The 56035-nt window shown below is 69.4% G+C and carries 57 protein-coding genes (2 of these 57 cut by a window edge); 19 read left to right on the plus strand and 38 right to left on the minus strand.

The annotated features are described in order from the left end of the window. The 7 genes in view from AC1RIF_RS09570 to AC1RIF_RS09600 are tightly spaced (at most 47 nt apart) and all read right to left on the minus strand, a layout consistent with a single transcriptional unit that may run on beyond the window. Positions 1-624: the 5' portion of an ABC transporter substrate-binding protein gene (locus tag AC1RIF_RS09570; RefSeq protein ID WP_492601114.1), read on the minus strand. The gene continues 402 nt to the left of window position 1, outside the view; the window shows 624 of its 1026 coding nt (coding positions 1-624); it begins with the start codon at positions 622-624; the stop codon falls past the left edge of the window. Then, positions 621-1457 (minus strand): ABC transporter ATP-binding protein, encoded by an 837-nt coding sequence (locus AC1RIF_RS09575; RefSeq protein ID WP_492601115.1) that lies wholly within the window; start codon positions 1455-1457, stop codon positions 621-623. The genes AC1RIF_RS09570 and AC1RIF_RS09575 overlap by 4 nt, the downstream gene beginning before the upstream one ends. Before the next feature lie 23 nt (positions 1458-1480). Further along, positions 1481-2554 (minus strand): iron-enterobactin ABC transporter permease, encoded by a 1074-nt coding sequence (gene fepG / locus AC1RIF_RS09580; RefSeq protein WP_492601116.1) that lies wholly within the window; start codon positions 2552-2554, stop codon positions 1481-1483. Beyond that, a complete protein-coding gene (locus AC1RIF_RS09585) occupies positions 2551-3576 on the minus strand; it encodes a Fe(3+)-siderophore ABC transporter permease (protein ID WP_492601351.1) in 1026 nt (341 codons plus the stop codon). The genes fepG and AC1RIF_RS09585 overlap by 4 nt, the downstream gene beginning before the upstream one ends. Positions 3577-3623: 47 nt before the next feature. Next, positions 3624-4514: a siderophore-interacting protein gene (locus AC1RIF_RS09590; protein WP_492601117.1), complete on the minus strand. Its 891-nt coding sequence runs from the start codon at positions 4512-4514 to the stop codon at positions 3624-3626. Positions 4515-4550: 36 nt separating this feature from the next. Continuing rightward, positions 4551-5525 carry an ABC transporter substrate-binding protein gene (locus tag AC1RIF_RS09595; RefSeq protein ID WP_492601118.1) on the minus strand — a complete coding sequence of 325 codons (975 nt, stop codon included), beginning with the start codon at positions 5523-5525 and terminating at the stop codon, positions 4551-4553. After that, positions 5522-6544, minus strand: coding sequence for an ABC transporter substrate-binding protein (locus tag AC1RIF_RS09600; RefSeq protein WP_492601119.1), 1023 nt, complete (start codon positions 6542-6544; stop codon positions 5522-5524). The genes AC1RIF_RS09595 and AC1RIF_RS09600 overlap by 4 nt, the downstream gene beginning before the upstream one ends. 223 nt (positions 6545-6767) lie before the next feature. Between AC1RIF_RS09600 and AC1RIF_RS09605 the strand changes: the two genes are divergently transcribed. Then, complete coding sequence (locus AC1RIF_RS09605) at positions 6768-8507, plus strand: ABC transporter ATP-binding protein (RefSeq protein ID WP_492601120.1); 1740 nt, start codon at positions 6768-6770, stop codon at positions 8505-8507. Next, on the plus strand, positions 8504-10270 hold the full coding sequence (locus AC1RIF_RS09610) for an ABC transporter ATP-binding protein (RefSeq protein ID WP_492601121.1): 1767 nt from the start codon (positions 8504-8506) through the stop codon (positions 10268-10270). Before AC1RIF_RS09605 ends, AC1RIF_RS09610 begins: the two co-directional genes overlap by 4 nt. 56 nt (positions 10271-10326) lie before the next feature. Here AC1RIF_RS09610 and AC1RIF_RS09615 read toward each other — a convergent pair whose 3' ends face one another. The 3 genes from AC1RIF_RS09615 to AC1RIF_RS09625 form a co-directional block, all read right to left on the minus strand. Then, the gene (locus tag AC1RIF_RS09615; RefSeq protein WP_492601122.1) at positions 10327-11301 is read right to left on the minus strand and encodes an ABC transporter substrate-binding protein; all 975 of its coding nucleotides are present in this window, start codon (positions 11299-11301) and stop codon (positions 10327-10329) included. A gap of 215 nt (positions 11302-11516) precedes the next feature. Continuing rightward, the gene (locus AC1RIF_RS09620) at positions 11517-12317 is read right to left on the minus strand and encodes a helix-turn-helix domain-containing protein (RefSeq protein ID WP_492601123.1); all 801 of its coding nucleotides are present in this window, start codon (positions 12315-12317) and stop codon (positions 11517-11519) included. A gap of 31 nt (positions 12318-12348) precedes the next feature. Then, positions 12349-13059 (minus strand): TetR/AcrR family transcriptional regulator, encoded by a 711-nt coding sequence (locus tag AC1RIF_RS09625; RefSeq protein ID WP_492601124.1) that lies wholly within the window; start codon positions 13057-13059, stop codon positions 12349-12351. A 92-nt stretch (positions 13060-13151) separates the two neighbouring features. Here AC1RIF_RS09625 and AC1RIF_RS09630 point away from each other — a divergent pair, with 92 nt between their 5' ends. After that, positions 13152-14582, plus strand: a complete 1431-nt coding sequence (locus tag AC1RIF_RS09630; protein ID WP_492601125.1) for an MFS transporter — start codon at positions 13152-13154, stop codon at positions 14580-14582. Between the two features lie 119 nt (positions 14583-14701). Here the strand turns inward: AC1RIF_RS09630 and AC1RIF_RS09635 are convergent, their stop codons facing one another. From AC1RIF_RS09635 to AC1RIF_RS09660, 6 genes are all read right to left on the minus strand, one after another. Continuing rightward, positions 14702-16294, minus strand: coding sequence for an AMP-binding protein (locus tag AC1RIF_RS09635; protein WP_492601126.1), 1593 nt, complete (start codon positions 16292-16294; stop codon positions 14702-14704). 204 nt (positions 16295-16498) lie between these two features. Next, positions 16499-16828, minus strand: a complete 330-nt coding sequence (locus tag AC1RIF_RS09640; protein WP_492601127.1) for a transglycosylase family protein — start codon at positions 16826-16828, stop codon at positions 16499-16501. 430 nt (positions 16829-17258) lie between these two features. Further along, positions 17259-17801 carry a type III secretion system chaperone family protein gene (locus AC1RIF_RS09645; protein ID WP_492601128.1) on the minus strand — a complete coding sequence of 181 codons (543 nt, stop codon included), beginning with the start codon at positions 17799-17801 and terminating at the stop codon, positions 17259-17261. Further along, a complete protein-coding gene (mshA, locus tag AC1RIF_RS09650) occupies positions 17798-19204 on the minus strand; it encodes a D-inositol-3-phosphate glycosyltransferase (protein ID WP_492601129.1) in 1407 nt (468 codons plus the stop codon). The genes AC1RIF_RS09645 and mshA overlap by 4 nt, the downstream gene beginning before the upstream one ends. Then, positions 19161-20072 (minus strand): alpha/beta fold hydrolase, encoded by a 912-nt coding sequence (locus tag AC1RIF_RS09655; protein ID WP_492601130.1) that lies wholly within the window; start codon positions 20070-20072, stop codon positions 19161-19163. The genes mshA and AC1RIF_RS09655 overlap by 44 nt, the downstream gene beginning before the upstream one ends. Before the next feature lie 22 nt (positions 20073-20094). After that, positions 20095-21273 carry an MFS transporter gene (locus AC1RIF_RS09660; RefSeq protein ID WP_492601131.1) on the minus strand — a complete coding sequence of 393 codons (1179 nt, stop codon included), beginning with the start codon at positions 21271-21273 and terminating at the stop codon, positions 20095-20097. Positions 21274-21367: 94 nt separating this feature from the next. Between AC1RIF_RS09660 and AC1RIF_RS09665 the strand changes: the two genes are divergently transcribed. From AC1RIF_RS09665 to AC1RIF_RS09675, 3 genes are read left to right on the plus strand one after another with little or no spacing between them, the layout of a single operon-like run. Next, the gene (locus AC1RIF_RS09665; RefSeq protein ID WP_492601132.1) at positions 21368-22141 is read left to right on the plus strand and encodes a PIG-L family deacetylase; all 774 of its coding nucleotides are present in this window, start codon (positions 21368-21370) and stop codon (positions 22139-22141) included. Between the two features lie 53 nt (positions 22142-22194). Then, on the plus strand, positions 22195-23202 hold the full coding sequence (locus AC1RIF_RS09670; protein ID WP_492601133.1) for a tocopherol cyclase family protein: 1008 nt from the start codon (positions 22195-22197) through the stop codon (positions 23200-23202). Positions 23203-23244: 42 nt separating this feature from the next. After that, complete coding sequence (locus AC1RIF_RS09675) at positions 23245-24552, plus strand: lipase family protein (RefSeq protein ID WP_492601134.1); 1308 nt, start codon at positions 23245-23247, stop codon at positions 24550-24552. Positions 24553-24786: 234 nt separating this feature from the next. Here AC1RIF_RS09675 and AC1RIF_RS09680 read toward each other — a convergent pair whose 3' ends face one another. Beyond that, on the minus strand, positions 24787-26091 hold the full coding sequence (locus AC1RIF_RS09680) for an ROK family protein (protein ID WP_492601135.1): 1305 nt from the start codon (positions 26089-26091) through the stop codon (positions 24787-24789). 322 nt (positions 26092-26413) lie between these two features. On the opposite strand from AC1RIF_RS09680, the gene AC1RIF_RS09685 reads away from it, so the two are divergent. Both AC1RIF_RS09685 and AC1RIF_RS09690 read left to right on the plus strand, forming a co-directional pair. Further along, positions 26414-27163 carry an SDR family NAD(P)-dependent oxidoreductase gene (locus tag AC1RIF_RS09685; protein WP_492601136.1) on the plus strand — a complete coding sequence of 250 codons (750 nt, stop codon included), beginning with the start codon at positions 26414-26416 and terminating at the stop codon, positions 27161-27163. A gap of 18 nt (positions 27164-27181) precedes the next feature. Next, a complete protein-coding gene (locus AC1RIF_RS09690; protein WP_492601137.1) occupies positions 27182-28228 on the plus strand; it encodes a DUF2804 domain-containing protein in 1047 nt (348 codons plus the stop codon). Between the two features lie 16 nt (positions 28229-28244). Here the strand turns inward: AC1RIF_RS09690 and AC1RIF_RS09695 are convergent, their stop codons facing one another. The 8 genes from AC1RIF_RS09695 to AC1RIF_RS09730 all read right to left on the minus strand — a co-directional run bounded on the left by AC1RIF_RS09695 (position 28245) and on the right by AC1RIF_RS09730 (position 34759). After that, on the minus strand, positions 28245-29072 hold the full coding sequence (locus tag AC1RIF_RS09695; protein WP_492601138.1) for a WXG100-like domain-containing protein: 828 nt from the start codon (positions 29070-29072) through the stop codon (positions 28245-28247). Next, positions 29072-29386: a WXG100 family type VII secretion target gene (locus tag AC1RIF_RS09700; protein WP_492601139.1), complete on the minus strand. Its 315-nt coding sequence runs from the start codon at positions 29384-29386 to the stop codon at positions 29072-29074. Before AC1RIF_RS09700 ends, AC1RIF_RS09695 begins: the two co-directional genes overlap by 1 nt. Then, entirely contained in the window at positions 29379-29918 is a 540-nt protein-coding gene (locus AC1RIF_RS09705; RefSeq protein WP_492601140.1) for a YbaB/EbfC family nucleoid-associated protein, read from the minus strand. Before AC1RIF_RS09705 ends, AC1RIF_RS09700 begins: the two co-directional genes overlap by 8 nt. 78 nt (positions 29919-29996) lie before the next feature. Then, a complete protein-coding gene (locus AC1RIF_RS09710; protein WP_492601141.1) occupies positions 29997-30788 on the minus strand; it encodes an ESX secretion-associated protein EspG in 792 nt (263 codons plus the stop codon). A 97-nt stretch (positions 30789-30885) separates the two neighbouring features. Continuing rightward, a complete protein-coding gene (locus AC1RIF_RS09715; RefSeq protein WP_492601142.1) occupies positions 30886-31458 on the minus strand; it encodes a P-loop NTPase family protein in 573 nt (190 codons plus the stop codon). A gap of 93 nt (positions 31459-31551) precedes the next feature. Continuing rightward, positions 31552-32364: an alpha/beta fold hydrolase gene (locus AC1RIF_RS09720; RefSeq protein WP_492601143.1), complete on the minus strand. Its 813-nt coding sequence runs from the start codon at positions 32362-32364 to the stop codon at positions 31552-31554. Between the two features lie 102 nt (positions 32365-32466). Continuing rightward, positions 32467-33651: a L,D-transpeptidase gene (locus AC1RIF_RS09725; RefSeq protein ID WP_492601144.1), complete on the minus strand. Its 1185-nt coding sequence runs from the start codon at positions 33649-33651 to the stop codon at positions 32467-32469. A gap of 52 nt (positions 33652-33703) precedes the next feature. After that, positions 33704-34759 carry a UDP-N-acetylmuramate dehydrogenase gene (locus AC1RIF_RS09730; protein WP_492601352.1) on the minus strand — a complete coding sequence of 352 codons (1056 nt, stop codon included), beginning with the start codon at positions 34757-34759 and terminating at the stop codon, positions 33704-33706. A gap of 71 nt (positions 34760-34830) precedes the next feature. On the opposite strand from AC1RIF_RS09730, the gene AC1RIF_RS09735 reads away from it, so the two are divergent. Genes AC1RIF_RS09735 through AC1RIF_RS09745 form a run of 3 tightly spaced genes read left to right on the plus strand, consistent with a single transcriptional unit; the run spans position 34831 to position 36671 of the window. Beyond that, positions 34831-35334: a DUF2505 domain-containing protein gene (locus AC1RIF_RS09735; protein ID WP_492601145.1), complete on the plus strand. Its 504-nt coding sequence runs from the start codon at positions 34831-34833 to the stop codon at positions 35332-35334. Between the two features lie 45 nt (positions 35335-35379). Then, positions 35380-35886 (plus strand): DUF2505 domain-containing protein, encoded by a 507-nt coding sequence (locus AC1RIF_RS09740; RefSeq protein ID WP_492601146.1) that lies wholly within the window; start codon positions 35380-35382, stop codon positions 35884-35886. A gap of 5 nt (positions 35887-35891) precedes the next feature. Then, positions 35892-36671 (plus strand): class I SAM-dependent methyltransferase, encoded by a 780-nt coding sequence (locus tag AC1RIF_RS09745; RefSeq protein ID WP_492601147.1) that lies wholly within the window; start codon positions 35892-35894, stop codon positions 36669-36671. An 83-nt stretch (positions 36672-36754) separates the two neighbouring features. Here AC1RIF_RS09745 and AC1RIF_RS09750 read toward each other — a convergent pair whose 3' ends face one another. Next, positions 36755-37366, minus strand: a complete 612-nt coding sequence (locus AC1RIF_RS09750) for a type IV toxin-antitoxin system AbiEi family antitoxin domain-containing protein (protein ID WP_492601148.1) — start codon at positions 37364-37366, stop codon at positions 36755-36757. Between the two features lie 141 nt (positions 37367-37507). On the opposite strand from AC1RIF_RS09750, the gene AC1RIF_RS09755 reads away from it, so the two are divergent. Then, positions 37508-38251 (plus strand): LmeA family phospholipid-binding protein, encoded by a 744-nt coding sequence (locus tag AC1RIF_RS09755; RefSeq protein ID WP_492601353.1) that lies wholly within the window; start codon positions 37508-37510, stop codon positions 38249-38251. Between the two features lie 7 nt (positions 38252-38258). On the opposite strand, the gene deoC is transcribed toward AC1RIF_RS09755, so the two are convergent. Next, complete coding sequence (deoC, locus tag AC1RIF_RS09760) at positions 38259-38933, minus strand: deoxyribose-phosphate aldolase (RefSeq protein WP_492601149.1); 675 nt, start codon at positions 38931-38933, stop codon at positions 38259-38261. Positions 38934-38970: 37 nt separating this feature from the next. On the opposite strand from deoC, the gene AC1RIF_RS09765 reads away from it, so the two are divergent. Beyond that, the gene (locus AC1RIF_RS09765; protein WP_492601150.1) at positions 38971-39822 is read left to right on the plus strand and encodes a class I SAM-dependent methyltransferase; all 852 of its coding nucleotides are present in this window, start codon (positions 38971-38973) and stop codon (positions 39820-39822) included. Between the two features lie 17 nt (positions 39823-39839). After that, the gene (gene purU / locus AC1RIF_RS09770; protein WP_492601151.1) at positions 39840-40727 is read left to right on the plus strand and encodes a formyltetrahydrofolate deformylase; all 888 of its coding nucleotides are present in this window, start codon (positions 39840-39842) and stop codon (positions 40725-40727) included. 9 nt (positions 40728-40736) lie between these two features. Here purU and AC1RIF_RS09775 read toward each other — a convergent pair whose 3' ends face one another. The 7 genes from AC1RIF_RS09775 to AC1RIF_RS09805 form a co-directional block, all read right to left on the minus strand. Next, complete coding sequence (locus tag AC1RIF_RS09775) at positions 40737-41771, minus strand: alpha/beta fold hydrolase (protein WP_492601152.1); 1035 nt, start codon at positions 41769-41771, stop codon at positions 40737-40739. 12 nt (positions 41772-41783) lie between these two features. After that, entirely contained in the window at positions 41784-42545 is a 762-nt protein-coding gene (locus AC1RIF_RS09780) for a MerR family transcriptional regulator (RefSeq protein WP_492601153.1), read from the minus strand. Positions 42546-42634: 89 nt separating this feature from the next. Next, complete coding sequence (locus AC1RIF_RS09785; protein ID WP_492601154.1) at positions 42635-43570, minus strand: AurF N-oxygenase family protein; 936 nt, start codon at positions 43568-43570, stop codon at positions 42635-42637. A 203-nt stretch (positions 43571-43773) separates the two neighbouring features. Continuing rightward, complete coding sequence (locus AC1RIF_RS09790) at positions 43774-44067, minus strand: DUF2516 family protein (protein ID WP_492601155.1); 294 nt, start codon at positions 44065-44067, stop codon at positions 43774-43776. Between the two features lie 176 nt (positions 44068-44243). Then, on the minus strand, positions 44244-45122 hold the full coding sequence (locus tag AC1RIF_RS09795) for a heparin-binding hemagglutinin (protein WP_492601156.1): 879 nt from the start codon (positions 45120-45122) through the stop codon (positions 44244-44246). Beyond that, positions 45115-45585, minus strand: a complete 471-nt coding sequence (locus tag AC1RIF_RS09800; RefSeq protein ID WP_492601157.1) for a helix-turn-helix domain-containing protein — start codon at positions 45583-45585, stop codon at positions 45115-45117. The genes AC1RIF_RS09795 and AC1RIF_RS09800 overlap by 8 nt, the downstream gene beginning before the upstream one ends. Before the next feature lie 103 nt (positions 45586-45688). Then, positions 45689-46900, minus strand: a complete 1212-nt coding sequence (locus AC1RIF_RS09805) for a DUF445 domain-containing protein (RefSeq protein ID WP_492601354.1) — start codon at positions 46898-46900, stop codon at positions 45689-45691. Between the two features lie 235 nt (positions 46901-47135). On the opposite strand from AC1RIF_RS09805, the gene AC1RIF_RS09810 reads away from it, so the two are divergent. The 4 genes from AC1RIF_RS09810 to AC1RIF_RS09825 all read left to right on the plus strand — a co-directional run bounded on the left by AC1RIF_RS09810 (position 47136) and on the right by AC1RIF_RS09825 (position 50629). Further along, positions 47136-47879, plus strand: a complete 744-nt coding sequence (locus AC1RIF_RS09810; RefSeq protein ID WP_492601158.1) for a TetR/AcrR family transcriptional regulator — start codon at positions 47136-47138, stop codon at positions 47877-47879. 41 nt (positions 47880-47920) lie between these two features. Further along, positions 47921-48274, plus strand: a complete 354-nt coding sequence (locus AC1RIF_RS09815) for a DUF4873 domain-containing protein (RefSeq protein WP_492601159.1) — start codon at positions 47921-47923, stop codon at positions 48272-48274. Positions 48275-48351: 77 nt separating this feature from the next. Further along, positions 48352-49725, plus strand: coding sequence for an ABC1 kinase family protein (locus AC1RIF_RS09820; protein ID WP_492601160.1), 1374 nt, complete (start codon positions 48352-48354; stop codon positions 49723-49725). Between the two features lie 40 nt (positions 49726-49765). Further along, entirely contained in the window at positions 49766-50629 is an 864-nt protein-coding gene (locus AC1RIF_RS09825; RefSeq protein WP_492601161.1) for a polyphosphate kinase 2 family protein, read from the plus strand. A 7-nt stretch (positions 50630-50636) separates the two neighbouring features. Here AC1RIF_RS09825 and AC1RIF_RS09830 read toward each other — a convergent pair whose 3' ends face one another. The 3 genes from AC1RIF_RS09830 to AC1RIF_RS09840 all read right to left on the minus strand — a co-directional run bounded on the left by AC1RIF_RS09830 (position 50637) and on the right by AC1RIF_RS09840 (position 53173). After that, the gene (locus AC1RIF_RS09830) at positions 50637-50858 is read right to left on the minus strand and encodes a hypothetical protein (RefSeq protein ID WP_492601162.1); all 222 of its coding nucleotides are present in this window, start codon (positions 50856-50858) and stop codon (positions 50637-50639) included. A gap of 139 nt (positions 50859-50997) precedes the next feature. Next, positions 50998-51960, minus strand: coding sequence for a hypothetical protein (locus AC1RIF_RS09835; RefSeq protein WP_492601163.1), 963 nt, complete (start codon positions 51958-51960; stop codon positions 50998-51000). A gap of 172 nt (positions 51961-52132) precedes the next feature. After that, positions 52133-53173: an NAD(P)-dependent alcohol dehydrogenase gene (locus AC1RIF_RS09840; RefSeq protein WP_492601164.1), complete on the minus strand. Its 1041-nt coding sequence runs from the start codon at positions 53171-53173 to the stop codon at positions 52133-52135. Between the two features lie 198 nt (positions 53174-53371). Here AC1RIF_RS09840 and AC1RIF_RS09845 point away from each other — a divergent pair, with 198 nt between their 5' ends. Beyond that, positions 53372-54928 carry an endoglycoceramidase I gene (locus AC1RIF_RS09845; RefSeq protein WP_492601165.1) on the plus strand — a complete coding sequence of 519 codons (1557 nt, stop codon included), beginning with the start codon at positions 53372-53374 and terminating at the stop codon, positions 54926-54928. An 84-nt stretch (positions 54929-55012) separates the two neighbouring features. On the opposite strand, the gene metE is transcribed toward AC1RIF_RS09845, so the two are convergent. Continuing rightward, positions 55013-56035, minus strand: partial view of a 5-methyltetrahydropteroyltriglutamate--homocysteine S-methyltransferase gene (gene metE / locus AC1RIF_RS09850; RefSeq protein WP_492601166.1) — the 3' end only. The gene runs 1266 nt beyond the window's last position; 1023 of the gene's 2289 nt are visible here — the last part of the coding sequence; its start codon lies off the right edge, out of view — the gene reads right to left on this strand; the stop codon is at positions 55013-55015.

Here is a 56035-nt window from a genome sequence, read left to right on the forward strand (position 1 = left end):
TCTGGCGTCGTATCCGGCGACAGCACTCTCGGTCTCCCGGGTGCGCCCCAACTGTTCGGCCTGGCCGGTGAGGGCTCCGCGCCAGTCGACCGGCGCACCGCCGGTCCGCGGGACGTCGTCGCCCACCACGAGCAGCGGCGCGATGGCCGCGAGCCGCTCGTTGCCGTACCAGTCGCTGCTGTAGCCGATCTTGGTCATCACGATCAGATCGGCCTCCAGGTCGAGCAGCGCCTCGTAGTTGATCGTGTAGCTGCCGGCGGTGTTCACGGCCTGCGCGCCGTCCACGGTGCGGCCAGGAAACTGGAATCCGATGGGCTGGTTCGGGAACCACGAGTTGCCGGATCCGACGATGGGGTACCCCATCATCATCGCGAACTCGAGGTCGACGCGGCCGTCGAGCACGACGACCCGCCGGGGATCCCTCGGGACGTCGCCGGTGAAGTCGCCCCACCGGTACGGCACGGTCTCGGCGGATGCGGCAGTCTCGCCGGTCGAGCAGCCCGCCAGCGCCACGGCGGCAGCGACACCGGCGCCGATTCCGAGGAATCGGCGCCGGCTCAGCGCGTCCACGATGGCGGCCCACTCTTGCTCGGATACAGGGCGATTCGACAGCAGTGTGGTCATGCCACTCCTTCGGAGGTTCGCGGCCGCCCGAGGGGGATGACGAGCGGCGTGTGGGTGACGGGGTCGTCGATGATGCGGCACGGCAGGCCGAAGACGTCCTCGACGAGGTGCTCGGTGACGATGTCCGACGGCGGTCCCTCCGCGACGATCGCACCGTCCTTCATGGCGATGATGTGGCTCGCGTAGCGGCAGGCGTGGTTGAGGTCGTGCAGCACCGCGACCAGGGTCTGCCCCCGGGTCTCGTTCAGCTCGCGGCACAGTTCGAGCAGTTCGATCTGGTGCGCGATGTCGAGGAACGTGGTGGGCTCGTCGAGCAGCACCAGCGGCGTCTGCTGCGCGAGCACCATCGCCACCCAGACCCGCTGTCGCTGACCACCGGACAGTTCGTCCACCAGCCGCCCGGAAAGTTCCGTCACCCGGGTCGCGGCCATCGCACCGACGACGGCGTCCTCGTCCTCGCGGGACCACTGTCGCAGCAGCTTCTGGTGCGGGTAGCGTCCGCGCGCAACGAGATCGGCGACGGTGATGCCGTCCGGCGCGATCGACGTCTGCGGCAGCAGGCCGAGGCGGCGCGCCACCTCCTTCGCGGGGAAGGACGTGATCGCTCGCCCGTCGAGCAGGACCTGCCCATGCTTGGGGACCAGCAGCCTCGACAGCGCCCGCAGCAGCGTCGACTTGCCGCACGCGTTGGGGCCGACGATCACGGTGAAGCCGCCGTTCGGGATCTCGACGTCGAGGTGCTCGGAGATCACCGTCTTGTCGTAGCCGATGGTGAGATCCTCGGCCCGCAGCCGATTGGCCGTCGCGAGGGTGTCCGCTGTCATGCTGTTCATCTCGTTCCTCGTATCCGACGCGGTCACTGTTTGCGCGCCTCTCGTGCGAGCAGCCACGCGAAGTACACGCCGCCGATCGACACGGTCACCACGCCCACCGGCAGCTGGTGCGGCGCGAACGCCCGCTGCGCGACGAAGTCGCTGACCATCAGCAGCGCGGCGCCCATCGCGGCGGCCGGCACCAGCGCGACACCGGCGCTGCGGGTCAGTCGCCGGGCCAACTGGGGGGCGGCGAGGGCGACGAACCCGATCGGTCCGGCCGCGGCGGTGACCATCGCGGTCAGTGCCACGCCGAGCACCACCAGACCCAGCCGGGTCGGTTCGGCCCGCACCCCGAGCGCCTTGGCGGCGTCGTCGCCCATCTCGAGCATCCGCATCCGGCCGCCGAGGATCAGGATCGCGGGGACGAGCACGACGAGCACGACCGTCACCGGGCCCACCTGTTGCCAGCCGAGGGATCCGAGCGAGCCCGCACCCCACACCGCGGCCGACATCGCCGCCTCGAGGTCGGCCTTGAGGATCAGCCACGTGTTCACCGACGCGAGCATCGCGCTGATACCGATGCCGACGATGATCAGCCGGAAGCCCTGCACGCCACGCTTGTACGCGAGCACGTACACGACGGCGGCCGTGGCGATGCCACCGATCAGCGCGCCGACGCTCACCTGGTAGTAGCTGCCGCCGATCAGCAACATCACCACGAGCGCACCGGTGTAGGCGCCGGAGTTGAAGCCGATGATGTCGGGGCTGCCGAGCGGATTCCGGGTGAGCGACTGGAAGATCGCACCGCTCATCCCGAGTGCCGCACCGAGCATGATCGCGAGCAGGACACGGGGCAGTCGCCACTCCACGACCACCATGTGGATGCGGGCCGGGACGTCGCCGAACAGCGCCTGCACCACCTGGCCGGGCGGCACGTAGTAGTCGCCGCTGCCGAGTGCGAACACCGCGACGACGGCGGTGATCGCGGCCAGCACCAGGCACACGATGGTGGTCCGCACGTCGATGCGCGCCGACCAGCGGCCGGGGCGCACGATCCGCGTCGGCCGCCCGAAGTCGATGTCCGCACTCGTATTCGTAGTCGTTTTCGTCGTCACAGCCCACTCACCTTGCGTCGCCGGACGAGCCAGATCAGGACGGGTGCTCCGACGAACGCCGTCACCACACCGACCTGCAGTTCGCCGGGCCGGATCACGATGCGGCCCAGGATGTCCGAGCCGAGCAGCAGGATCGGCGCGCACACCATGGTGTACGGCACGATCCAGCGTTGGTCGGGCCCGACGAACCAGCGCGCGACGTGCGGCACCATCAGCCCGACGAACCCGATGGGCCCGGCGGCGGCCGTCGCGGCGCCACACAACAGCGTGACTGCGACGACGCCGATCACCCGGGTGCGCAGGATCTGCGCTCCGAGTGTGCGGGCCAGGTCGTCGCCGAGCGCGACGGCGTTGAGCGGACGGGCGATCACGAGCGCGAGCACCAGGCCGATCGCGATGAACGGGGAGACGCCGAGCGCCACCTCCATCGACCGGCCGGCCAGGGTGCCGGCGTTCCAGTGCCGCATCTGGTCGAACGCGGTGGGATCCAGCAGCGTGATCGCGGAGGAGACGCCGCCGAGCACCGATCCGATCGCGACACCGGCCAGCGTGAGCCGCACCGGCGTCGCTCCGCCGCGGCCCACCGATCCGAGCGCGTACACGACGACGGTCGCGACGACGGCGCCGAGGAACGCGAACCAGATGTACGACCAGATGCTGGTGAGCCCGAACACGCCGACCGCGATGACGACCGCGAACCCGGCGCCGGCATTGACGCCGAGGATTCCGGGATCGGCCAACGGGTTTCGTGTCATCGCCTGGATCAGCGCACCGGCCACGCCCAGGGCCGCACCGACCAGCAGACCGAGCACGGTGCGTGGTACCCGGAGCTCGCGCACGATCACGTGGTCGTTGGAGTCGTCGTAGCGGAACAGTGCGTCGATCACGGTGCCGACGGGGATGCCCTTCGACCCCACCGCGATGCTCGCGAGCACCACGACCGCGAGCGCCGCGACACACAGCAGCAGGCCCAGCGCCCGGCGAGTGTTGGTGCGGGCCAGACCCTGCGGCCGGTCCGCCACCTCGGGGGCCTCGCTCCGTACTTCCCCCTCGGTGGAGACGGTGGCAGTCACAATCCCGCGTTCTCCAGCGTCCGGTCCACCTCGTCGCGGATCTCTTCCTCGTCGCGCTCGGGGTCCTCCCAGACGGAGTCCAGGCGCGCCTTGACGGCGTCGTCGAGGGCGTCGTAGCGGGCGCGCCACTCCTCGGCCTTGTACGTCCAGTACCCGATCACCTTGTACGCGTCGCCGGGCAGGCCGAGATCGTGGCGCAGGTACTTGCGGATGTCACGGAGCATCGTGCTCTCCCCCGCCACCCACACGTACCCGGCACCGTCGGGGATGCTCAGGCGGCGAATCGCCTCGGGCAGCGCGCTGGCGGCGATGCCGTTGCCGGTGCCGTGCAGCCAGACGAACTCGACGTCCGCGGCGGACACGATGGTCTGCTCGTGGCTCGCGTCGGCGACCTCCACGATCGCCGTCGCCCGCACGTGGGCGGGCAGTTCCTCCACCAGGCGTCCCAGCGCCGGGAGGCCAGTGGCATCGGTGACGAAGATCTGCCAGTCGGTGTGCGCCGGCGGTTCGTACAACCCACGCGACTCACCCAGGTACAGCACGTCGCCGGGTTGCGCCGACTGCGCCCAGTCGCTGGCCACCCCGCCCTCGTGGACCACGAAGTCGATCGTCATCTCGCCGCGCTCGGCATCGAAGCGACGGACGGTGTACGGCTGGCACGGCGACGCTTCCTTGCCGTCCGGGTACGTCCAACCACGGCCGTTCGTGGCGTTCGGATCGATTTCCGGAAGCACGAACTCGCCCGTCGCCGGCACCGGGAAGTGCAGCCGCAGGTACTCGTCACCGATACCTGCGGATGTGAAGTTCCCGAGACCACCGAAGACGATCCGAACCATGCCGGGGGTCAGTGGGGCAGCCTCGACGACGGTGCCGCGAAGTAGTTCCATGAGAAGGTATTCCTCGTTTCGAGAAGGGGATTCGGCTCAACCGAGCCGGGAGAGCAGCGTGTCGTACTGCGCGACGAGTTCGATGGCGGAGTACACGGAGCCGTACTGGATGAGCTGCTCGACGACCTGAACACGACCGCGCGCCACCGCCGGGACCCGTTGCCACAACGGATCGGTGGTGAGAGACCCGAGCTCGGCGCCGGTCGACAGGACGAGAAGGCCGTCGAGGTCGGCGAGCAGGTCGAGGGACTCCATGCCGAACGCGTCCGCGTTCCCGAGGGTTCCGATCGTTCCCAGCGTCCCGCCGAGGTCCGTGTACACCTGCGGAGGCAGGTAGGCGGTGGTGTCGTGCACCATCCGGAACTCGGCCGGCTGTCGGCTGATGATGCCGATCCGGGCCTGCCGGACCGTCTCGCCGTGCCGGTCCACGAGACCCGCCGCGGCGGCGTCGTACGTCGCCATGGCGCGGTCGAACGTCTCGGTCCGTCCCAGCCAGTCCGCGAGCTGGTTCATGTTCTGCTTCCACGGCATCTTGAACTCGGTGGTCACAACCGGTGCAATGTCGAGCAGCGCCGGCGCCGGCCACATCTCGTTGTCGAGGTTCACGCACACGATGAGATCCGGCTGCAGGCGCAGGACCTGCTCGAGGTTGACCGGTGACGCGATCTCCTCCGCCGTGATCGCCGGCAGCCACGGCGCCGGTGCGTCGTAGCTGTGCGCGATCACCGGGAGCTCCAGCGCCAGAGCCGGTTCCAGGTCCAGGCGCGAGTCGATGACGACGACGCGCTGCGGCGACGTCGGGATGTCGTACGTGCCGAGCGGCGTGGTGACGGTGCGAGTGGCCTGCGCAGCAGACGATTCCGTCCCGGCGCCGGAGGTTCCGCACGCCGTCAGCAACGCCGTCGCCCCCAGAGCCCCGACGCCGCCGAGGAATCCGCGCCGGGTCAGCCGGTCGACGAGACGCGCCCATTCGACGTCGTCGGGTGCGACGGTGATGGTCGGGGCGTTCATGCCGCCGCCATCCGCGTGTACAGCGTGTCCCAACCACGGGCCACGATCGGCACCGTGTAGACCGAGCCGTAGTACGTCTCGCCCTCGAGCAGGGTGACGTGGCCGGCCTGCACCGCGGGCAGGCGGCTCCACAGCGTCTCCGACATCAGTGCGTCGTACTCCTCCCGGCTGCCGGTGATCATGAGGCCGTCGCACTCGGCGATCAGGTCGAGTTGCTCGAGCGACAGGCCGTTCTCGGCGTCGGAGAACATCGACCGGCTCGGCGAGCGTCCGCCGATCTCGGTGAGCGTCGCTTCGGTGGGCAGCAGGCCCTTGCCCTGGTTCTGGGTGCTCGTGACGTAGACCATGCGGTCGCTGGGCAGGTACGAGATCGAGGCCACGGTGGTGGACGCCGTCAGCGACCGGTGCCGGGCCGCGATCTCGGCGATCAGGGCGTCGTACTCGGCGTTGATCCTCGCGAGTTGATCGGTCGCGCCCAGCCAGTTCGCGAGTCCCGCGAAGTTCTCCCGCCAGTCCACCCCGAAATCTGTGGTGAGGACCGGCGCGATCTCCTGCAACCGGTCGGTGGGCCACCAGTCGCCGCCGGCGTTGCAGCAGATGATGAGATCCGGAGCGAGCCCGAGGATCTGCTCGAGGTTCGGCTTCTCCCCGAGGTAGGGCACCGTCGGATCGACCGGCACCCAGGGCCGGGCCCGGCTGTGGTTGTAGCCGATGAGAGGAAGTCCCAGGGCGACAGCGGGTTCGAGGTCGAGCCGGGAGTCGACGGCGATCACCCGCTTCGGCGACACGGGGATCTCGTACGTGCCGAGCGGCGTGGTCACGGTGCGGGTCTCGGCTGCGGAGGAATCGGCAGCGGAACCCGAACCGCAGCCCGCGGCCAGGACCGCGGCGCCGACGCCGAGGGCACCGAGGAATCCACGCCGGGTCAGCGCGGCCGTCAGCTCCGCCCACTGCCGGTCGACGTAGGCGGGGTCGAGGCGTCGCACCGTGTCCGGAACGAGCGTCGGAAGAGGTGTCACAGCGTTCTCCAGGTGGGTCCGGTCGCCGGCCGAATGGTCGTCGAGGCGAGGTAAGGCTCACCTGAAGCTACGGGAGCGTCCACGCACGCGCGACGCCCTGAGCTGCCCGAACGCGCCAAGTAATATCGCAGATCGGCCATTTACCACCGAATGTCCACAATCCGACACGCGATGGCAGGTTCACAGCTTCCGACGGCACCGGGGCACACCTAACGTGACCGGGGTGTCCGACTCCACCCCTGATTCCTCCCCCGCGGACGGTCCCACGCCGCGTGCCGTGATCCGTCAGTCGCTCACCGACGACGGCCGGGCGCGCCGACTCGCGGGCGCCTCCGTGGGCTTCACCGGCCACCAGGTCGCCGAGGCCCTGGTACCCGTCGTGATCGGTGCTGTCATCGACCGGGCCGTCGCGACCAGCGATGCGGCCGCTTTCGGCCGATGGGTCCTGGTGATCGGCGTGCTGTTCGCGGGACTCACCCTGAGTTGGCGTTTCGCCGCGCGGGCGGCCGCGGGGGTGAGTGAGTACGGCGCCCACTCGCTCCGCATGGCGATCACGCGCCGCACCCTCGATCCCCACGGGATGAGTCCGCGCCGGATGCCGGGCGAGGTGTACTCGATCGCGACCGCCGACGCCTCCGGCGTCGCCTACTTCACACACACGCTGTCGACCAAACTCGCGGCCGCTCTCGGTGTGCTGACCGCAGCGGTGTCGCTGCTGCTGATCTCGGTCCCGCTCGGTCTGCTGGTCCTGATCGCCACGCCGCCGGTGCTGCTGCTGATGCAGTGGCTGGCGAAGCCGCTCGAGCGCCGCAGCGAGATCGATCAGGACCGGAGCGCGCGCGCCGGGGCCTTGGCCACCGACATGATCGGTGGCCTGCGGGTGCTCTCCGGGTTGGGGGCGACGGGCCAGGCGAGCACCCGCTACCGCACCGCGAGTCGCTCGGCTCTCGACGCGACGATGAGTGCGCAGCGCGCGCAGTCGCTGTACTCGGCGGCGAACACGTTGGTGGGCAGTGGGTTCCTGGCGCTGATCGCGTTCGTAGGTGCCCGGATGGCCGTCGCGGGTTCCATCTCGGTCGGCCAGTTGATCGCGGTGGTGGGGTTGGCTCAGTTCCTGCAGGGCCCCCTCGTCGACGTCGCCTATTTCGGTGCCGGCCTGGCTCGTGCCCGCGCGTCGGCGACGCGGGTTGCTCGCCTGCTCGGCACGGGCCACGCGGTCCGGCCGGCCACGAGCCCCGAGCCCGTCACCGACACCACCACGCTCACCGTCGACGGGCTGCACACCACGCACCTCGAGAACATCACTTTCGCCGTCCGACGGGGCGAGATCCTCGGCGTCGTCACCGGCAGCGGCCGGCACGCGAGCGACCTCGTCGACTGCCTTGCCCGGCGCGTCACCCCGGTGGCCGGGACGATCCGCATCGGTGACACCCCGATCGATCGCGTGCCCATCGACGAGTTGCGCGCCACGGTGTTCGCGCCGCCCCACGATGCGGCTCTGTTCTCCGGGTCGGTTGCCGCCAACGTCGGCGTCGCGGCCGTCCCCGGATCCGATCTGACGCCGGTGGTGGCGGCCGCCGCGGTCGACGAGATCGAGACGGCACTGCCGTCGGGCCTCGACACGCACGTGACCGAGCAGGGCCGGTCGCTGTCCGGCGGGCAGCGGCAACGGATCGCGCTGGCCCGGGCCCTGGCCGCCGACCCACCCGTACTGGTCCTGCACGACCCCACCACGGCGGTGGACTCGGTGACCGAATCGCGTATCGCCGACGGCATCCGTGCCCTTCGTGCGGACGGCGCGACGGTGCTGCTGACCACCAGCCCCGTACTGCTCGGCATCTGCGACCGGGTGATCGTCCTCGACCCGGACATCGCCGGGATCGTCGAGGGCACGCATGCCGAACTGCTCGACGCCACAGGCAATCCCGGCGCCCAGGCCTACCGATCGATGGTGACCGCATGACGACGACCGAACGCACACTGCTGCCCACCGCATCACCGGCCCGGACCCGCGCCGAACTGTGGCGCCTGCTCCGCCCCCACCGGATCGGCGCCGCCGCCGCGGTGGTCGCCCTCGCCGTCGGCACCGCTGTGGGACTGTGCACGCCACTCGTCCTCGGTGCGATGGTCGACGCGGTCACCCGTGCAGAATCGGACGTCGTCGGAACCGTCGGCTGGCTCGCCGGTGCGCTCGTCGCGATCGCCGTCGGGCAGTCGGTGATGGTCGCGGTGAGCAACTATCTGATCGCGCGGGTCGGCGAAGCCCTCGTGGCCGACCTGCGTGAGGAGGTTCTCGACCACGCCCTCGACCTTCCGCAGGAGGATCTCGAACAGGCCGGACGCGGCGATCTGATCTCGCGGGTCTCCGGCGACGTCCACCTGGTCGCGGAGGCCGTCTCGCGGTCGGTCCCGGTGTTCGCGACCGCCACACTGACGATCGGTCTGACCCTCGTCGGGTTGGCCGGCCTGGACTGGCGATTCGCGATCGCGGCGGTGATCGTGGCACCCATCCAGATCGGTGCGCTGCGCTGGTACCTGCGCACGTCGGCGCCGGTGTACCGGCAGGAGCGGGAGGCCGAGGGTGCCCGGGCGCAGCAGATGCTCGATTCCCTCACCGACGTCGACACCGTCGGAGCGCTGCGCCTGGCGCCGGCCCACGAGCGGGAGATCGAGTCACGATCGCTCGCCGCGGTCCGGCTCAGTCTGCTCACCACCAAGCTCCGCACCCGATTCTTCGGACGCCTGAACCTGGCTGAGGCCCTGGGACTTTCGGCGGTCCTCGGGGTCGGTTTCCTGCTGGTCCAGAATGGCCAGATCACGCTCGGTGCCGCGACCGCCGCGGCGCTGTTCTTCCACCGACTGTTCGACCCGATCTCCTCCGCGCTGGCGGTGTTCGACCAGTTGCAGGAGGGATCGATCGCGCTGTCGCGACTCGTCGGCGTCACCCTGGTGCCGCGTCCGCAGGATCCGGCCGACCCGGCGACCCCGACGGACGGGTCCGTCGCGCTCGAACGAGTGTCGTTCACGTACCGCGCCGGAGTCCGTCCCGTCGTCGACGGGATCGGCACGCGGATCGAGGCGGGCAGCAGTGTCGCGCTCGTCGGCCCGACCGGCGCCGGCAAGTCGACCCTCGCGAAACTCGTTGCCGGAACACATGATCCCGACCACGGACGGGTCGAGATCGGCGGCGTCGACCGGAGCCGGCTCGCGGCCGAGGACGCGGTCCGCACGTGCGTCCTCGTCTCGCAGGAAACCCATGTGTTCGCCGGATCGATCGCGGAGAATCTGCGCCTCGCGCGGCCCGACGCGTCCGACGACCATCTGATGGCGGCCCTGGGCGTCGTGGGCGCGGACGACTGGGTGCGATCCCTGCCCGACGGCCCGGACACGGTCGTCGGCGCCGGGGGCGCGCCGGTCACCGCGACCGAGGCACAGCAACTCGCCCTGGCCCGCGTCGCGCTGCTGGACCCGGCCGTGCTGATCCTGGACGAGGCAACGGCCGAGGCGGGCAGTGCCGGCGCCCGGAAGCTGGACCGGGCCGCTGCCGCGCTCGGGCGGGGACGGACGACGATCACGGTGGCGCACCGGCTTTCTCAGGCGGCGCTCGCCGATCGGGTACTGGTCGTGGAGGACGGGCGGATCGTCGAGGACGGCCCGCACGACACCCTCGTCGCGGCCGGCGGCGTCTACGCGAAGCTGTGGGCGGCCTGGGAGTCGGCGCGCTAGTCGACGGCAACGGCCGTCGACCAGCGCCCCGGAGACACCGGTAGCCGACCCGGAGGTCAGCGCATGACCTGGACTTGTTCCGCGATGTCAGCGGCGAGCGCTGTCGCCGTCAGGGCGAGGCCGCTGTTGAGGTCGTATCGCAATTGCCCCACGTGGCCGTCTCGAACGGCGCGCACCCGTTTCCATGTGGGCGATTGGGCCTCCACGGCGTCGGGATTCTGCAGCAGCACGAAGTCGGCGCGGTCGAAGATGTCGAGCTCTTCGAGGTTGTAGAAGGTGGCTCCCCGGTTGTCGGCAGCGGCATGCACAGGATCGGTCAACACGTTCAATCCGAGATCACGTGCGACCGAAACTGCGAATGTGTCGTTCTGCAGCCAGATCTGACCGCTGTCCGCTCCCGCGATCGCTATCGTCTTTCCTTCGAGAAGCCCACCGATCTCGGCTCGCGACTGCGCGAGTTCGGTGTCGTACCGGGCGATGACGCGGTCGGCGACCTCGCGACGATCGAGGGCCGTGAGCTGCTCGATCATGGCGTGCTTCCATGCCGAGCCGGGCGTTCCCTGATCGACGACGAGTACCGGAGCGATGTCGGTTCCGAGGAGTCCCTTCTCGCGGTAGTAATCCCACCATCCCTTACCCACCACCAACAGGTCCGGTTCATAGCTGAGTATCGACTCGGCGTTCGGTTCGTTGTTGGTTCCGCCGAGGCGAGCCACACCGGTCTGCACCCGTTGCATGAGTTGCGACTTGTCATCCCAGTTGGTCGCGACGATCGGGTATTCGGCGAGGAGTGCGAAGTCGAGTGCGGATCGGGCTTCGAGCACGACGACGCGCTCGGGGTCACGTGGGAGGCGGTAGTGCTCGTCGTCGACGACGATATGGACCGAGTTGTCCGACGTCGCACTGCCCCGGGATTCGCTCGTGCACGCGGACAGTGCTCCCAGCGCGCCGAGTGCGGCTGCGCCGGCGAGGAAGCCGCGCCGTGTCAGCGAGTCGACCAGACGGTCGAATTCACCGTCGACTTCGTTCACGGTCGGTGGGGGCGTCGTACATTCGATGACTGGCATAGGAATTCGTTACTCCATCAGGCATTCCGGGCATAGGGGGACATACTTCAACCTAGTGAGCTGTCGCGCGGGCCACGTTGCCCGAAAGCGCCAACCGATAACCGAATTCGGCCATCACCCAGACCGTCCGGAACCCCCGCCGTCAACCGGTGGCCCGCGCCGAACCGATGAAACGGGACCTACGCGCTCGACCGCATCCGATGCTCGGCCAGCACGGTGCCCGGCGTCCGCCCCGTGGCGCGACGGAAGACCGCGACGAAAGCGCTGGGGGTGTCGTAGCCGACCCGCCGACCGACGACGGACACAGGCACCCCCGCCTCGAGGTAGCGGACCGCGGCGCGGATCCGGACGTCGGTGCGCCACTGCGCGAAGGTCATTCCGGTCCCCTGCGAGAACACCCGGGTCAGCGTCCGGACACTGGCGCCGGCCGATTCGGACCATTCCGCGAGGCTCCGCCGGTCGCCGGGATTGGCGAGCAACGCCTCGGCCACCACCCGGGCCCGGGGATCGGCGGGCATCGGCACGACGTCGGTCGTCTCGTCGAGCGGCGCGAGCATGTCGAACGCCACCTGCTCGGCGCGGGCCCGCGCCGCATCCGGCATGTTCTCGCGGTGCATGTGCAGCAGCACTTCCCGCAACAGCGGACTGACCTCGAACAGGCCGGGCTGCGTCCAGGGGCACACCCGCGCCTCGGGTCGGAAGAACGTGCAGTAGAACGTGGTGCCCGGGCCCGCCACGGCGGCATGCACCGTTCCGGCCGGCACCCACACTCCGGTGTCGGGCGGCACGATCCAGTCGACGCCCCCCACCGTCACCTGGAGGCTTCCCCCCGTCGGCCCCCACAGCAGTTCGTGCTCGGGATGGCTGTGCGGGCGCCACGACTGCCGGATCGAGCACCGATGCGTCCCGGTCGTCATCGAGTAGGGGTACTCGACCGCCCGCGGACCGGGTAACGGCCGAGACTCGCATGCAATCGACATGCGCGAAGTATACAAACTGGTTTAGGTAAACCTAAGTGCCTTCCGGGCGCCGGCCCTCGCGATCGCCGAATCGCCGGACGTAACCGCCGATCAGGACGTCTAACCCGTCCAGGTAGTTCTCCCGGGTCGTACCCGACGGCCAGTCCTCCGCGACCGCGTGCAACACCGGCAGCTGACCAGGCCCGACCTCCCGGATCTTCGCGGTGAGCGGCGAGATGCCGGCCCCCTCCCCTGCGGGTGCCGGCTCACGGATGTTCAGCAGTGACCCGAGGGTGTAGTTCCACAACGTCCGGTAACACAGCAGCGCCCGACGGTCGTCCATCCCGAGTTCCCGTCCCGCCGCGATCGCGCGGTCCACCAGCACCAGAGCGCCCGCCCCTCCTCGCCCACCCCGCTGGAGCAGCTCGAGAATCCAGGACTCGGCAGCGAGCTTGTCGAAGATCGCCAGGAAGACCTCGCGGAGCCGGGGCTCCGGATCCGCGGGCAGTTCCACGCCCGCCAAGTCCCGCGAGTACTCGTCGAGCACGAGGCCGACCAGCTGCTCCTTGTCGCCCACGTGCCGGTACAGGGCCATAGGCGTGGTTCCCAGACTCTTCGCCAATGCCCGCATGCTCAGCGCCGCCAGACCACCGCCTTCGAGGTGCCGACGCGCCTCCACCACGATGCGGTCGGCGGACAGGGTCGGCGGTCTCCCGCGTCGCGGCGCGCCGTGACCGGCTGGGGGGACGGGCGCGGGAGTCACGGCGTCATTGTGCACGAACCCCTTGCCCCATCCGCCCGAGCAAGGTAAACCTAACAAATTATGAGAACGCGTATACAAATTGGAGACCTGCGATGACATCGACCCCGACGCGGACCGGCACCCGGACCGGCCTCGTGCTGGCGACGGCCGCGGCCGCACAGTTCCTCGTCGCTTTCGACATGTCCGTCATCAACGTCGCCCTCCCCGACATCCAGCGCTCACTGCACTTCGCCGACGCCGATCTGTCGTGGGTGGTCAACGCCTACGCCCTCGCGTTCGGTGGCCTGCTCCTGCTCGGTGGACGCCTGTGCGACGTGGCCGGCACCCGGCGCATCCTCGTCGCCGGACTGCTCCTGTTCGGCGTCGTCAGTATCGCGGGGACGTTCGCACCCACCGCGGGACTGCTCGTCGCAGCGCGAGCTCTACAGGGCGTCGGCGCCGCGATGATCGCCCCCGCCGGCCTCGCCGCGCTCAGCGCCGCGTTCCCCGACGGCGCTGCGCGGGCGAAGGCGTTCGGTGTCGGCGCGCTGTGCTCGGCCCTCGGCGGCGCGCTCGGCGTGGTGCTCAGCGGCGTGCTCACGCAGGGATTGAGTTGGCGTTGGGTGATGTTCGCGGGCGCGCCCGTCGCGTTGATCGCCGCCGTGACCGCCCGGCAAGGGTTGCCGCGGACCAGTCGATCCGCCGGTTCCGCACTGGATCTGCCCGGCGCCGTGCTGGCGACGGCGGGCCTGACGGCGCTGGTCGGCACCGTCATCGCGACCGAGTCCCGCGGATGGACATCGCCCCTCGTGCTCGGCGGCGCCGGTGCGACCGTCGCCCTCCTCGCCGCGTTCGTGGCGGTCGAGACGCGCACCACCGACCCGCTCGTCCGGTTCTCGACACTGCTGCGCCCGCGAATCGGACTCGCGAACGCGATCATGTGCGTCGTGTGCGCCGGGCAGTTCGGCGCGTTCTACTTCGTCTCGCTGTACATGCAGCGGGGCCTGGGATTCTCGCCCACCGCGACCGGGCTCGCGTTCCTGCCCTTCTGCCTCGGGCTCGTCGTGGGCATCATCGGGTCCTCGAAACTGTTGCCGCGCTACGGCGCCCGCCCGTTGCTGATCCTCGGTACCGCCCTCGCCGCAGTCGGGATGCTCGGCTTCTCCATGATCGGCGTCGGGGGCGGGTACGTCACCACGGTGCTGCTGCCCTCGCTCGCGGCCAGCGTCGGGATCGGGCTGTCGTTCATGCCGCTCAGCAATGTCGCGACCGCGGACGCACCGCCCGGCGAGGTGGGCATGGCGTCGGGGTTGCTCAGCGCATCCCGCCAGATCGGCGGGTCGGTCGGCCTGGCTGCGCTCGTCAGCATCGCGGCGGCGGTCACCTCGAACGCGGCCGGCCCGGCCGACGTCGCGCTCGTCGCCGGGTACTCCCGCGCCGTGTCGGTGTGCGCAGGGCTGCTGCTCACCGGCACCGTCCTGTCGCTGTTCTTCCCGCGGTCCGGCCGGGCCTCCGACCCCACCGAACTGGAGGTGGCGCGGTGAGCCGGGTGCGCCGCTGACCGGCGAGAATTCGACCCTCGCGACGGCCGTCGGTCACCTGGACCGAACGTTGCTCCCCCGCGGACGACCCGTGGAGGAGCAACGACGGTGGTGGTGAACCGTCAGCTCCGTGCGGACTCGCCGGCGCGCAGATCCTTGCGGAGGATCTTGCCCGCCGCGGACTTCGGGACCACGTCGATGAACTCGACCCTGCGGACCTTCTTGTGCGGGGACACCCGTTCGGCGACGAACGCGATCACGCCGTCCTCGTCGAGGTCCGCGTCGGCCTGGCGGACGACGAACGCCTTCGGGACCTCCTCGCCCTCGTCGTCGAGGACCCCGATGACCGCGGCGTCCGCAATGAGCGGGTGGGTGAGCAGCAGCGCCTCGAGTTCGGCGGGCGGCACCTGGTAGCCCTTGTACTTGATCAGCTCCTTGAGCCGGTCCACGATCGTGACCACGCCGCCGGCGTCGACGGTGGCGATGTCGCCGGTGTGCAGGTAGCCGTCGGCGTCGAGGGTGTCGCGGGTGGCCTGTTCGTTGCCCAGGTAGCCGACCATGATGTTCGGGCCCTTGCACCACAGCTCGCCGGGCTCGCTGACGCCCTCGGCCGGGTAGTCGACCTCCTCGCCGGTGGCGGGGTCGACGAGCTTGCATTCCATGTTCGCGATGGTCGGGCCCACCGAACTCAGGACGATGTCGTCGCGGTCGAACGGGATCGCATGCGAGACCGGGCTCATCTCCGACATGCCGTAGCCCTGACGCACGCGGCACGAGAGCCGGTTCGCGACGGCCTTGCCGAGTTCCTCGTCGAGCGGCGCGGCGCCGGAGAAGATGGTGTGCACACTCGACAGGTCGTACTGGTCCACCAGGGGATGCTTGGCGAGCGCGACCGCGACCGGCGGCGCGACGAAGATGTAGGTGCACTTCTGTTCGGCGACGATCCGCAGGAACTCCACCAGGTCGAACCTCGGCATCGTCACCAGGCTCGCGCGCTCGTACAACGCCGCGTTGAGCAGCACGGTCATGCCGTAGATGTGGAAGAACGGCAGCACCGCGAGGATCTTGTCGTCCGACGCGATACCCATTCGCGGATGGATCTGGCACACGTTGGCCACGAGGTTCCGGTGCGTGAGCATGACGCCCTTGGGCCGGCCGGTGGTGCCCGACGAGTACGGCAGCACCGCCAGGTGTGTGGCCGGGTCGAACGACACCTGCGGCGGCGGGGCGCCGGCGGTGAGCAGGTCCCGCAGCGACGGATGACCGTCGGCGCCGTCGAGGACGATCAGGTGCTCGTCGTCGATCCCGACGGCGGCCGCAGCCTCCTTGGCCTGCGCCAGCAGCGGCGAGACGGTGATCAGGAACCTCGCGTGCGAGTCGGTGAGCTGCTTGGCGATGTCGTCGGCGGTGTAGAGGGCATTGATCGTGGTCGCGGCGCCGCCGGCCCGCAGGATCCCGTGGAACACCGACGCGAATGCCGGCACGTTGGGCGAGTGCAGACCCACCACGTCACCGACCCGCAGGCCGCGGGCCGCGAGGGCTCCCGCGACAGCGTTCACGTGCCCGATCAGGGTCCGATAGTCGGTGACCGCACCCGACGCTCCGTCGATCATCGCCGGACGATCGAGATCCGCGGCGTCGATCGAACCGAACAGGAAGTCGTACACACTCAGGTCGGGAATCTCGACGTCGGGGAAGGGACTGCGGAAGCTCATGGATCTCCTTCGAGTGGGGCGCACCAGGCGGAACTAACCGTTACCGACCGAAACATATACGCCTGTGACCGCAGTCACAAGATGGCCCGACTCTACCGACAGAACGGACGAAGGGACCCTTCGTGCGCTCGGAGCGCTCGAAGGGTCCCTTCAGTTGCCGTGGGGGTGCCGCGAGGGGCGATCAACCCCGGCGGGCGGTCAGGCTCAGAGGTACTGACCGCACACCGGCCATGCGCCGCGGCCCTGACCGGCCAACACGTTCTCGGCGACGCGGATCTGCTCCTCGCGGGAGTTCTGGTGCGCCATACCCGAGCCACCGAACGCGTTCCAGGTGCTCTGGGTGAACTGCAGGCCGCCGTAGAAGCCGTTGCCGGTGTTCGCGGCCCAGTTGCCGCTGGCCTCACACTGCGCGACGGCGTCCCAGTTGCCGGACGCGGCGTTGGCGGTGCCGACGCTCATCGCGAACGGGGCGGCGACGAGGGCGGCGGTGGCGGCGACGGTACCGAGGGTGCGCTTGACGTTGAACTTTGCCATTGGGGGTGGATCCTCTCCATGTTGCTGGCGAGGCGGCCGTCGGACGATCCGATTGATCGATCCGGGCTCTGGTGGCCTCGCCTCTGCCCCTCGAAGGTCTTCTCGTTCCGATCCCGCGGGGCAGAGTCAGCGGCGGCGGGCCGGTGTCTTACGTGTGTTGCATGTCTTGCCGGTGCTGCTTGCTCCGAGTTCGTTCATCTCGTGCTGGTTACAACCGTAGGCACCCATCACGGAAAGGTCACGGGTCGATTTTGTGAGACGCCCGTACGCAAAAAGGTCCATGAGCTGGTAAAAGTGGCAGTTCAAGCGCCAAGAATCGCGAACGACTACCGCGTCGTTGCATATCCGTTATATGACCCGGATCACATGATTTTGGTGAACGGGGTCACGAAATCTCGGCCGGATAACGGCCGGAAGGGCTCGCGCTACGTCAGCGAGACCCGGGATCGACGGCCCAGCCGGGGCCGTTCGCGGCGCCGTCCTGCCCCTCGACGAGGTGTTTGAACGGCTGCAGGTTCGCGAGTGACTCGCCGCGCGACACCCGCCACGCCCACTCCCGCTTGATCGACGACGCGAACCCCAGCTCGAGCAGGACATTGAAGTCGCCGTCCGCGGCCTCGAGAACCTGGCCGAGGACCCGGTCCAGCTCGTCCCCGTTCACCGCATGAGACGAGATGCGGCCCACCAGGTAGATGTCCCCGATCTTGTCGATCGTGTAGTGCACCCCGTACAGCCTGCGGTTTCGGCGCAGGAGGTACTTGTAGACGCCCTCGAAGTTCTCGTCCGGCTTGCGGCACACGAAGGCCTCGACGCGCACACCGTGGTTGCCGACCGTGAGCAGGGTCGTCGTCTCGAGCTTGTGCTCGCCGGGCAACTCGACGACGAACTGGTTCTCGCCCTGGCGGCTGTAGTCGAGCTCGCGCTCCTTCAGCGCGGCATCGATGACGTCGGCCGTCCGTTCCAGTTCGCTCATGCCCGCACTCCACTCGTCCGACGCAGCTTCCACAGCCCACGCGACCTGCGCGGCGAGAACTCGCCGCCGTCGATCCGGTCGTACATCGCGCGCGCGGCGCGATAGCTCGCGAGCAGCCCCTCGGCGGTGTGCTCCCACGAGAAGTTCTCGGCGTGCCGGGGCGCGCGCGCCGCCAGCTCGTCCAGCAGCTCGGGCGCGGTCACCAACGACTGCAGCGCCGACGCCCAGTCGTCGGTCCGGTGACCGCTGACCAGCAGACCGGTCTCACGGTTACGCACCGCGACGCCCAGACCACCGACGTCGGCGGCGATCACCGGGGTCCCGCAAGCCTGGGCCTCGATCGCGACCAGACCGAAGGACTCCGAATAGCTGGGCACTGCAACGAGATTCGACGCCCGGTACACCTCGGCCAGCCGGTCCGGCGGCTGCGGCGGCAGGAAAGTCACCCGCGCCCGGACACCGAGCGCCTCGGCCAGCTCGATCAGCGAGTCGGGGCGTTCGAGCCCCGTGCCGGACGGCCCGCCCACCACCAGTACCCGCAGCGGCAGGTCCGGCTCACGGGCGATCACCTCGGCGGCGGCGCGCAGCAGGACGTCGGGGGCCTTGAGCGGCTGGATGCGCCCGACGAACGTCACGATCGTCTCGGCGGGGTCGAGGCCGAGCGCGGCGCGGGCCGCCAGGCGATCGCCCGGCCGGTAGCGCGACAGGTCGGCGCCCGGTGCGACGACGTCGACCTTGTCCGGGGACGCACCGTAGATCGACGCGAGTTGTGCGGCCTCGTCGGCGGTGTTCGCGATCAGCCGGTCGGCCTCGGCGACCACCTGCTGCTCACCGATCTGCCGGGCCGCCGGCTCGGGGGTGTCGCCCTCGGCGAGCGAGGCGTTCTTCACCGCCGCGAGGGTGTGCGCGGTGTGGACCAGCGGCACCCCCCACCGGTCGCGAGCCAGCCACCCGACCTGTCCGGACAGCCAGTAGTGGGAGTGCACCAGGTCGTAGTAACCGGGCTCGTGCCGCACCTCTTCGCGCAGCACACCCGCCGCGAACGCACACAGCTGTGTGGGCAACTCGTGCTTGTCGAGGCCCTCGTACGGGCCGGCGGCGACGTTGCGGACACGGACACCCGGCGCGGCGTCCTGCACGACCGGATCGGCGGACGACGTCGCCCGCGTGAAGATGTCGACCTCCACGCCGCGGCGCGCGAGCTGGATCGCGGTCTGCAGCACGTACACGTTCATTCCGCCCGCGTCGCCGGTGCCGGGCTGTGCCAGCGGCGACGTGTGTACGGAGAGTACGGCGACCTTCTTGGGCTCCGCGCTGCTGTGCTTGGGTGTCACGCGTCCATACTGCCTTGTCGCTCCGTCATGAGGTAATTGCGCCGGATGTCCTCTCGGAGAAGGGGACATCTCCCACTCCCCCGGCGCCGATGCCCTCGCCGATCCCGTCGCAGAAGGCCCGGACCTCGCTGACGAACCGAGCCGGATCCTCCACGAACGGGCCGTGCCCACAGCCTTCCCAGTACGACGCGGTCGCGTCCGGAATCAGCGCGACGGCGTGCTCACCTGCGGAGATGTCGACGACGGCGTCCGCGGTGCCGTGCAGCACCAGCGCGGGGACATCGAGGCCGCGCAGCACGTCGTCGTGGCTCGCCGAGCGCCGGAACAGCGCCGACCGTACCCGCGGCGGGGTGGACAGGCTCGCGCCGAACAGTGACTGCGACCATGCCCCCTTGCCGCCGCCGTCGGCGTCGTCGATCGGGCCGGTGAGCGCGGTGCCGAAGCTGCCCAGCGCAGTGATCGCGGTGCGCGGATCCTCGGCCATGGAAGCGGGAATCGCGGCCTTCATCGCCGAACCGACCGCACCACCCGCCTCGCCTCGGCCGATGCTCGTGATCGCGCCGACGAACACCACGCCGTCGACGGCCGCGGTGCCGTGCGCGGCCAGGTAGTCGCAGATCACCAGGCCGCCGTACGACCAGCCCAGCAGGACCGCGCCCGCGGTGACGCCCTCCGCCGTCAGCACCGCGTCGACGTCACCGGCCCAGTTCGCGGAGTCGTCGTAGCCCGTGGCGGGGGCGTCGGAGTAGCCGTGGCCACGCAGGTCGACGGCGATCACCCGGTACTGCTCCGACAGCGCGGCGAGGACGTCGTCGCCCCAGCAGCGCGACGACTGCGCCCAGCCGTGCAGCAGCACCAGCGGGCGCGCATCCGGGTTACCGAACGTTCGATAGACGAGGGTGGTGCCGTCGGCACCGACGGTTTCACGAATGGCCATGCGGCCACCCTAGGGGGACGGCTCACTTCGCGCGGCGCAGGAGGTACGCGCCGAGCGCGACGACGAACGCGAGGGCGCCCGACGCGACGGCCACCGCGAAGCCCGCGCGGGTGCCGAAATGGTCGATCATCTGCCCGGCGAACGCGGATCCGACGGCCACGCCGACGCCCAGTCCGGTCACGGTCCAGGTGATGCCCTCGGTGAGCTTGTCGTGCGGGACCACCGATTCGACGAGCGTCGTCGCCACGATCATGGTGGGGGCGACGCTGATACCGGCGAGCGCGAGGGCCCCGATGAGGGTGAGCATCGAATCCACCAGTAGCAGCGGCCACAACAGCGCGGCGACCGCGGCGGTCGCGAACACCAGCTGGCGACGCAGCGCCGCACCGGGACGCAGCGCCCCGAACACGATGCCGGCCACCGCGGACGCGGTCGCGAACAGTGCCAGGGCGACGGTCGCCGTCGCCGGCGTCCCGCGCTCGGTCGCGAACGCGATGCTCACGACGTCGACGGTGCCGAAGATGGTGCCCATCCCGAGCATCACGGCCACCAGGGCCCACATCGCCGGGTTGCGGACCACCGAGCCCCCGACATGCTCGCGGCGATCGCGCACTGCCGGTTCGGTGCCGCGCTGCGCGACGAGAGCGAAGGTGCCGATCACGAGCAGGATCAGCGCCACCAGCGGTCCGGCCTCGGGGAACACCGACACCGACAGACCGACCGAGACCACCGGGCCGGCGATGAAACACACCTCGTCGAGGACGGATTCGAACGCGAACGCCGTGCGCAACTGCGGCTGCCCGCGGTACAGCGCGGTCCAGCGGGCGCGGACCATCGCGCCGATCGTCGGCATGCACCCGGCGGGGATCACGAGCAGGAACAGCACGAAATCGGGTGCCTCGAACCGCACGCACAGCAGCATCGCGCCCAGCCCGCACGCGCTGATCGCCGACGCGGCCGGCAGCACGCGCCGTTGCCCGTAGCGGTCGACGGCGCGGGACACGAGCGGGGTGATCGCGGCGTACGAGAGCGCGAACACCGCGGACAGCGCACCGGCGAGCCCGTAGTCGCCGCGCAACTGCGACAGCATCGTCACGATGCCGATACCGACCATCGCGATCGGCAGGCGGGCGACGAACCCGGCAACGGAGAACGCGGCGGAACCGCGGGCGGAGAAGATCTCCCGGTAGGTGCCGATCATTGCCGGTGTTTCTCCTGACGGCCGGTAGGTGGGTGTCGCAGGAGAGTTTCGCACCCTTGCCCCGCACGGCGACCAGCGTGTAAGCATTTTCCGCATGAGCGTTCTGGTCTGTTTCCATGCCCACCCCGACGACGAGGTGTTCGTGACGGGCGGGGTGATGCGGCAGGCGGCGGACGCCGGTCATCGAGTCGTCGTGGTCACCGCCACCGACGGCGCGCTCGGTGAGGTGCCCGACGGCCTGCTCGCGGACGGCGAGACGCTCGCGCAGCGCCGCCGGCGCGAGCTCGAGGCGTCGACGAGCGTGCTGGGCGCACACCGCGTGGTGATGCTGCACTACGCCGATTCGGGGATGGCGGGCACACCCGAGAACGCGAATCCGGACGCCTTCTGCAACGTCGACGTCGACACCGCCGCGGCGCGGCTCGCGGAGATCCTCGTCGAGGAGTCCGCGGACGTGTTGACGATCTACGACCCCAACGGCGGCTACGGCCACCCCGATCACGTGCAGGTCCACCATGTCGGGGTGCGCGCGGCCGAACTCGCGAACGTGCCGCACGTGTACGAGGCCGCGGTCAGCCGCGATCACATCCGACGCATGATGGCGGCCAACCCGGAGTGGAGCGAGGAGGCGACCCCGCCCGACTTCGACACCTTCGGTCTGTCCGACGACGAGATCACCACGGTCGTCGACGTCAGTGCGGCGCTGGAGGCCAAGCGCGCCGCGATGCATGCCCACGAGACGCAGATCGGCGACTTCGGTCCGTTCCTGCAGATGCCGGCCGAGCAGCTGCGGGCCGCGTTCGGGCAGGAGTGGTTCCGGCGCCGCGGAGCCCCGGACGGGCTCGCCGAGACCACCCTGCCGCTGTAACGGATACGGCCGACTGCCTGCGGATTCGCCCCGTCTCGACCTAGCATCGCGACATGCCCGGTCTCCTCGCGCGCTACCGCAGCACCGGCGCCGACGTGCCGTTCGGGAACCCGCTGACCGCGCACGACGTCGCGATGGAGGGCTACTTCTGGCGGTTCACGCAGCGCGAGACGGGCAGGGTGCTGATCGCGCTCGCCGGGATCAACCGCGCCGACGACGGACACTGGGCCACGCTCGGCTTCGCGGCGCACCCCGGCGGGTTCCTCCGCACCGCAGCTCATCCCGAGGCCCGGGCCGACCCCGACCGGCTCGGCGCCGTCGCGGGTGACGCGTTCCGCGGCACCGGGGACCGGGTCCGCGTCGACCTCGCGCCCGACGCCCGTCTCGACGTCCGCATCACCGCGCCGGTCCCGTGGCCGCGTCGTCGTCTCGGCGGGTCGAGCGGGTTCCACACCGTGCCGGCACTCAACCAGTACTGGCATCCGTGGCTGCTCGGCGGCCGCGCCGAGGGGTGGGCGGTGGTCGGCGGCGAGCACTGGAACCTCGACGGCGCGCAGGTGTACGGCGAGAAGAACTGGGGCCGTGGAGGTTTCCCGGCGGCTTGGTGGTGGGGGCAGGCCCAGGCGTTCGAGGATCCGCGGGCGTGCGTCGCCTTCGCCGGCGGTCAGGTCGACGCGGGACCGTTGGGCACCACGGTCACGGCCGTCGTCGTGCTGCTGCCCGACGGCACCCTCGTGCGACTCGGCAACCCGCTCACGTCCCCGGTCCACGCGCGAGTGTCCGACGAGACCTGGCGGCTGCGCGGCGGCAACCGCCGTTGGTCCGTCGAGATCGAGGGGCAGGCTCCACTCGACGCCGCACACGTCCTGCCGGTTCCACTGCCGGCACAACGCCGGAACATTCCCGGCGCGTTGGAGCACCTCGCAGGGAATCTGTCCGTAACGTTGCGTAACAACAAAAGATGTGTGTGGTCGGGTGAGTCACGCCTGGCAGGCCTCGAGCACGGTGGGATCGCTCGGGCACAGGCGGAATCGCGGCGACGGGGGTCGCCGCAGCAGTAGCGGGCCGAACTGGAACGAACGACATATTGGGGGATCTCGAGCATGCTTCGAACGACGTCGGTCGCGACGGTGGTGGCCGCCGTGGCCCTGCTCGCCGGTGCGCCGGCGGCCACCGCGGCACCGGACCCGGTCGGCCTCGACGAGGTATTCAGCCCGTTCGTGCTGAGCACATTCACCGACGGCCGGATCGCCCCGCCCGAGCAGTGGCGGCCGCGCCATCCCGTGTCCGACCCGTGGTACCAGGCCCCTCCGGTCGGCGACGCACCCGCGGGCACGCTGTTGAAGGCCCGCCCGGCGACGGTCCAGGTGTACGGCGTGCAACCGGCACACATCCGCGGCTACCAGCTGATGTACGTCACCACCGACTTCGACGGCACCCGCGTGGTCAACACCGGCATGCTGATGATCCCGGAGGACGGCACCGCGCCGCAGGACCGCAAGCTCATCGGCTACTCGGAGGCCAACGACAGCCTCGGCCCGGGCTGCATGCCGAGCACCCAATGGACCGGCGGAGACCAGGACGATCCGGCGTTGTTCTCCGCACTCGGGCCCGTCGCGCAGATGTTCGGCAACGGCTGGGCGGTGATGATGAGCGACACCGCCAACGACGGTGACCCGGTCCCCAACGGCTTCTCGATCGGCCGGTTCTCCGGAGCCGCCACGCTCGACGGTCTGCGGGCCGCGCTCGCGCTGCCCGAGGCGGGCTTCGCCCCCGCCACCCCGGTCGGCATCTACGGCATCGCCGGTGGTGGTGTCGCGGCCGGCTTCGCGGCTGAGAAGCAGGCGACGTACGCACCCGAACTCAATGTCGTCGGCACCGTCCTGCAGGCGATGGTGGTCGACAGCGCCACATTCGAACGCAAGGCCGACGGTGGTATCGGCGCGGGGTTCGTGTTCGCGAACTCGCTGGGCTACGCGGCCCGCTACCCCGAGATCGATCTCGACGAGGAACTGACTCCCCTCGGCAGGCAGCTCGCCGACGTCTTCAACCGCACGTGCCAGCAGACCTACCTGCTCATGCCGTTCGTGCCGCTGTCCGCGCTGTACACACACGGCCGTCCGGCCGACAACCCGGTCTTCGCCCGGGCGTACGCCGAGAACCGAATGGGGCAGCAGGCCCCGAAGGCTCCGGTGCTGATGACGTCGTGCCGCGACGACTTCCTGGTTCCCTACTCCGACGTCGAGCAGCTCGTCGCGGCGTACCGCGCCGGCGGCACCGAGGTCACGGTCGACCCGAGTGTCTGCGGCCTCTCGGACGTCCTGACCAACCCGTGGCGGGTCAGCACCGAGTTGCTGGGGATGCAGAACGTCGACTGGTTCGTCGGCAGGTTCGAGGAGGCGCGGCGATGAGGAAGCTGATCACCGGCGCCCTGGTCGCCACCCTGACAGTTCCGGCTCGCCACCGCGACCCGTGAGGCCGGCCTGGACCTGAACGACTGTCGGATCTACATCACCGAGCAGATGCTGCCGAAGTACCGCGCCCTCGAAGGACCAGCGGGCACTGTCCCGGCTGCCACAGATGCTGACGTCGATGGCGCGGACCACGCAGGCACAGTACTTCTGACCGGCCGGCGGCCGTGGGGATCAGATCGGCACGGTCGCCTTCCGCATGGCGGCCAGCGGATTCGAGTACAGCGAGCTGAGCGAGACGACACCGGCCGCGTGCTCCTGGACCCGATTGCCGAATCCGGTGATGCGCACGTCGGATCCGCCAACCCGGGAAGCTCGGGACAGCGCCTGCGCCACCTGCGGGACCGCCTCGGGGTAGTCGGTGAACGCCTGCCCACCGAGGATCACCCGGTCCGGATTGAACAGGTCGCGCAGCATCGCGACCGCCCCGCCGAGTGCCCGCGCGCGTTCGGTCAGGATCTCCTGCGCCGGAGTCGAACCCGCTCGCGCCGCGCGATACAGCGCGGCGATCGGCGGCAGCACGTCGCCGCCGGACAGGACACCGGCGCGGCGGGCCGCGAGGAGCACCCCGCGATCGCTGACGGCGGCCTCGAGGCAGCCCGTCGCCCCGCAGTCGCACTGCACGTCCGAGCCGGTCGGCAGGTGCGCGATCGACCCGGGGCCTGCGCTCGGAGTGTGCACCTTCCCGTCGAGAGTCAGTGCCAGACCGACCGTTTCGCGCGCATAGAAGTACAGCCCACTGCCCCGCACCTCGGCGCTGTCGGCGCGCTGCGGCGTCAACAACAGCTCGGACGCGGCCATCGCCTCGACGTGGGCGGCGACCGAGACGGGCAGACCGAATCCGGCTCCGACCACGTCACCGACCCGCGCGTCGGTCCAGCCGAGGCGGGGATGGTCGACCACACCGGTCTCCGGATCCACGCGACCGCCGAGCGCCACCCCCACCCACAGGGGCCGCCGCCGGTGCCAGCGGGACGCGAAACTGCGGGCGCTGCCGGTGATGGTGGCGAGTGCCGCCCCCGACGCGCCACGTGGTGTCGGGATCTCGACGGCACCGAGGATCCTGCCCCGCAGGTCCGACGCGATCACGCTGGTGACGACGGCGCCGATGTGGATGCCGACGGTGAGGTAGGACTCGTGGTCCACCTCGAAGGGAATCCGCGGACGCCCGACCGTGCCGGCCGCGGCGAGGTCGGGCCGCTCACGCAGGAGTCCCACCGCCAGCATCGCCGACACGTGCCGGTTGACGGTCGCGATACTCGAACCTGTTGCGCGCGTGGCCTCGTCGCGGGACAGGGGCCCACCGGCCGCGGCGACGCGGAACACCGCGGCGGCCGGACCGTCGGCGATCCCGAGGGTGGGCGCCACGATTCGTGGCCGGGTGGCGGGGCGGGTCGCCCCGGGACGTGCGGTTCTCGACGTGGCCGTTCGAGCGGTCACGGGTCTCGTTCGGGTGGCGTGAGGCGCTGCGGTGAGCATGAGTCTGTCCTTGCCCCGCCCCATAGGGGACGGCTGTCGACACGGTCGGGTGACGCGCTGCGACGAAGATCAGGTCCCACCGGAGGGGCGGGCGATCAGCACGAACGGGAGTACCGGCAGCGCGGAATCAGCTGAGGGAAGCGCGGCAGGGACAACAGAGTTCCCGAGCCAGCGGCAGCCGGGACCCCAGCGCGGCGGTCACGTAGGTGACCCGCGGTGCGGAGGAGATACCGGACGACATGACGATCAAGCTAGCATCTGCCGCCGCACACCCCCAGCCCCGTCCCCTACCCCGGGTTCGTGTCGGCACTACCATCGAGCCATGAGCCTGTCACCGGACACCCGCGTCGCCGTCGTCACCGGAGCGAGCTCCGGCATCGGGGAAGCCACCGCACGCACCCTCGCCGAGCAGGGATTTCACGTCGTCCTCGGGGCGCGCCGCCTGGACCGTCTCGAGGCCATCGCCGCCGAGATCGGCGGCACCGCGCTCGAGTTGGACGTCACCGACGAGGACTCGGTGGACGCGTTCTGCGCGGTGCTCCCCCGCGTCGACCTGCTCGTCAACAACGCCGGCGGCGCGAAGGGTCTCGCCCCGGTGCTCGAGGCGGACCTCGACGACTGGCGCTGGATGTGGGAGACCAACGTCCTCGGGACGTTGCGCATCACGAAGGCGCTGCTGCCCAAACTGATCGAGTCCGGCGACGGCCTGGTCGTCACGATCACGTCGGTCGCGGCGTTCTCCGCGTACGACAACGGTTCGGGTTACACCACGGCCAAGCACGCGCAGGCCGTCCTGCACCGCACCCTGCGCGGCGAGTTGCTGGGCAAGCCGGTGCGGCTGACCGAGATCGCACCGGGCGCGGTGGAGACCGAGTTCTCGCTGGTGCGGTTCGACGGCGACGCCGAGCGCGCGGCCAAGGTGTACGAGGGCATCACCCCGCTCGTGGCGGAGGACATCGCCGAGATCATCGGGTTCGTCGCGTCGCGTCCGCCGCACGTGAACCTGGACCAGATCATCGTCAAGCCGCGCGATCAGGCCGAACCCGGTCGTTTCCACCGCACCACCGACTGATCCCGGTAGCCTCGCGGCATGCAGCACCGATTGCAGCCGGGTCCGCTTCTCGACGCGCGCGGGCGCCTCGCCGAGGCCGGGTGGGCCGGCGCCGAGGTGCGCCGCTACGACCGAGCCGCCGTGGCGGCACCGTCGTGGCGGATCAAGGAATGGGACTACTACTGCGTCCTGACCCCCGACCACGGGCTGGCACTCACCGTCGCCGACAACGGCTACATGGGCCTGCTTGGGGTGTCGTGGCTCGACTTCCGCGGCCGACGTGAGTCCACCGAGAACGTCATGCTCCCGTTCCCGATGGGGCGGATGGGCCTGCCGGCGAGCGCCGACGACGGCGACGTCGTGGTGGACCGCAGGAAGATGCGGATCACGTTCCGGCACATCGACGGCGCCCGGGTGCTGAGCATCGACCACCCGGGCTTCGACCGCGGCCGTGGCCTGCGGGGCGAACTGCGTCTGGAGCAGCCGTCGACCCCGGGTCACTCCGCAGGCTCCGCTCCCGACCGGATGGTGATCGCGACACCGTTCCCCAAGGACTACAAGGCGTTCTACTACAACCAGAAGATCAACTGTATGCCGGCGAGCGGCGAGATCTCTGTCGGTGCAGAGACTTTCGCCTTCGATCCGACGACGGCCTTCGGCGTGTTCGACTGGGGTCGCGGCGTGTGGACCTACGACAACGTCTGGTACTGGGGGTCCGCGTCGGGTGTCGTCGACGACCGCCGGTTCGGCTTCAACATCGGGTACGGGTTCGGCGACACGTCCGCGGCGAGCGAGAACATGGTGTTCGTGGACGGCGTCGCGCACAAGCTGGACCGGGTGACGTTCCACCTGCCCGAGGGCACCTACGACGGCGCCCCCTGGAAGTTCAGCAGCAACGACGGGCGGTTCGAGATGACGTTCGAGCCGATCATCGACCGGGCCGCGTCGACGGACCTGAAGGTGCTGCGCTCCATCCAGCACCAGGTGTTCGGCCGGTTCACCGGGCACGTCGTGCTCGACGACGGCAGCCGGGTCGAGGTCACGGACCTCCTCGGATTCGCCGAGGAGGTCCGCAACCGCTGGTGAGGCGGACGGTCCCCGTCTAGTTCATGTTCAACGAGCTTGCACCGCTGGGTGGTTCGGGCGGCGACTGCTCCCCCAGTGCGGCCTTGGCATCCTCCCCGACATGCGCACCGATCATGCCGGCCGCCATGCCCTGCCCCGCGGAGACCATCCCGCGCTCGGCGACACTCGCGATCCCGTCCACGAGCAGATCGTTGACCTGCGAACCTCCGAGCGGGCTGGACACCGCCGTCGACACGACGGTTCCGTACACGTCCTTCTCGAGCGCGGCCGTGTCGAATCGGTCCCGATTGCCCTCGGCCATCTGCATCAACTGGATACCGGCGGACAGGCCCCCGTCACGGAGCACGGCCACCGCCATCTCGCGGCCGAGTTTGCCGATGAGTTCCTGCAGGATCATCCGGACGGTGAGTTGGGTGGCTATCTCGGCTGCCGGGATGGCCGCCGCGCTCGCCCCCAGTGTTCCGGCCGCGGCCGCGAGGAGCGACGCGATCTCCACCGCGAGCAGGCCCAACGCGGCAATGATGGAGAGTTTCGCGTGTTCGACGTCGGCAGCGGTGCTCTCGCACGAGTCGGCGAGTTGACGGCACGCGGCGACGAGTTCGTCGACCGAGGACCCGGCCTCCCGCCATTTGCCTGCCACGGCTTCGTTGACGTCGCCGGTCAGGGCGTCCAATGCCGGCTGGATGGACCGCGAACCGTCGTCGCCGGCTCGCTCGAGGCGGACTGCGGCGAGTTCCCACGCGTCGGACAGTCGACGCAGCGATGTCTCGTCGGCCTCCGGCCAGTCCTGCCCGACCGCGACCGCCGCGAGGGTTCGTAGCGAACCGGGGATCTCGATGCCCATCAGCGACCGCCGCCCAGCGTGCCGGCGAATCCGGTGTCGGTCTGCTCGAACACCTGCGCGGTGTCCCGCAATCCGCCCGCGATTCCCGCGAACACCTCGGTGAGGTGGCGCAGCGCGGATCGGGCACCGTCGGAGCCCGCCACATACGTGGACGCGAATGTCGTTCCGGGAGCGTCGGTTCCCCAGCTCGCACCCTCGGCGTCGAGAGTCGTACCGAGCTCGCTCAGCGCATCGGTGAGCCGGTCGGCGAGGACGTCGAAGTGGGGCGCTGCACCGCGCAATTGCCGGGGGTCGACCCGTATCTCGTCAGCCACGGTGTGCCTCCCGCATGATCGGCGCCCGCCAGTCGTGCAGGTCGTCGTCCCGGACGGACGCGGTGGGATCATCGGCGCCGGTCGTGAACTCGGTTGCCACCGTCGGCACCAGGTTCCGCAGGCTCGGTGCCCCGGCCACCAGGTCGGGCAGGTCCGGCAGACTCGCGGTCAGGCCGCTGACCGGCACCATCAGTTCCGCGACGCGGGCGCGCACCTCGACCGTGGCGGCACGGGCCGTGGCGGCGACGACATCGGCGAGCCGTGCGGGCGTCGTCCGCGTGAACGTCGACGGGTCGAGGTCCACCGCCACCACCGACCCGGACGAGTCGACGGTAACGCGGACCAGTCCGTCGGGCGATTGCGCCTGTGCGGTGGTGCCCGCGACAGCCCCCTGGGCTGCCGCGAGTGCCTCCGTCTGCCGGTGCAGCCCGTCGAGCAGGGCATCGATCTGCTCCTGCAGCGCGGCGTTGCCGCTTCTCGTCCGCTCTCGTGCACCGTATCGGCCGTCGGACCGAATACCGTTGTCGGTCATTGCTTCCCTCCCGGTTTACCCCTTCGCTGTCTATAGACGCAGGAGGGCGGGAATCGGTTCCATCGGAACGGGAAGTCGTCAGCGCACGAGCTCGCGGGTCCGGATCGCCTCCACCAGACGCCGTATCTCCTCCGCCAGCTCCGCGGTGGCCGCCGGCGCGACGACGACGTCGTCGGGTTCGCGCATCGTGTACCGCCCGTCACCGTCGAAATCGAGCCAGTGCAAACCGATTCCGTCGGCCGTGGGTCTGCTGTCGTATGCGACGCCCGCGAACGCCGTGATCTCACCGATCCCGGTGCGGGGGCGTCGCAGCAGCCCCAGCGCCTCGTCACGCACGCGGCCGGCGCCGGCGGAGACGAGGAGCGGCCCGGTCGAGGAGTCGAGGTCGCGTCGACGGAAGCGCAGCGCACCGCGGGACCCGGCCTGGACCGCGGGCAGGGCGGCAGCGACGGCGTTCGGGACCTGGCCGGGCGAGACCCCGTGGATCAACACGTCGCCGCCGGTGTCGGCGTCGACACCGGGCAGCTGGATCGCCAGTGTCGCTCCGATGCTGCACATTCCGGCGTGCATGCGAATCCGAGTGTCGAACCCGGCGCCGGCGAACCCGGCTACCTCGAGCCGGATGTCGGGTTCGGCGAGCACTGTCAGGTGGTGGTGCAGAAGCTCGGTGACCCGCGGCGCCCAATGTTGTGCGGCCGCGCGGCACTGCCGATCCAGGTCGTCCTGGTCGTCCGCGGCGGGCCGGAAGGACAGCGGGTACGGCAACCGGTCCCGCCCCAACTGTCTCCACAGCACCTGGAACTCCAGGCCCGTGAACCGCCAACTCGCACCGCCGACCGTCCGACCACCGGCCGATTCGCCGAATCCCACCCCGTCACCCCTCCCCGAGTGCACCGCGTCGTCCACGGAAGACGGCGCCCACAGACAATAGACGCGCCGACACCCGGGACGGTTCCACCCGTCCGGCTCAGTTCCGCACGCCGCCGTCCAGTTCGCGCGCGAACCAGACCTCGACCTCGCGGCGGCTGCGAAGGCGCACGATCACGAGGTCCGGCCGCTGCTCACGCGCTGCGGCGATCCTCCGCGCGCCCTCGCCGTGGGTACGCCATGCCCACCGCACGATGTGGTCGCGATCGGTGAAGAAGGTCCGCAGCGCCGGCTCGACGTTGCCGTTCCACAGCTTCTCGCGCCGGAGTCGGCGCCGCAGCGTGCGTCGAACGACCTGTTGCATGACGGTGCGGCGCGGAAGATCGAGCCAGACGAGCAGGTCGGCACGCTCGGCCAAGAGCGGCCGCACGGTGCGGTACTGCCACTCCGTCGCCCAGGCGTCGGCGGAACTGAAGCGGTCGACGTCGGTCACGAACTCCGGCCGCGGGGCCCAGTTCGGACCGTGGAACAGACCGTCGATCTCGATGTGGGGCACTCCGAGCGCGACACCGATTCGGCCCGCGAGAGTGGTCTTGCCGGACCCCGACGTCCCGGCCACCAGGACTCGGTGGGGTCGGTGCGGCAGAGAAGCGGTGGCGTCGATCAGGGGCATTCCGACCAGGCTAGGTGCGATCGGCCTGAGCGCCCACTCCTTTTCCCCGCAGGCCGGTCTCCGCCGGATCCGCCGCGGAAGGGGCGCTCACGCTCACAGTGCCGCTGCCGCGCGCTCGATCACATCCGACACCTGCCCCGGCTGCGACACCAGCACCGCGTGCGACGCGCCCGGAATCTCGGTGATCTGTGCGCCCGCCCGTTCGGCCATGAACCGCTCGGACGCCGGCGGGATCACCCGGTCCTGGTCGGGGATGACGGCCCACGTCGGCAGGTTCCGCCACGACGGGTCCTGTGTCGGTTCGAGGTTCGCGGCCACCGCGATCGACCGCTGGTGGGCGAGCATGTCGGCGGCGGTGGCGTCGGAGACGTCCTGGCAGAACGCCTGGTGGAAGCTGTCCGCGGCGATGTAGCCGTCGAGGTTCTTGCCGATCGGGGTGGTCGGGTCGTCGACCACCTCCACCTGCAGCACCGGCGGCAGCAACTGGCTGCCGGGGAACGTGATCGGGTTGAGCGCCGCTTGAGCGGGCTCACCCTGATCGGGGGCGAAGGCGGCCACGTAGACCATGCCGGCCACGTTGGGCGAGTGGGTGTTGGTGATGACGACCCCACCGTAGGAGTGTCCGACCAGCAACACCGGACCCGGAATGTCCGCGAGGGCCTTCTCGATCGCGGCCGAATCGTAGGCCGGCCCGCGCAGCGGATTCGACGGCACCACAACGTCGTACCCGCGGCCACGCAGTTCGGCGGCCACCGGATCCCAGCTCGTGGTGTCCGCGAACGCGCCGTGCACCAGCACGACGGTCGGCGTCGGCGCCGCGGCGGCCGGGGACACCCCCACCGAGAACACCACTGCGACAGCCAGGATGCACATCGTCGTCAACGTCCGAATCCTGCGCATTCTCATGGCGGATCTCCTCGCGTCGGAAGTTCATCGACTTTCCCACGCCGCCGACACCGGTCAGGACCGTTCGATCCAGCCGAGACTCAGCCGTGCCTCACCCGAGACTCACGCGAGCGCCGACATCGACAGCCACGTCGGCCAGTCGATGGCCCAGTCGTAGACGTCGCCGTCCGCGGCCGAGAGGTCGATGCGGGTGCCGGTGACCTCGACCGGGTCGCCGTACATCGCTGTGCCGAAGTACTCCTCGGCGTCCGACAGCGACAGGTTGATGCACCCGTTCGTCACGTTCGAGGCGCCCTGCACCCCGACGGTCGCGGGATTGGCGTGGATGAACTCGCCGTTGTTGGAGATCCGTACCGCCCAGCGCTCGCGGACGTTCTCGTAGTACGGCGGATTCGACATGAGGAAGTCCTCGTGCTTCTCGGTCACGACGTGGATGCCGCTGCGGGTGACGTTGCGGTCCTCGTTGCCCTCGCCGTAGCTGACGGGAATGTCCATGATCGTCACGCCGTCGCGGACCACCTGCATGCGATGGCTGGGGGCGTGCGCCTTCACGATCTGGCTGCGGCCGATCGTGAAGTTCAGGCTCACGTCGCCCGCGCCGTACGCGCCCCCACCGAAGTCGACGCCGTACAGGTCGGCGAAGACGTTGACGGTGGTGCCGGGCACCCAGTAGCTCTCCGGTCGCCAATGCGCCCGCGCGCCACGGTCGTCGGGCAGCCACGCCCATGCGCCGGGAGTCGGCGGGTTCGTGGTCACCTTCAACGCCTTCTCGACCGCGGCCTTGTCGGCGATGGGTCCGTCGAATTGGAGGATGATCGGGGCCCCGATACCGACGACCTGTCCGTCGCCGATGTTGGTGCGCACCGACGTCGTCGTACCCGGGTCCACCGTCGTGAACGATCCGGCGACCGGTACGGACTTGCCGTCCGACCCGATCGCGGTACCCGTCCACGTGTAGGTGCCGCCGTAGCCGAGGGGCTCGGTCACGGTGAACGACTGCCCGTCGGGGCTCAGCGCACCCTGCACCACCTTGCCGGTGGCGTTGGTGAGCGTGACGCCCTGCAGGGTGCCGCCGTCGACCCGGACGGAAACGGGTTCGACGGGGTTGACGTTCTTCGCACCGGCCACCGGTGTCTGGATCACCTCCGCCACCGGGTCGGCCGCGGCCTTCCCGTCCGTCGCACCACCCGTGGCGATGGTGCAACCCGCGAGCAGCGTCACACCCAGGAGGACGGCGACCACCGCCAGCAGACGCGTCCGAATTGACCGAATCCCCTGTTCATGCACGAAATCAACGGTACTCGCCGCGACACAGTGGCTTTCGTCACTCGGACATCGATCAGATGACGACACCCACCGTGACGGGCTCCGGTTCGAGGCGCACCCCGAACGCGGTCTCGACACCGTCCCGGACAGTTCGGGCAAGGTCGACGAGGTCACCCGTGCCGGCATGCCCGCGGTTCGTCAGCGCCAGGGTGTGCTTGGTGGACAGGCGAACCCGCGACTCGGCGCCGGGGTAACCCTTGCCGAACCCGGCACGCTCGATGAGCCAACCCGCAGACAGCTTGGTCCGTTCGGTGCCGGCCTCCCCGGGGAACTGCGGGATGCGCACGTCCGCACCGACCTTCGCCCGGATCGCAGCGAGGATCGTGGGCAGGCTCACGTCCGGCACCACCGGATTGGTGAAGAACGACCCCGCGCTCCACGTGTCGTGGTCGTCGGCGTCGAGCACCATTCCCTTGCCGCGCCGCAGGCCGAGGACCACGTCGCGCACCTCGGCGGTGGGCCGTCGCTCCCCTTCCACGGCGCCGAGGGCGGACGCCAGTTCCCGGTAGGCGAGCGGTGCGCTCGAGCCGTCGGGCCGGACGGTCATCTCGACGGCGAGGACCAGTGCGTCGTCGCGGTGCTTGAGGATGCTGGTGCGGTACCCGAGCCCGAGCTCGGACGGCTCCACCCAGCGCACGTCGCCGGTGGTGCGATCGAGCAGTTGCACGCGTCGCAGCAGCGAGCCCACCTCGACGCCGTACGCGCCGACGTTCTGCACCGGGGTCGCCCCGGTCGAGCCGGGGATCCCGGACAGGCACTCGAGCCCGCCGAGGCCCGCGGCGACGGCCTTGGCGACGACGTCGTCCCACACGGCACCGGCCTGGGCGAGCACTGTCTCGTCACCGAGCTCCACCCCGGCGTCGGCGACGCGGACCACGACGCCGTCGAACCCGGCGTCGGCGATCACCAGGTTGGATCCGCCGCCCAGCACGAGCGTCGGCACCCGGGCGTCGTCGAGAGCACGGACGACGTCGACGAGGGTGCGGGTGGACGGGCATTCGGCCAGTACCGCGGCGGGGCCGCCGAGCCGCAGGGTCGTCAGGGTCGACAGCGGCACCTGCTCGGACAGCTGGGCGCCGGCGTCGACGAGGCGCCCCCGGATGAGTGGATCCAACACGTGCAAACGGTAGCGTGCCGTCCATGGCCCGACACATCGAGCATTCCGCGCAATACCCCCGGCCCGTCGCCACGGTGCACGCCGCACTCACCGACGAGGGCTACTGGCAGGCCCGCCTGCAGGAGGTCGGCGGGCCCGGCGCGAAGCTCGACAAGGTCACCGTCGGTGACGGCACCATCGACGTGGCGATGACGCAGGCCGTCCCCGCCGAACATCTGCCGTCCGTGGTCACCAAGATCCGTCCCGGTGACCTGATCATCATGCGCACCGAATCGTGGGGTGCGCTACAGGGCGACCGTGCCGTGGGCACCTTCTCCGCCGAGGTCGAGGGCGCACCCGGTCAGCTGCGCGGCACCATGACGCTCACCGCCGACGGCAGCGGATCGCTGCTGGTCATGGAGGGTGAGGTCGAGGTCAAGATGCCACTGATCGGCGGCAAGATCGAGTCGGTCATCGCCGGTCAGGTCCTCGAGCTCCTCGACGCCGAGGAGGACTTCACCGGGCAGTGGACGTCCTCGGTCGGGTAGCCGCTTTCTCCAACGGACCGGGCACCAGCCGGTAATCTGCCGGTCATGGCCCGTCGCATCGACTACTCCGCCAGGTTCGACCATCCGGCCGAACGGGTGTACGCCGCGCTGAGCAGCCCGGACTACTGGGAAGCGCGGATGGAAGAGATGCGCAAGTACGCCGACAACGCAGGAAACCTCGTCTCTCACGAGGTTCACGACGGCGGCATCGACCTGGTGCTGCATCACGTGCTGCCCCGCAAGGACCTGCCGGAGATCGCGCAGACCGTGCTGAAGAAGGACCTGATCATCACCCGCAAGGAGCGGTACACCCCGTTCGGTGACCCCGTGACCGGTACGTACGAGGCCTCCATTCCGGCCGGTCCGGGCAGCCTCACCGGGACCATCGAACTGTTCCGCACCGACACCGGCTGCACGCTGCGCACGTCGTCGGAGGCGAAGGTGTTCATCCCGTTCGTCGGCAGCAAGCTCGAACAGCTGATGCTGATCAACCTGGTCGACCTGTTCCGCACGGAGGCCGAAGTCACGGCATCCTGGCTCGCCCAGCAGTAACCCGCGTGCGCGAAGGAAAACCCGTCGGCGTCATCACCCGCGGCACCACAGGTATCAATCGGCTGCGTCGCAGCGACCGCTGGCTCGTGCACAGCCCCGCCGTCACGAAGATGCTGCGCGACGCCCCCGACCCGCTGGTCGTCGACCTCGGCTACGGCGCCATGCCGGTCACGACGTATGAGATGGCGTCCCGGCTGCGGACCGTGCGCCCCGACGTCCGCGTCGTCGGACTCGAGATCGACCCGGAGCGGGTGGTCGAGGGCCGGGACGGCGTGAGCTTCGCGCGCGGCGGCTTCGAGCTCGCCGGTCTGCGGCCCACCCTGATCCGGGCGTTCAACGTGCTGCGTCAGTATCCCGAGGACGCCGTCGACGAGGCGTGGGGCAGGCTGCGCTCAGGCCTCGCACCGGGCGGCCTGATCGTCGACGGCACGTGTGACGAACTCGGCCGGCGCTGCGCGTGGGTGCTCCTCGACCGCGACGGTCCGCGGTCACTGACGCTCGCCTGGGATCCGTTCGGTGTGGACCGGCCCAGCGACATCGCCGAGCGTCTACCCAAGGCGCTGATTCACCGCAACGTCCCCGGCGAACGAATCCACGACCTGCTCGTCACGGCCGACCGTGCCTGGTCGACCGCCGCGGGGCTGGCACCGTTCGGCCCGCGGGTGCGCTGGCGCGCGGCACTGCACCTGCTCACCGATCTCGGCGTCCCGGTCGCACCCCAGCGCCGCCGACTGCGGGACTGCGTCCTCACCGTGCCGTGGAGCTACGTCCGGCCCGGTCGGTGACGTGTACCGTTCACCCGCGGCTCACCCACTTCACCGATCACGAAATACGCAGACTTACAACGGAACTCACGAACGCCGGCCCACTACCGACACGACCCGAGCGCGTGCTCGATCCGCTCGGCGACCTGTTCGGGCCGGCCGTCGCATTCGGCCAGCAGACGCTCGGGGTCGATGCGGCCGATCGCGACGCCGTCGCTGACGACCTCGTCGAACAGGTCCTGTGCAATGCCGCCGGTCGCGAGGTCCAGTGCGGTGCACAGGGGGGTGGTGATGCCGAACGTCCCGGTCTGTTCGCAGTCCTCGGGTCGCAGTTCCCGGCGGTGCAGCGCGAGCCGACGGGTGGGTGCGGGCGCCGAACCCGTGGTCGACAGATGCACGAAGCTGGGGTGCAGGTGCCCGAGGCCGTGCAGTTCGGCGGCACTCTGATGCGAGACCACCGCGGCACCCTCGAACCACGCGCACCACTTGGCGTACTCCTCGAGGTCGGTGCGTGGGAATGAGGCGAGCCGGAACAGGTCCCGTTCGATCCGCAACCAGGACCCCTCGGCCAGGCGGCCGCCGATATCCTCGGCAGTGCAACCAAGACGCAGCGCCTGCCCGGTCGTGAAATACCCCGCTTGCCGGAGCGCAAGACGACGCAGATCCTCACCCGCCTCAGGGGTGGGTTCGCGCCGCGGATCTGTCCAGCCCGCCATGCAGCAACAGTACTGCGCCGGTGTGCAGCAGATCACAGTTTTGGCGATAGCCGGTGTCCATTCCGAGGCCCCATTCACAGAAACCGTTCAGAGTCTTCGGGGAGAATCCTTCCCATGTCGGCACCAGTGAACGCACCCCAGATGCCCACGGCCCCGAAGCCCAAGCGGCGCAAGGCGGTCCTGATCTCGCTGATCGTGGTCGCGGCGCTCGTCGTCGCGCTCGTCGGCGGTGAGCTCTTCCTGCGTCAGCGCGCGACCAGTTGCATGGAGTCCCAGTTCCAGAGCCAGCTCGGGTCCGAGGTGGACGTCGGCCTCAGCTGGAAGCCGGTGCTGCTGCAGATGACGGACAAGAACATTCCGTACGTGAAGATCGACAGCTCCGGCTCGTCGTTCGGCCCCGCGCAGGGCATGGAGGTGCACGCCCGCGCCAACGACATCAAGATCACTGACTCCCCCGACAGCAGTGGCACCATCGGCAGTTCTTCCGCGGATGTCACGTGGTCCACCGACGGGATCCTCGCGACCGTGCAGTCGCAGTCGCTGGGCAACCTGGTGAGCTCGGTGACCCCGGACCCGGCGGCCGGAACCCTGAAGTTCGCGGTCGGGCCGGCGGGTCTGGCCGACCTGACGGTGCGTCCGACGGTGCAGAACGGCGAGGTGGTCGTCGAGACGGTGGGCGCGGCAATCCTGGGACTCGGCCTGCCGACGGCGCTCGTGGACGGCATCGTGCAGACGCTGACGGACAGCCTGCAGCAGTACCCGCTGGGCATGGCCCCGACGTCGCTGACCGTCACGGACAACTCCGTCGACCTGGACCTCGAGGGCGGTCAGTACGTGATGCCGCCGCAGGACCCGAACGCGCAGAGCGGCTGCAGCCTGCTCTGACGTCCGGTCAGGACTGGTCCGGCAGCCCGTCGAGTACGGCGCGGGTGCCGGACAGTCCCAGCCGGGTGGCGCCGGCCTCGATCATCGCGAGCGCCGCGTCGGCGGTGCGGATGCCACCGCTGGCCTTGACTCCGAGCCGACCTCCGACGGTCTCGGCCATCAGGCGCACCGCCTCGATGCTCGCACCGCCCGCGGGGTGGAACCCGGTGGACGTCTTGACGAAGTCGGCGCCCGCCAGTTCGGCGGCCCGGCAGCATTCGACGATCGCCTCGCCCGACAGCGCGGCCGATTCGATGATCACCTTCAGCACCGGCCCGGAGCCGATCGCCTCGCGCACGGTGAGGATGTCGGCCAGCACCGCGTTGTACTCGGCGGCCACGGCGGCCCCGATGTCGATCACCATGTCGACCTCCGCGGCGCCCTGATCCACCGCGAGACGTGCCTCAGCCCCCTTGACGAGCGAATGATGTTTGCCGGAGGGGAATCCGACGACCGTCGCGACCGCCGGTCCGCCCTCGCTGCGCAGCGGCAGCATCGACGGCGACACGCACACCGCGTACACGCCCAGTTCGCTCGCCTCCGCGACCAACGCCCGGACATCGGCGTCGGATGCCTCCGGTTTGAGCAGGGTGTGGTCGACCAGGGCGGCGACTCGGGACCGGCTGAGCGCGATGTCGGACATGCCTCGAAGCTTGGCACAGCTCGCTAGCATCGGAACTATGGCAGGCCTGTCCGCCGAGTATCCCGAGGAGATTGCCGCGACCTTCGACGCGGCCGCCGCCGACTTCGACCTGGTGGCCGCCGATGTGTGGGGTCCGGCGGGTCAGGCGCTGGTGTTCCAGGCCCGACTCCGCCCGGGGGATGCGGTCCTCGACGTCGGCAGCGGCACCGGCGCCTCCGCGCTGCCCGCGGCCCTCGCCGTCGGCCCCACCGGACTGGTCCATGCGGTCGACCTGTCCGACGAGATGCTCGAGCGCGGTCGGGTGAAGGCGTCGGACCGGGCACTGCTCAACATCGAGTTCGTGTGCGCCGACGCCACCACGTGGGAGCCGCCCAGCACCGTCCCCGACGCCGGCTACGACGCCCTGCTCAGCTCCTATGCGGTGTTCTTCCTGCCCGAGATGGATCAGGCGTTCGCGCGACTGTGCCGACTGGTGCGGCCCGGGGGCACCGTCGGCGTCACCGCCTGGCAGGACACGGCCCTGCGCGAGTACGCGACGACGTTCCTCGACGCGCTCGGACCGTACCTGCCCGAGCCGCTGCCGGACCGGACCCACGAGATGGAGCCGGCGCAGCGGATCGACAGCACCGACAAGCTGGGCGCGTGGCTCGCCGACGCGGGGACCGAGGCCGTCGAGGTGCGGACGCTGTCGAACCTGATCCCGGCGGCCGAGGAGTTCTGTTGGAACTTCGTGCTGGGCAGCGGTTTACGCGCAACACTGAAGCATCTGGCGCCCGGCGATGTCGACCGGGTGCGCCGCGACTTCGTGAGCCTGATCACCGACCGGGGCCTGCACACCGTGGACGCCACGACACTGGTCGGCACGGCGAAGGTCGTCGGGTTTCCCTGACCTGAGAGACTGGGCGTATGAGTTCAGCTGCCTCGACCGACGACCGTCGTTACGTCCTGTCTCTGGGTTGCCCCGACCGCACCGGCATCGTGGCCCGCATCTCCGCGTTCCTCGCCGAGATCGGCGGCTGGATCGTCGAGGCCGCGTACCACGCGGACGCGGACACCGGTTGGTTCTTCACCCGGCAGGCGGTTCGGGCCTCGTCGATCGACCTGAACCTCGAGGAGATGCGCGAGAAGTTCGCGGCGGTGGCCGCCGAGCTGGGACCCGAGACCGAGTGGACGCTCACCGACACCGGCGAGCGCAAGCGCGTCGTGCTGCTGGTCAGCAAGGAGGGCCACTGCCTGCACGACATCCTCGGCCGCGTCGCCGCCGGGGAGCTGCAGTGCGAGATCGCCGCCGTGATCGGCAACCACCCGGACCTCGAGCGGGTCACCAAGCGCCACGGCGTCGACTTCCACCACGTGTCGTTCCCGAAGGAACCGGCCGAACGCGGTCCCGCGTTCGAACAGGTCCGCAAGCTGGTCGACGCGCACGACCCGCACGCGGTGGTGCTGGCCCGCTTCATGCAGGTACTGCCGGCCGAGCTGTGCGACCACTGGGCCGGACGGGCGATCAACATCCATCACAGCTTCCTGCCGTCGTTCGTCGGCGCCCGCCCGTACCACCAGGCGTTCACGCGCGGTGTGAAGCTGATCGGCGCCACATGCCACTACGTGACGGCGGAACTGGACGCCGGCCCCATCATCGAGCAGGACGTCATTCGCGTCGATCACACCGACGAGGTGGCGGACATGGTGCGCCAGGGCCGCGACATCGAGAAGCTGGTTCTCGCTCGCGGCCTGCGGTGGCACCTGGAGGACCGCGTCCAGGTGCACGGCCGCAAGACCGTCGTCTTCAGCTGACGACGGCGGCTACGCGAGCCTGCGCAGGCGCTCGACCTCGGCGTTGAAGTCGTCGACAGCCTCGACCGACGTCATGTGACCGATGCCCTTGAGCACGATCAGCCGGTCGAGGTGCTCGGCGTCGTCGAGGACCTGCGCCAGCCGGCGGGCGTGCGACGGCGGCGTGAGCCGGTCCGCGGTGCCCACCATGACCGTGGTCGGCACCGTGAGGTTCTTCAACCCGTCCTTGATGTCGAGTGTGCTCAGTGCCGCGCCCCAGCCGCCGCGGGTGCGGGGCTGACACTCCATGACGATGCGCTCGCAGAACGCCACCTCGGCGGGCGTCGCACCCGGGGCCATCGCGACGTACTTGATCGCGCGCGTGGTCGCCGGGGACACCGGCATCGGCACGGCCGATCCGAGCAGCGCGCGACCCACGGGCACCGGCACTCGCGGAAAGCGTTGCGGCAGTGGAATGACCGTGGTCTCGGCAACCAGACTGTCGGTGCCGGTGCTGGCCAGCAACACCGAGCTGGCGTACCGCTCCACCTGTTCGGGATACCTACCCGCCCACGCGACGATGCTCATGCCGCCCATGCTGTGCCCGACGATCTCGGCCTTGCGTCCGTCGCGCACCGTGGCGGCGAGGACGGCGGCCAGGTCGTCGGCGAGGACGTCGGGGCTCAGCGGATTCCGGCCGATGTCGCTGCGACCGTGGCCGCGCTGGTCGTAGGTGATGACGCGGTACTTCTCGGCGAGCGCGTTGATCTGCGGATTCCAGAAGTCGGCGGAACACGTCCAGCCGTGGCTGAGCACGATCGGATCGGCGTCGGGCGATCCGTAGGCCCGCACGTGCAACTCCGCACCGTCGGCGCTGGTGACCGGGATGATCTCGGGTTCGGTGCGCGGAGTGGCGAACAGCGCCGCCTCGTCTCCGGGATCGGCTGTCGCCGAAGCATTCCGGGCGCGCGCCGCGACGACGACACCACCCGCCAGTGCCACCGCTCCCGCGGCACCGATCGATGTCCACAGCGCCCTGTGCGACTTCCGTGCAGCCACTTCCACTCCCCTGTTCCTCTAGCCTGCCCGCGTCGTGTCCGACTCGGGCGCAACCTGTTCGAGCTGGCTCGCGGCCTTCGCGAGCGCTTTCGAGATCTGTTCCTCCATCGCCTCGGCGAACAGCGCGTGCACCGCGTCGTGCGCGAGGGGGCGCACCTGGTTCACCAGGGTCGCAACCTCCGAGACCGTCGCCGGGTCGAGGTCGAGCGTGCCGCCCTCGGGTGCGAGGTACCGGTCGGAGACCAGCTCGACGAACCGGGCCGCGACGTCACCGAGATCGCGGCGGACCGCCTCGGTCTGTTCGAGGATCTCGGCGAGCGGGATCCCGGCGTCGACGAGAACCTGGGCGGCCTCCATGAGCCGCGGATTGGCGACGGAGTATTCCTTGCCGGCCTTCGCGAGCACACCCAGCTGGGTGCCGAGCGCAATGTTGGCCTCGGTGGTCTGGTCGCCGAACATCCGGCGCAGTTCCGACACCGTCAGCTTCGCGGCTCTGCGGTACTTCTTCCACCGCCCGCCCGGGTCGTCGGTCTCGAGGACGTCGCGCACCTGCAGCCCGTACTGGGCGGCGGTGAGCAGTTCACTGATGGTTGCGAACGTGTATCCGCGGTCGAGCATGCGGCCGATGAGATTGAGCCGCGCCAAGTGCGACTCGTTGTACCAGCCGGCGCGCCCCTCCCTGCGTGGCGGCGGCAGCAGCCCACGATCCTGGTAGACCCGCACATTCCGCACACTGACACCGGCCTCGCGAGCGAGGTCGTCGATGCGGTATTCCTTCATGTTCCGCCTTCCCCACTGGGACCGCGACGGCGTCAGCGGTTCCGGCGCGGTCGACGGTGTGGGAAATTCTATCGTGGTGAGCGTGGGCACTAGATGACGTGCGCTCGGCGCAGCAACGCTTTCGACGGGCCACCGATCAGCCCGCACTCGTCGAGGAACTCGATCGTCTTGCGGGAGCCCTCGCGGATCATCTCGTGGTAGTGGACGTTGTTCCTCGCCGCGCGGGTGGCTTCCTCCACGTCGAGCCCGGCGGCCGCGTAGACCTGCTCGTTCACCAGGCACGTGACGATGAAGTAGGCCGTCGCACCCAGCACCAGACGCTGGTAGGCGAGCTTGGGTCGCGACAGCGCCTTCACCCGACGCACGGTCTCCTCGCGCGCGAACTTGATGTGCCGAGCCTCCTCGAGGACGTGGATCTTGCTGACGGTCCGGGTGATCGGCTGCACCCGCTCGTCCTTCATGAAGTCGCGCTGCATCATGTCGAGGATCTCCTCGGCGAACAGCGTGCCGCCGTACGCGAGCGACCCCGAGGCCGTCGACTTGAACAGCCGCGCGGCGTTGCGGATCCACCGCTTCGGCCGGTACGACGGGACACCGAACCGCTGCGCCGAGCGCGCGAACATCGTGGAGTGACGGCACTCGTCGGCGATCTCGTTGAGCGCGAACTGCACGTGTGGGGTGGACGGATCGTGCGAGTAGATGTCGCGCAGCAGCATTTGCATGAGGATCATCTCGAACCAGATCCCGGTGCCGGCGACACTCGCGGCCTCGTGCTGGGTGAGGGTGATCCTCTGCTGCTCGGTCATCCGCTCCCACAATTCGGTGCCGTACAGGCTGCACCACTCGGGCGTCATGCCGTACAGATCGTCGGGAATCGGCGCCTCCCAGTCGACCTCCACGAGCGGGTCGTACGACTTGCGGGCGGCCGACGCGAGCAGACGCGCCGCGGTGTCCTGCCGATCCCCGACGCGCATGTGACGAGACTGCGGGGCCGCGACGGACTCCCGGTGGTGAGTGATCGACATCGTCAACTCCTGCTCGATCCGGTGATCGCGCTGGTCGCGTTCACGCAGGTCATACGCTGGAAAATGAAGCGGGACACGCCCGAATCCGGGCACGAATCGACGATAACACTGTCACAATGAGCATTGTCAAGGTTTATCTGTAACTGTTCGTCAACAGATGGTTTCCCGGGCGGTTCGCCAGGGGGCTCAGGAGTCCGAATCTGCTACCAGCGGGGTCCGCGCTGGATGTCGTCGACGCGCGGGCGGACGTCGACGAGGTACACGCAGATGGCGACCACGCCGATGAGCCCGAGCATGTTGACCGGGCCGAACAGGAAGACCACGAGCAGTGCCGCCACCAGGATGCCGAGCCAGATCGGCTTGCTCAGCTTGTCCACCGCAGTGAACGCATCCTTGCGCTGCCGCGCCGCATGGAAGATCGCGAAGGCGGCCCCCGCCAAGGCAACCAGCTTCAGCGCGAACAGGATCAGACCGATGAGACCGCCAGCGATAGACACGGGTCCATTCTACGGAGCCGTCGAATGATGTGACTCGAAGAACCCGGCCGAAGCCGAACGCGACAGCCGCCCGCATCCGGGCCCGAGCCGACGACGAACCCGGGGCGCCTCGACGGAGGCGCCCCGGGTTCGTCTCTGCAGCTGTCCGGCGGGCGCGACGGCACCCGGGGGAAGTGTCAGTTCGTGGTCTTCTTCGCGGGAGCCTTCTTCGCGGCCGGGGCCTTCGTCGCGGCGGCAGTCGGGGTGGTCTTGGCCGGCGCAGGCTTGGGAGCCGCGGCCTTGGCGGGTGCGGCCTTCTTCACCGCGGGTGCGGCCGGGGCCTTCTTCGCGGGGGCCGGGGTCGTCTTCGGCGCTGCGGCCTCGACCCGCTCGGCGGCTGCCTCCGACGTGGCCTCGGCGCGCTCGCCCGCACCCACGACGCGGCTGGCGACGGAGTCGCCGGTCTCGGACAGGCGTTCGGCGACGCTGTCGCTCGTCTCCGACAGCACCACGGCGGCCTCGTCGGCGGCGTCGCTGATGCGGCCCGCCGCGCGGCCGGCAAGCTTGGCGGCCTGCTCACCGAGTTCGCGCGTCTGACGCGCCACGGTGCCGAGCGCTTCCTCGGTCAGTTCCACGGCGTCGCCGAACACGGCCTCGGCGCGCTCCAACTGCTCCTCGACGGCCGGCTGCTTACGGATGCGGTCGACGGCTTCCTCACCGCGCTCGGCAAGGGAGGCGTACAGATCGGAGGCAACCTTCAGGTACGCCTCGGCGACCTTGCGCAGCTCCTCGGCGGTGAAACGCTCACGCAGCTCGGCAAGCTCCTCGGGCAGCTCGGACGGCAGCGCCGCGAGGCGCTCACGCAGCTGCTCGACACCCTCGGACACCTCGCCCGGCAGGTTGGCCCAGCGCTCGCGGGCCTCCTCGACGCGCTCGGAGACGTCGGTGTTGGTGTTCTCGGCGCGCGAACGCACCTGGGACACGACGTCGGCGACGGCCTGGACCACGAGGTCACCGGTGCCGACGGCGGCGTAGAACGGGGTCTTCACGTTTTCGATGATCTTCGGATCAGTCATTCTCGGATCTCCTGTCGAGTGGATCTGCGATCTCGTGCTCTTCTTCGTCCGAGGAGTCGGCCTGACCGGCGGGTTCGGACTGTTTCGGGTCGTTCTCGCGACAGAACGACTCGTAGATCTCGAGGAGCACCTGCTTCTGCCGCTCGGTGATGGCACCGTCGGCCAGCAGGGCGTCCCGGACCGGGCTGTGGGGGCGTTGTTCGAGGAATCCGGCCTGCATGTACAGGACCTCGGACGACACCCGCAAACCCTTCGCGATCTGAGCGAGGACGTCGGCGGAGGGCTTGCGCAGCCCGCGTTCGATCTGACTCAGATAGGGATTGCTGACGCCGGCGAGCTGTGCGAGCTGACGTAAGGACACCTGTGCCGCTTCCCGCTGCGAACGGATGAAACTTCCGATGTCCTGTGCGGCGCTGCTGACAACGCTTGCAGCACCACCCTTGTCGTCGGGCTCGTCGACCATCAGTACTCCCTGTTCTGTGCGCAAATCCCACGGTAGAACAGGGTGCTAACAATTGCAAGCACTTTGTTAGCACTTGGGTGGCAAGGTGACGGAGGGCGCCCGATCAGCCGAACATGAGCTGGGAGATCGTGTAGATCGCCAGGCCCGCGAGCGCGCCGACGACGGTGCCGTTGATGCGGATGAACTGCAGATCCCGACCGACCTGCAGCTCGATCTTGCGACTCGCCTCCTCGGCGTCCCACCGCTGCACGGTCTCGGTGATGACCGCGGTGATCTCGTCGGTGTAGTTCTCGGCGACGTACCGGGTGCCGGACAGCAGCCAGCCGTCGACCTTGGCACGCAGCGTCGCGTCGTCGCGCAGTCGCTCACCCAGGCTCGCGACGTTCTCGGCGACCTTGCGGCGCAGCGTGCTGTCGGGGTCGTCGACGGACTCCATGATGAGCCGCTTGGCCACCCGCCAGGTCGCGGCGGCCAGCCCGGTGATCTCCTCGCGGCCCATGATCTCGGCCTTGATCGACTCGGCCTTCGCGATGGTGGCGGGGTCGTTCTGCAGATCGTCCGCGAAGTCGATCAGGAAGCGGTTGGCCGCCAGCCGCACCTCGTGCTCGGGGTTGGACCGGACCTTCCAGGTGAACTCGACGAGTTCGCGATAGATCTTCTCGCCGAGCATCGAATCGACGAACTTGGGCGACCACGACGGCGAATCCCGGCTGATGATCCGGTCGATCGTCTCCTGACTGTTCAACGCCCACTGGTGTGCGCGCTCGGCCAGCAGGTCCAGCAGCGGCATCTGCCGGTTCTCGCGCAGCAACTCGGCGAGGACCTTGCCGATCGGCGGCCCCCAGTCGGGCTCGGCGATCCGTCGGACGATGGTGTTGTCGATGATCGCAGTGACGTCCTCGTCCTTGAGGACCTCGACGACGCCGCGCAGCAGCGTCGCGGTTTCGGCCGCCACGCGCTGCGCGTGCGCGGGCTCGGCCATCCACGTACCGACCCGCAGCGGGATCTGCGCGTTCGCGACCTTCGCCGACACCACCTCGGGAGCGAGGAAGTTGTCGCCGACGAAGTTGCTGAGACTCTCGCCCAGTTGGTCCTTCTTCCGCTTGATGATCGCGGTGTGCGGAATCTTCAGGCCCAGCGGATGCCGGAACAGCGCGGTCACCGCGAACCAGTCGGCGAGCGCACCGACCATGCCCGCCTCCGACGCCGCCCGGACGTACCCGACCCACGCGCCCGCGCCGCGGCTCTCCTGCCATCGACAGAAGAGGTAGACGACGGTCGCGAACACCAGGAATCCGGTCGCGACCGCCTTCATCTTCCGAAGGTCGCGACGCTTGGTCTCGTCGTCGAAGACGCCGGCGAACGTGGACGCGGACGACGGCACCGGCCGCGGCCGCTTCTCGGACGGAAGCGGGGCCGGGGGCGACTGCACGGGTTGCACTGGCTGCACACTCGTCATTGTGCCGAAATCCGGGGTCGCACCGCCGAGATAGACGTCACTCCGACTCGGTCCGCCCACTAAGCTGACCTTCTGGATCAACCCCGAACGGATGTGGCGAACCCCAGTGCCGAAGCAAAGCGCAGATCTGCAGACAACCGAAGACACCGTCGCCAAGAGCGAGAAGCCCGACGGCCGCAAGCGCCGTTGGCGCGAGCACAAGATCGCGCGCCGCGAGGAACTCGTCGACGGCACGATCGCGGCGATCCGCTCCCGGGGCCGCGACATCGGCATGGACGACATCGCGTCGGAGATCGGTGTCTCGAAGACGGTGCTGTACCGCTACTTCACCGACAAGAACGACCTCACCAGCGCGACCATGATGCGGTACGTCGAGACGATTCTCGCGCCGCGCATGTACGAGGCGATCGGCGAGGACCTCGACGAGTACGACCTGACCCGGGTCGCGATCTCGGCCTACGTCGAGACGGTCGCCGCGGACCCCGACGTCTACCTGTACGTGATGGCCAACAGCGCGGGGCCCAATCGTGACGTGGTCGCCGACTCCGAGCGGATGATCGCAGAACTGCTGGCGACGGTGCTCGGCGAGCGCCTGCGGAGCATGGACATGGACTCCGGGGGATCGGTGCCGTGGGCGTACGGCGTGGTGGGTGCCGTCCAGCTCGCAACGCACTGGTGGATCTCGAACAAGTCGATGTCGACGGACGACCTCATCGACTACCTGGTGATGATGACGTGGGGCGGCATGGCGGGCATCGCGGCGTCCAACGGATCGCCGGCACGGTTCAAGGCGGTGCCGCACCCGCTGCGCGAGGAACCGGCCTCGACCGACTGATCAGGTCTTGTGTTACCGGCGGTAACAAGTACCCTGGCAGTGTGACCGACTTCACCGATCCGCACGACGAGCACCACGACGACGAGCCCGACGGCTACCGGGGCCCCGCCCAGGTCACCGTCGGTGAGCATCGTCCGGTCATCGTCGATGTCGAGCTCTCGGGCAATTTCGAGCCCATCAGCGGTCGGTTCGTGTGGCGCGGGCGCGTCCGCGAACTGACGGCCGCGCTCGGCGGCGACGTCGCCGTGCCCGTCGGGACGGAACTGACGATCGCCACCGCGGACGGCACCGGCGTCGCCACGGTCAGCAACATGGATCTGTGGGGCAGCCACATGGTCGACGGCCTGACCAGGCCCCCGTTCCCCGTCATGGAGGACACCGAGGGGCTGCTCTAGTGTGACCTGTTGCACTCGGGCACAGCACCCGCCGGGGCATCCGTTCCGCCGTCGCTTCTCGCATCCGGAGGTCTGCGTTGACCGACAAGGTTCCCACGTCCCGCCTCGTGCGGGGATCGAAGCTAGGCCAGGTCGCCGCCGGTCGCGCCATCCGCAACGCCGGCACCCGGGTGTCGATGGTCGGCCGGTCCGAGGAGGTCCGCGCGCGTCTGGCCGAGAAGTCCGCGATCGCGGCCGCGGACCAGCTCGTCACGGTTCTCGGGAGCATGAAGGGCGTGGCGATGAAGCTGGGCCAGATGCTGTCGATCCTCGATCTCGACCTCGTTCCCGAGGAACACCGGGAGGAGTTCCAGCGCAAGTTCGCGGCACTGCGGGATCAGGCGCCGACGACATCGTTCGAGACGATGCGCGACGTGATCGAAGCCGACTACGGGCGCCCCCTCGGTGACGTCTTCGCGGAGTTCGATCCCGAGGCCGTGGCGGCCGCGTCGATCGGTCAGGTCTACCGCGCCCGGCTGCACGACGGCCGCGACGTCGCGGTCAAGGTGCAGTACCCGGGCATCGACGCTGCGATCCGCGCGGACATGAAGAACCTGACGATGTTCCTCAAGATCTGGAAGTCGACGGTTCCGACGTTGTCGACGCCCGCACTGCTGAACGAGTTGCGGCTGAACTTCGAGGGCGAACTGGACTACGAGCGCGAGGCGCTCACCCAGCGCAAGATCGCGCAGCTGTACGCGAACCATCCGTTCATCGCGGTTCCGGACAGCGTTCCCGAGCTGAGTAGCCGCCGCGTGCTGGTGAGTGAGTTCTTCCGTGGCACCGGCTTCGCCGACATCCGCACGCTCCCCCAGCCGGAGCGGAACCGAATCGGCGAGATCATCTTTCGGTTCTACATCGGCTCGCTGTACCGCTACCACGAGTTCTGCGGTGACCCGCATCCCGGGAACGTCCTCCTCGGGGACGACGGGCGGGTGGGCTTCGTCGACTTCGGGCTGTTCAACAGCATGGACGCCGAGCACGTCGAGTTCGAGAGGAAGTGCCTCCGCGCCGCGACCGAAGGCCGCAAGAACGATCTCCACGCGCTGATGGTGCGGCGCGGCGTCATCTCCCCCTCCGCCGAGGTGACACCGGACGAGTGCCTCGACTACGTCTACGCCGCCGCGGAGTGGAACCTGGTGGACGCCGACATCGCGATCACTCCGGAGATGGCGAGCACGGGATTCCTCCTGGCGATCGACCCGCGCGCGTCGGAGTTCTCGGGCATGAAGAGTCAGAACCTGCCGCCCGAGCACCTGTTCTCGAGGCGGGCCGATTTCCTCACGTTCGGGGTCCTGGGTCAACTCGACGCGAGCGCCAACTGGCACCGCATCGGCCGGGAATGGGTGTACGACGACCCGGCCGCCACCGAACTCGGCGCGGCCGAGGACCGGTGGCGACGCGACCACTGAATCCGGCCCCGGCGGCACCGGTTGTGGCACAGTTCGGTTCATGGGAGCGGACTCGCACAGCGCACTGTGGACCACACCGGCCGGCGAGGCGCTGCGCGCCGGCCCGCACACGAAGGTCTCGAAGATCGACCCCAAGGCCACCCCCGGCTTCAGCGGCAACAAGGCCGACGGCGAACGGATGCTCGAGGAGCGCGGCGCGGTGCTGTCCGCGTTGCAGGAGAAGCTGTACGCCAACGGCCGCTCCGGCGACAAGCGTTCGGTGCTGCTGATCCTGCAGGGCATGGACACCGCAGGCAAGGGCGGCATGGTCCGGCACGTGATCGGCCATGTCGATCCGCAGGGCGTCGACCATGCCGCGTTCGGGGTGCCGACGCCGGAGGAGAAGCGGCACCACTACCTGTGGCGGATCAACAAGGCCCTCCCCCGGGGCGGCCAGTTGGGTGTGTTCGACCGTTCCCACTACGAGGACGTCCTGGTGGTCCGGGTGCACGACCTCGTGCCTCCGGAGGTGTGGCGTGGCCGCTACGACGAGATCAACCAGTTCGAGCGTGAACTGGTCTACAGCGGTACGACGTTGGTGAAGGTGGCCATGTTCGTCTCGCTCGACGAGCAGAAGGCACGGCTCGCCGAGCGGCTCGAGCGTCGCGACAAGTACTGGAAGTACAACCCGGGCGACGTCACCGAGCGCGCGCTGTGGCCGCAGTATCAAGAGGCGTATCAGGCGATGTTGGACAAGACGTCCACCGAGCACGCGCCGTGGTACGTCGTGCCCTGTGATCGCAAGTGGTACAGCCGAATCGCGGTGACGGAACTGCTGATCGACGCGCTCTCCCGCCTCGACCTGGACTGGCCCGAGGCGGAGTTCGACATCGACGTCGAGAAGGACCGCCTGGCGCGCTCCTGAGCGACCGCTACAGCATGTGCGGCGTGCTGTGGTGCACCTTGTGGTCGTGGTGGGTCACGCCGCCGAAGATCGCCGCGGATCCTGCGAGCGACATGAAGCTGACCAGCCCGGCGATCAGAGCCCATCCCCCGAATCCGCCGCCGGCGGCAGCGAGGAACAGTCCCAGCGTGGCGATGCCGACCAGGGCCAGTCCGTAACCGGCCCACCCTGCGAAGTCGTTCAGAGTCATCTGATGCTCCCTCCTCGATGTCGGGCGTCGAGGTCCTGTGACCCGAAACTACGCCGCATCGAGGAGGGGCGCGAGAAACCGACCGGTCGACGCCGCTCCCGAATCGACCCGCCGCCCGCGCGATCGCGTCCGCGGGAGGTCAGGACGGGCGCAGCACCATCCCGAGTGGCCGGGGCCGGCCCTGCCGACGTCGGAGCGCGCGGCGGATGCGCGCGTCGATCACCGCCGGGTTCGACAGGTCGCGCCACGTCCACCGGGCAACCTCCCAGCCGGTGTCGCGGATCGAGTCCTCCCGCTGCTTCTCCGCGAACACCACGTCGCCTGGGCTCTGACCCTCTCGAAGGTATTTGCCGTACTTGATCTTTCCGTCGAACTCGCCCACCACACCGGCGTCGGCGAAGAGGAAGTCGACGCGGCCGAGGAACTTCCCGCCGACGTCCAGCAGCGGCGCCTGCAGTTCGGGCGGGTCGAATCCGAGTGCGGCCAGCGCGACGCGACTGCGTGATTCGCCGACGCTCTCACTGCGCCCGTCGAGGAAGGCCAGTGCCCGTCGCGCTGCGGGATGGCCGGGCCGGCGCTCCGCGTAGGCCAGTGCGTCGGCGACGGCCACAACCGGCAGGCCGGTCGCACGCAGTCCCGCGTCGCCGACAGCGACGGCAGCCTCGAACGGCACGGTCCGGCACAGGTCGGCCACAGTCCGCGCGACCGAGGTGACGGCGATTCCGTCGCACCGCACCACATCCGCTGCCGGGAGCGGTACAGGATGCGAGTGTAGGTGCCGAGTGCGCTTGCCGCCGCCGGATCTGTCGCGGGTGACGTGAACACGATCGAGAGGCAGCGCCCACACCGGCCATCCGTGCAGCACGGCCGCGGACTGATGACTGACGACAGCATCGGCGCTCACCCCGGGCAGTGTCGCTCGGATCAATTCGCGGTGGACCTCGACCGCGTCGAGCGCGGCGAGCATGTCGCCGCTCAGATAGGTCCCCGGCCGCAGACGCCGCAGACCCCCGCTGCGACACGTGGCCCGGAGTTCGCCGTCGGTGTAGCCGCGAGCAAGCGCGTCGCGCCGGCGCAGCACGGTCGGTATCGGTTCGCTCATGCCCAGATCCTGACCGGCGACTCTCTGCGCCCCGCGCGGAAATCGCGGTCCACAACGGTCCCTGTGGACAACGTCGGGCTGTGGACAACTGCTCCCGCTCCCGAATGACCCGCCGCCCGCGCGATCGCGTCCGCGGGGGCCATTTCGGGAGCGGGACAGCCCGTCCGACGCGTCAGAAGGTAGCCGCGTCGATCACGAAGCGGTATCGCACGTCGCTGGCCACCACGCGGTCGAAGGCCTCGTTGATCTTGTCGGCCGAGATCACCTCGACCTCCGCGCCGATGCCGTGCTCGGCGCAGAAGTTCAGCATCTCCTGCGTCTGCGGGATGCCGCCGACCAGCGAGCCGGCGAGGCTGCGCCGGTTCTCGAGCAGCGAGAAGCCTCGCACGCTGATCGGCTTCTCCGGCAGACCCAGTTCGACGAGGGTGCCGTTCACCGCGAGCATCGACAGGTAGCGGTCCATGTCGAGGTTGACCGAGACGGTGTTGAGGATCAGGTCGAACCGTCCGCGCAGCGCCTTGAACGTCTCCTTCTCGGCGGTCGCGTAGTAGTGGTCGGCGCCGAAGCGCAGTCCGTCGTCCTTCTTGCTCAGCGACTGGCTGAGCACGGTCACCTCGGCACCCATCGCGTGCGCGATCTTGACGCCCACGTGCCCGAGTCCGCCCATGCCGACGATCGCGACCTTCCTGCCGGGACCGGCACCCCAGTGCGCGAGCGGCGAGTACAGCGTGATGCCGGCGCACAGCAGCGGTGCCGCGACGTCGAGCGCAAGGCCGTCGGGGATCGACAGCACGAACTCCTCGTTCACGACGACGTGTGTGGAATATCCACCGGCCGTCCGCTTTCCGTCGCGACCGACGGTGTTGTAGGTGCCGATGACGCCGTTCTCGCAGTACTGCTCCTCGCCGGCCTCACAGCTGGCGCAGCTGCGGCACGAGTCGACGAAGCAGCCGACGCCGACGCGGTCACCGACGGCGTGCCGGGTCACCTCGGAACCGACCTCGGTGACGATGCCGGCGATCTCGTGGCCCGGCACGACCGGATAGCTGGTCCCGCCCCACTCGTTGCGCGCGGTGTGGATGTCGGAGTGGCAGATGCCCGCGTACTTGATCTCGACGAGTACGTCGTGCGGGCCGACGTCACGACGGTCGATGGTGGTCTTCCCGAGGGGCGAGTCGGCAGAGTTCGCGGCGTAGGCGGAGACGGTGAGCATGCGTACATGCCTACCCGCTGCCGGGGACGGACACCCAACGACCGCCTCCGGAAATCCACTGACCAGCGCGGATGCCCGGGGACCAATTCGACCGAAACGCCCCACACGCGCCTTCCGTCTGTCTAGCATCTCCACAACTGAACAGTTGTCCACATCCTGCCCGAGAGTTTTCTCCCCCGACGTGAACCGAGGGATCGAATGTGTAAACCTGGCTCAGCGTTCGCGGCGGCCGTCGCGGCGTGCGCGCTCTTCCTCACTTCGGCCGGCACCGCCACCGCGCAACCACCGTCGACACCTCTCACGGCGCTGCAGGCCGCGGGGAAGCAGCTCGTCGACGGCCACGGGCGCACGGTCCTGCTGCACGGTGTCAACAACGTCGACAAGGATCCGCCGTACCTGCCCGCGGGTGCGACGCTCACCACCGGAGACGTCGACATTCTCGTCGAGCACGGTTTCAACACCGTCCGACTCGGAACGTCGTTCGACGCGTTGATGCCCCAGCGCGGGCAGATCGACGAGGCATACCTCGACAGGATCACCGGGGTCGTCGACACCCTCACCTCCCGCGGCATCTACGTGCTGCTCGACAACCATCAGGACGGCCTGTCGAAGGTGTGGGGCGGCAACGGCTTCCCCGCGTGGTCGATCGAATCCCGTCCTGCCGCATGGGAACCGAATCCCGGCTTCCCCCTCTACAACCTGATGCCGAGCATGAACGTGGGCTGGGACGAGGTCTGGAACAACACCCACGGTGCGCTGGACTACCTCGGCACCGCGCTCGGTGCGCTGGCAGCCCGCGTGGAGGGAAAGCCCGGAGTGATGGGCATCGAACTCATGAACGAGCCCTGGCCCGGTTCACCCTTCCTGACGTGCTTCCCCAACGGCTGCCCCGACTTCGACCGCAAGTACCAGGGCGCGATGCAGAAGCTGACGGACGCCGTCCGCGCGGAGAACCCGTCGATTCCCGTGTACTGGGAACCGAACGTCACGTGGAACCAGATGATGCCGTCGAACCTGTTCAACCCGCCTGTGACACCAGCTGTCGCCGGCCCCGACACGGTCTTCGCGCCGCACGACTACTGCATCCCCAGCCAGCTCGCGATCTACCTCGGGCTTCCCCAAGCCTTACGCGCCCTGTGCGTTCCGCAGCAGGATCTCACGTGGTCCAACATCGACGCGGTCACCGAACGCGCGAACATCCCCACCGTGGTGACCGAGTTCGGCGACGGCGATCCGACCGTGCTGAAGAACACCCTGGCGCGCGCCGACGAACGGTTCATCGGCTGGCAGTACTGGCATTTCGGGGCCGGGAACGTCACCGATCCGTTCCTCGGCGACGCCGGCCGGCAGCTCGTCCGCACCTACCCGCAGGCCACAGCGGGCGACCCCGGCCGGATGATCTTCGACGCCGACAACGGCGACTTCGCCTACCGGTACACGCCGCGGGCGGCGACGCGGCCCACCGAGATCTACGTCTCCGACCTGCACTATCCCGACGGCTACGAGGTGCAGGTGGACGGCGGATCCGTCACATCCGCGGAGGGCGCCCGGATCGTGACCGTCGTGGCCACCGGCAACGAGCCGGTGACCGTGAAGATCAACCGACCCGGCTCACCGGGCGCGGAGGTCCCGGACGGCCCGATCAGCACGAGTTCGTCCGGCAGTTCCGGCAGTTCCGGCAGTTCCGGTAGCTCCGGCTCGCTGGGCAGCATCGGCGCGTCCAGCACCGGTTCACTCGGTAGTTCCGGGTCCTAGCCGCAGCCTCACCACCGAGAACACAGCGCACCGGGACCGGACCCGCAGACGGTCCGGCCCCGGTGCGCTGTTCGATCGGCGCGCCTACCCCTGCTCGGCACGCCGCCGCAAACGCCGAGCCGCTGCAACCAGGTTGCGTAGCGACGGCTCGAGCTGCCAGTAGTGGCGGGTCTTGAGCCCGCCGTCGGGGTTCGCCCACAGCCGGTCGGGGTCCACCGATTCGGCGGCCTCGGTGAGCAGGGCGTCGAGTTCGTCGATGTCGGGGATCCGTGCCGAACGGCTCTCGTACACACCGGGTCCGACGCCGTGCGTGAGCGCCTTCTCCTTGATCGCGTCGAGGACCCAGCCGATCGAACGCGTCGCCACGATCGCGGTGACGTCGGCGTCGAGCCGCTCGATCGCTTCCACGACGGACCGCTGGCCCGAGTACGTGAGGTGCGTGTGGATCTGGGTCTCCGGCTTGGCGCCGCCCGTCGCGAGACGGAACGCGTCGACCGCCCAGTCCAGGTACTCCTTGCGCCCGGTTTCCCGCAGCGGCAACAGTTCCCGGATGGCCGGCTCGTCGACCTGGATGATCGAGATGCCCGCGGCCTCGAGGTCGGCGATCTCGTCACGGATCGCGAGCGCCAACTGGTCGGCGGTCTCGTGCAGCGGCTGGTCCTGGCGCACGAACGAGCGCGCCAGCATCGTGACCGGACCGGTGAGCATGCCCTTGACCGGCTTGTCGGTGAGCGACTGCGCGTACGAGATCCACTCCACCGTCATCGGCTTCGGCCGACGGACGTCGCCGTACAGCACCGGCGGGCGGGTGCAGCGCGATCCGTACGCCTGCACCCAGCCGTTGTGGGTGAAGGCGTAGCCCTCGAGCAACTCGGCGAAGTACTGGATCATGTCGTTGCGTTCGTGCTCGCCGTGGACGAACACGTCCAGGCCGATGTCCTCCTGCAACGCGATGGTGCCGGCGATCTCGTCTTGAATGCGCTTGTAGTACTCGTCCCAGCCGAGACGCCCCTGACCCAGGTCGTAGCGGGCCTGGCGGATCGCGTCGGTCTGCGGGAACGAACCGAGTGTGGTCGCCGGCACCGGCGGCAGGTTCAGTCGAGCCTG

The sequence above is a fragment of the Prescottella sp. GW823-FHT02E09 genome (genome assembly GCF_058797375.1).

Excerpts from the sequence above, each read along its gene's own strand:
- AC1RIF_RS09765 (WP_492601150.1), top strand. The coding sequence starts at position 38,971 with ATGGCAGGCCTGTCCGCCGAGTATCCCGAGGAGATTGCCGCGACCTTC.
- AC1RIF_RS09835 (WP_492601163.1), bottom strand. The coding sequence starts at position 51,960 with ATGAGCGAACCGATACCGACCGTGCTGCGCCGGCGCGACGCGCTTGCT.
- AC1RIF_RS09595 (WP_492601118.1), bottom strand. The coding sequence starts at position 5,525 with ATGAACGCCCCGACCATCACCGTCGCACCCGACGACGTCGAATGGGCG.
- AC1RIF_RS09645 (WP_492601128.1), bottom strand. The coding sequence starts at position 17,801 with ATGAGCGAACTGGAACGGACGGCCGACGTCATCGATGCCGCGCTGAAG.
- AC1RIF_RS09825 (WP_492601161.1), top strand. The coding sequence starts at position 49,766 with ATGGGAGCGGACTCGCACAGCGCACTGTGGACCACACCGGCCGGCGAG.
- AC1RIF_RS09670 (WP_492601133.1), top strand. The coding sequence starts at position 22,195 with ATGCCCGGTCTCCTCGCGCGCTACCGCAGCACCGGCGCCGACGTGCCG.
- AC1RIF_RS09695 (WP_492601138.1), bottom strand. The coding sequence starts at position 29,072 with ATGGGCATCGAGATCCCCGGTTCGCTACGAACCCTCGCGGCGGTCGCG.
- AC1RIF_RS09575 (WP_492601115.1), bottom strand. The coding sequence starts at position 1,457 with ATGAACAGCATGACAGCGGACACCCTCGCGACGGCCAATCGGCTGCGG.
- AC1RIF_RS09780 (WP_492601153.1), bottom strand. The coding sequence starts at position 42,545 with ATGAAGGAATACCGCATCGACGACCTCGCTCGCGAGGCCGGTGTCAGT.
- AC1RIF_RS09590 (WP_492601117.1), bottom strand. The coding sequence starts at position 4,514 with ATGGAACTACTTCGCGGCACCGTCGTCGAGGCTGCCCCACTGACCCCC.
- deoC (WP_492601149.1), bottom strand. The coding sequence starts at position 38,933 with ATGTCCGACATCGCGCTCAGCCGGTCCCGAGTCGCCGCCCTGGTCGAC.
- AC1RIF_RS09620 (WP_492601123.1), bottom strand. The coding sequence starts at position 12,317 with ATGTCGATTGCATGCGAGTCTCGGCCGTTACCCGGTCCGCGGGCGGTC.
- AC1RIF_RS09640 (WP_492601127.1), bottom strand. The coding sequence starts at position 16,828 with ATGGCAAAGTTCAACGTCAAGCGCACCCTCGGTACCGTCGCCGCCACC.
- AC1RIF_RS09805 (WP_492601354.1), bottom strand. The coding sequence starts at position 46,900 with ATGAAGGCGGTCGCGACCGGATTCCTGGTGTTCGCGACCGTCGTCTAC.
- AC1RIF_RS09705 (WP_492601140.1), bottom strand. The coding sequence starts at position 29,918 with ATGACCGACAACGGTATTCGGTCCGACGGCCGATACGGTGCACGAGAG.
- AC1RIF_RS09665 (WP_492601132.1), top strand. The coding sequence starts at position 21,368 with ATGAGCGTTCTGGTCTGTTTCCATGCCCACCCCGACGACGAGGTGTTC.
- AC1RIF_RS09735 (WP_492601145.1), top strand. The coding sequence starts at position 34,831 with ATGGCCCGACACATCGAGCATTCCGCGCAATACCCCCGGCCCGTCGCC.
- AC1RIF_RS09750 (WP_492601148.1), bottom strand. The coding sequence starts at position 37,366 with ATGGCGGGCTGGACAGATCCGCGGCGCGAACCCACCCCTGAGGCGGGT.
- AC1RIF_RS09610 (WP_492601121.1), top strand. The coding sequence starts at position 8,504 with ATGACGACGACCGAACGCACACTGCTGCCCACCGCATCACCGGCCCGG.
- AC1RIF_RS09680 (WP_492601135.1), bottom strand. The coding sequence starts at position 26,091 with ATGCTCACCGCAGCGCCTCACGCCACCCGAACGAGACCCGTGACCGCT.
- purU (WP_492601151.1), top strand. The coding sequence starts at position 39,840 with ATGAGTTCAGCTGCCTCGACCGACGACCGTCGTTACGTCCTGTCTCTG.
- AC1RIF_RS09740 (WP_492601146.1), top strand. The coding sequence starts at position 35,380 with ATGGCCCGTCGCATCGACTACTCCGCCAGGTTCGACCATCCGGCCGAA.
- AC1RIF_RS09630 (WP_492601125.1), top strand. The coding sequence starts at position 13,152 with ATGACATCGACCCCGACGCGGACCGGCACCCGGACCGGCCTCGTGCTG.
- AC1RIF_RS09720 (WP_492601143.1), bottom strand. The coding sequence starts at position 32,364 with ATGAGAATGCGCAGGATTCGGACGTTGACGACGATGTGCATCCTGGCT.
- AC1RIF_RS09685 (WP_492601136.1), top strand. The coding sequence starts at position 26,414 with ATGAGCCTGTCACCGGACACCCGCGTCGCCGTCGTCACCGGAGCGAGC.
- AC1RIF_RS09785 (WP_492601154.1), bottom strand. The coding sequence starts at position 43,570 with ATGTCGATCACTCACCACCGGGAGTCCGTCGCGGCCCCGCAGTCTCGT.
- AC1RIF_RS09810 (WP_492601158.1), top strand. The coding sequence starts at position 47,136 with ATGTGGCGAACCCCAGTGCCGAAGCAAAGCGCAGATCTGCAGACAACC.
- AC1RIF_RS09800 (WP_492601157.1), bottom strand. The coding sequence starts at position 45,585 with ATGGTCGACGAGCCCGACGACAAGGGTGGTGCTGCAAGCGTTGTCAGC.
- AC1RIF_RS09795 (WP_492601156.1), bottom strand. The coding sequence starts at position 45,122 with ATGACTGATCCGAAGATCATCGAAAACGTGAAGACCCCGTTCTACGCC.
- AC1RIF_RS09845 (WP_492601165.1), top strand. The coding sequence starts at position 53,372 with ATGTGTAAACCTGGCTCAGCGTTCGCGGCGGCCGTCGCGGCGTGCGCG.
- AC1RIF_RS09715 (WP_492601142.1), bottom strand. The coding sequence starts at position 31,458 with ATGCCCCTGATCGACGCCACCGCTTCTCTGCCGCACCGACCCCACCGA.
- AC1RIF_RS09655 (WP_492601130.1), bottom strand. The coding sequence starts at position 20,072 with ATGGCCATTCGTGAAACCGTCGGTGCCGACGGCACCACCCTCGTCTAT.
- AC1RIF_RS09635 (WP_492601126.1), bottom strand. The coding sequence starts at position 16,294 with ATGAGCTTCCGCAGTCCCTTCCCCGACGTCGAGATTCCCGACCTGAGT.
- mshA (WP_492601129.1), bottom strand. The coding sequence starts at position 19,204 with ATGTCCCCTTCTCCGAGAGGACATCCGGCGCAATTACCTCATGACGGA.
- AC1RIF_RS09830 (WP_492601162.1), bottom strand. The coding sequence starts at position 50,858 with ATGACTCTGAACGACTTCGCAGGGTGGGCCGGTTACGGACTGGCCCTG.
- AC1RIF_RS09675 (WP_492601134.1), top strand. The coding sequence starts at position 23,245 with ATGCTTCGAACGACGTCGGTCGCGACGGTGGTGGCCGCCGTGGCCCTG.
- AC1RIF_RS09840 (WP_492601164.1), bottom strand. The coding sequence starts at position 53,173 with ATGCTCACCGTCTCCGCCTACGCCGCGAACTCTGCCGACTCGCCCCTC.
- AC1RIF_RS09755 (WP_492601353.1), top strand. The coding sequence starts at position 37,508 with ATGCCCACGGCCCCGAAGCCCAAGCGGCGCAAGGCGGTCCTGATCTCG.
- AC1RIF_RS09690 (WP_492601137.1), top strand. The coding sequence starts at position 27,182 with ATGCAGCACCGATTGCAGCCGGGTCCGCTTCTCGACGCGCGCGGGCGC.
- AC1RIF_RS09660 (WP_492601131.1), bottom strand. The coding sequence starts at position 21,273 with ATGATCGGCACCTACCGGGAGATCTTCTCCGCCCGCGGTTCCGCCGCG.